At 43.8% G+C, this 57671-nt stretch carries 41 protein-coding genes (1 of these 41 running past the window's edge); 13 read left to right on the top strand and 28 right to left on the bottom strand.

The genetic code is table 11. The features are described 5' to 3' along the window. Positions 1–1124: the 5' portion of a M28 family metallopeptidase gene (locus AAC006_RS16205; RefSeq protein WP_339891887.1), read on the bottom strand. Its footprint begins 577 nt before the window's first position; 1124 of the gene's 1701 nt are visible here — the first part of the coding sequence; the start codon lies at positions 1122–1124; the stop codon falls past the left edge of the window. A 69-nt stretch (positions 1125–1193) separates the two neighbouring features. Here AAC006_RS16205 and AAC006_RS16200 point away from each other — a divergent pair, with 69 nt between their 5' ends. Further along, positions 1194–2099, top strand: coding sequence for a DUF3025 domain-containing protein (locus AAC006_RS16200; protein WP_126871902.1), 906 nt, complete (start codon positions 1194–1196; stop codon positions 2097–2099). A gap of 57 nt (positions 2100–2156) precedes the next feature. Here the strand turns inward: AAC006_RS16200 and AAC006_RS16195 are convergent, their stop codons facing one another. The 18 genes from AAC006_RS16195 to AAC006_RS16110 form a co-directional block, all read right to left on the bottom strand. Further along, positions 2157–2858 carry a YIP1 family protein gene (locus AAC006_RS16195; RefSeq protein ID WP_013784940.1) on the bottom strand — a complete coding sequence of 234 codons (702 nt, stop codon included), beginning with the start codon at positions 2856–2858 and terminating at the stop codon, positions 2157–2159. A 242-nt stretch (positions 2859–3100) separates the two neighbouring features. After that, positions 3101–4831, bottom strand: a complete 1731-nt coding sequence (locus AAC006_RS16190) for an SLC13 family permease (RefSeq protein WP_013784939.1) — start codon at positions 4829–4831, stop codon at positions 3101–3103. A gap of 19 nt (positions 4832–4850) precedes the next feature. Next, positions 4851–6266 carry a sulfate adenylyltransferase subunit CysN gene (cysN, locus tag AAC006_RS16185; RefSeq protein ID WP_013784938.1) on the bottom strand — a complete coding sequence of 472 codons (1416 nt, stop codon included), beginning with the start codon at positions 6264–6266 and terminating at the stop codon, positions 4851–4853. A 1-nt stretch (position 6267) separates the two neighbouring features. Beyond that, the gene (gene cysQ / locus AAC006_RS16180; RefSeq protein ID WP_041452969.1) at positions 6268–7050 is read right to left on the bottom strand and encodes a 3'(2'),5'-bisphosphate nucleotidase CysQ; all 783 of its coding nucleotides are present in this window, start codon (positions 7048–7050) and stop codon (positions 6268–6270) included. Positions 7051–7067: 17 nt separating this feature from the next. Further along, a complete protein-coding gene (gene cysC / locus AAC006_RS16175) occupies positions 7068–7664 on the bottom strand; it encodes an adenylyl-sulfate kinase (protein WP_126871901.1) in 597 nt (198 codons plus the stop codon). Beyond that, positions 7664–8578 carry a sulfate adenylyltransferase subunit CysD gene (gene cysD, locus AAC006_RS16170; RefSeq protein ID WP_013784935.1) on the bottom strand — a complete coding sequence of 305 codons (915 nt, stop codon included), beginning with the start codon at positions 8576–8578 and terminating at the stop codon, positions 7664–7666. The genes cysC and cysD overlap by 1 nt, the downstream gene beginning before the upstream one ends. Before the next feature lie 286 nt (positions 8579–8864). Then, positions 8865–10373 (bottom strand): sodium/proline symporter PutP, encoded by a 1509-nt coding sequence (gene putP / locus AAC006_RS16165; protein WP_339891885.1) that lies wholly within the window; start codon positions 10371–10373, stop codon positions 8865–8867. A gap of 150 nt (positions 10374–10523) precedes the next feature. Continuing rightward, positions 10524–11606: a GGDEF domain-containing protein gene (locus AAC006_RS16160; protein WP_338456179.1), complete on the bottom strand. Its 1083-nt coding sequence runs from the start codon at positions 11604–11606 to the stop codon at positions 10524–10526. Next, positions 11603–12496 carry a hypothetical protein gene (locus tag AAC006_RS16155; protein ID WP_288389602.1) on the bottom strand — a complete coding sequence of 298 codons (894 nt, stop codon included), beginning with the start codon at positions 12494–12496 and terminating at the stop codon, positions 11603–11605. Before AAC006_RS16155 ends, AAC006_RS16160 begins: the two co-directional genes overlap by 4 nt. Before the next feature lie 291 nt (positions 12497–12787). Then, positions 12788–13492 (bottom strand): DUF3379 family protein, encoded by a 705-nt coding sequence (locus AAC006_RS16150; protein ID WP_288389603.1) that lies wholly within the window; start codon positions 13490–13492, stop codon positions 12788–12790. Further along, positions 13485–14042 carry a sigma-70 family RNA polymerase sigma factor gene (locus tag AAC006_RS16145; protein WP_288389604.1) on the bottom strand — a complete coding sequence of 186 codons (558 nt, stop codon included), beginning with the start codon at positions 14040–14042 and terminating at the stop codon, positions 13485–13487. Before AAC006_RS16145 ends, AAC006_RS16150 begins: the two co-directional genes overlap by 8 nt. 172 nt (positions 14043–14214) lie before the next feature. Then, the gene (locus AAC006_RS16140; protein ID WP_126871898.1) at positions 14215–16068 is read right to left on the bottom strand and encodes a DUF885 domain-containing protein; all 1854 of its coding nucleotides are present in this window, start codon (positions 16066–16068) and stop codon (positions 14215–14217) included. A 151-nt stretch (positions 16069–16219) separates the two neighbouring features. Further along, positions 16220–18001 (bottom strand): BatD family protein, encoded by a 1782-nt coding sequence (locus AAC006_RS16135; RefSeq protein WP_126871897.1) that lies wholly within the window; start codon positions 17999–18001, stop codon positions 16220–16222. Beyond that, positions 18002–19999, bottom strand: coding sequence for a VWA domain-containing protein (locus AAC006_RS16130; RefSeq protein ID WP_126871896.1), 1998 nt, complete (start codon positions 19997–19999; stop codon positions 18002–18004). It lies immediately after the preceding gene. Further along, a complete protein-coding gene (locus AAC006_RS16125; protein ID WP_126871895.1) occupies positions 19999–21033 on the bottom strand; it encodes a VWA domain-containing protein in 1035 nt (344 codons plus the stop codon). Before AAC006_RS16125 ends, AAC006_RS16130 begins: the two co-directional genes overlap by 1 nt. Further along, on the bottom strand, positions 21026–21598 hold the full coding sequence (locus AAC006_RS16120) for a DUF4381 domain-containing protein (RefSeq protein ID WP_126871894.1): 573 nt from the start codon (positions 21596–21598) through the stop codon (positions 21026–21028). The genes AAC006_RS16125 and AAC006_RS16120 overlap by 8 nt, the downstream gene beginning before the upstream one ends. After that, on the bottom strand, positions 21598–22560 hold the full coding sequence (locus tag AAC006_RS16115) for a DUF58 domain-containing protein (RefSeq protein WP_126871893.1): 963 nt from the start codon (positions 22558–22560) through the stop codon (positions 21598–21600). Before AAC006_RS16115 ends, AAC006_RS16120 begins: the two co-directional genes overlap by 1 nt. A 3-nt stretch (positions 22561–22563) precedes the next feature. Then, positions 22564–23520: a MoxR family ATPase gene (locus AAC006_RS16110; protein WP_057793039.1), complete on the bottom strand. Its 957-nt coding sequence runs from the start codon at positions 23518–23520 to the stop codon at positions 22564–22566. Positions 23521–23825: 305 nt separating this feature from the next. Here AAC006_RS16110 and fadI point away from each other — a divergent pair, with 305 nt between their 5' ends. The 3 genes from fadI to AAC006_RS16095 all read left to right on the top strand — a co-directional run bounded on the left by fadI (position 23826) and on the right by AAC006_RS16095 (position 27690). Next, entirely contained in the window at positions 23826–25136 is a 1311-nt protein-coding gene (gene fadI, locus AAC006_RS16105) for an acetyl-CoA C-acyltransferase FadI (RefSeq protein WP_013784923.1), read from the top strand. 19 nt (positions 25137–25155) lie between these two features. Beyond that, a complete protein-coding gene (fadJ, locus tag AAC006_RS16100; protein WP_339891883.1) occupies positions 25156–27294 on the top strand; it encodes a fatty acid oxidation complex subunit alpha FadJ in 2139 nt (712 codons plus the stop codon). A gap of 198 nt (positions 27295–27492) precedes the next feature. Next, positions 27493–27690: a hypothetical protein gene (locus AAC006_RS16095; RefSeq protein ID WP_126871891.1), complete on the top strand. Its 198-nt coding sequence runs from the start codon at positions 27493–27495 to the stop codon at positions 27688–27690. Between the two features lie 205 nt (positions 27691–27895). Here AAC006_RS16095 and AAC006_RS16090 read toward each other — a convergent pair whose 3' ends face one another. The 3 genes from AAC006_RS16090 to AAC006_RS16080 all read right to left on the bottom strand — a co-directional run bounded on the left by AAC006_RS16090 (position 27896) and on the right by AAC006_RS16080 (position 35710). Then, positions 27896–28060, bottom strand: coding sequence for a hypothetical protein (locus tag AAC006_RS16090; protein WP_201299241.1), 165 nt, complete (start codon positions 28058–28060; stop codon positions 27896–27898). A 192-nt stretch (positions 28061–28252) separates the two neighbouring features. Further along, positions 28253–32806, bottom strand: coding sequence for an EAL domain-containing protein (locus tag AAC006_RS16085; protein ID WP_208804471.1), 4554 nt, complete (start codon positions 32804–32806; stop codon positions 28253–28255). Positions 32807–32962: 156 nt separating this feature from the next. Next, complete coding sequence (locus AAC006_RS16080; protein WP_208804473.1) at positions 32963–35710, bottom strand: insulinase family protein; 2748 nt, start codon at positions 35708–35710, stop codon at positions 32963–32965. 170 nt (positions 35711–35880) lie between these two features. Here AAC006_RS16080 and sixA point away from each other — a divergent pair, with 170 nt between their 5' ends. Together sixA and AAC006_RS16070 are read left to right on the top strand one after the other, a co-directional pair. Next, positions 35881–36393, top strand: coding sequence for a phosphohistidine phosphatase SixA (gene sixA, locus AAC006_RS16075; protein WP_339349666.1), 513 nt, complete (start codon positions 35881–35883; stop codon positions 36391–36393). Positions 36394–36557: 164 nt separating this feature from the next. Continuing rightward, on the top strand, positions 36558–36746 hold the full coding sequence (locus AAC006_RS16070; protein ID WP_013784916.1) for a hypothetical protein: 189 nt from the start codon (positions 36558–36560) through the stop codon (positions 36744–36746). Here AAC006_RS16070 and AAC006_RS16065 read toward each other — a convergent pair. Beyond that, positions 36743–38035 (bottom strand): HlyC/CorC family transporter, encoded by a 1293-nt coding sequence (locus AAC006_RS16065; RefSeq protein WP_013784915.1) that lies wholly within the window; start codon positions 38033–38035, stop codon positions 36743–36745. The genes AAC006_RS16070 and AAC006_RS16065 overlap by 4 nt on opposite strands. A 128-nt stretch (positions 38036–38163) precedes the next feature. Further along, positions 38164–38955, bottom strand: coding sequence for a cytochrome c biogenesis protein CcsA (gene ccsA / locus AAC006_RS16060; RefSeq protein ID WP_129737313.1), 792 nt, complete (start codon positions 38953–38955; stop codon positions 38164–38166). 322 nt (positions 38956–39277) lie between these two features. Here ccsA and ffh point away from each other — a divergent pair, with 322 nt between their 5' ends. The 7 genes from ffh (at position 39278) to AAC006_RS16025 (ending at position 50250) form a co-directional block, all read left to right on the top strand. Continuing rightward, entirely contained in the window at positions 39278–40708 is a 1431-nt protein-coding gene (ffh, locus tag AAC006_RS16055; RefSeq protein ID WP_126871887.1) for a signal recognition particle protein, read from the top strand. Between the two features lie 170 nt (positions 40709–40878). Continuing rightward, on the top strand, positions 40879–42939 hold the full coding sequence (locus tag AAC006_RS16050) for a hypothetical protein (RefSeq protein WP_288389659.1): 2061 nt from the start codon (positions 40879–40881) through the stop codon (positions 42937–42939). A 284-nt stretch (positions 42940–43223) separates the two neighbouring features. Continuing rightward, positions 43224–43634 (top strand): hypothetical protein, encoded by a 411-nt coding sequence (locus AAC006_RS16045; protein ID WP_339349670.1) that lies wholly within the window; start codon positions 43224–43226, stop codon positions 43632–43634. 334 nt (positions 43635–43968) lie between these two features. Beyond that, positions 43969–47721: an ATP-binding protein gene (locus tag AAC006_RS16040; protein WP_339349672.1), complete on the top strand. Its 3753-nt coding sequence runs from the start codon at positions 43969–43971 to the stop codon at positions 47719–47721. Next, on the top strand, positions 47718–48353 hold the full coding sequence (locus AAC006_RS16035) for a hypothetical protein (protein WP_126871883.1): 636 nt from the start codon (positions 47718–47720) through the stop codon (positions 48351–48353). Before AAC006_RS16040 ends, AAC006_RS16035 begins: the two co-directional genes overlap by 4 nt. Beyond that, complete coding sequence (locus AAC006_RS16030) at positions 48350–49570, top strand: phosphoenolpyruvate carboxylase (RefSeq protein WP_288389656.1); 1221 nt, start codon at positions 48350–48352, stop codon at positions 49568–49570. The genes AAC006_RS16035 and AAC006_RS16030 overlap by 4 nt, the downstream gene beginning before the upstream one ends. 260 nt (positions 49571–49830) lie before the next feature. Beyond that, on the top strand, positions 49831–50250 hold the full coding sequence (locus tag AAC006_RS16025) for a TerB family tellurite resistance protein (RefSeq protein ID WP_126871881.1): 420 nt from the start codon (positions 49831–49833) through the stop codon (positions 50248–50250). 207 nt (positions 50251–50457) lie between these two features. On the opposite strand, the gene nhaD is transcribed toward AAC006_RS16025, so the two are convergent. The 4 genes from nhaD to AAC006_RS16005 form a co-directional block, all read right to left on the bottom strand. After that, on the bottom strand, positions 50458–51702 hold the full coding sequence (gene nhaD, locus AAC006_RS16020) for a sodium:proton antiporter NhaD (protein ID WP_339349675.1): 1245 nt from the start codon (positions 51700–51702) through the stop codon (positions 50458–50460). A gap of 321 nt (positions 51703–52023) precedes the next feature. After that, positions 52024–55143: an efflux RND transporter permease subunit gene (locus AAC006_RS16015; RefSeq protein ID WP_288389654.1), complete on the bottom strand. Its 3120-nt coding sequence runs from the start codon at positions 55141–55143 to the stop codon at positions 52024–52026. After that, complete coding sequence (locus tag AAC006_RS16010; RefSeq protein WP_232043544.1) at positions 55136–56191, bottom strand: efflux RND transporter periplasmic adaptor subunit; 1056 nt, start codon at positions 56189–56191, stop codon at positions 55136–55138. The genes AAC006_RS16015 and AAC006_RS16010 overlap by 8 nt, the downstream gene beginning before the upstream one ends. Before the next feature lie 121 nt (positions 56192–56312). After that, positions 56313–57671 (bottom strand): ATP-binding cassette domain-containing protein (locus tag AAC006_RS16005; RefSeq protein WP_339891876.1); only part of this gene is annotated, 1359 nt, incomplete at its 5' end.

The following is a 57671-nucleotide window of genomic DNA, read 5'->3' as shown; positions in this document are numbered from 1 at the left end:
ATCGCTAAAATAGCAGCACTGCCTGTAGCGTTATCATGTGCACCATTGTAGATATTGTCGCCTTCTTTAGATTCATCTTTTCCTAGATGATCCCAGTGCGCGGTGTAAATAACATGCTCGTTGGGTAGTTCTGAGCCAGGTAGTGTGGCAATAACATTGTGGCTTTTAGATTTCTTAAATGTATTTTGCACGGTTACCGAAGCATTGATATCCATCGCTTTATGATAAGGCCCAAGCTTGGCTTGATTCTTTTCGTCTTGAAAATTAAAACCTGCGTCAGCAAATACTTTTTCTGCGGCACTTAAGGTTAGCCAACCTTCAATGGCAACGCGGCTAGCGCCTTTGTCCTTAGATACTAGCCCATACTGAGGGCCACTCCAGCTATTCGCCACTACTGACCAGCCGTAAGAGGCCGGAGCCGTTTCGTGAACAATGAGTGCGCCGGCAGCACCTTGGCGGCTAGCTTCTTCGTATTTGTAACTCCAGCGACCATAGTAGGTCATCGTTGTGCCTTGAAACTTCCCACTTTCAGGGTTTTCGAAACCTGGGTCATTCACCAATATCACGACGGTTTTGCCAGTAACATCTAAGCCTTCATAATCGTTCCAGTCGTATTCGGGAGCGTTAACGCCGTAGCCAACAAATACCAGTTCTGAGTTTTCAAGTGAAACGGTTTCTTGCTCACGCTTAGATGAAGCAACCATGTCATCTTTATACGCAAAGCTATTATCACCAATTGTCATGGTCATTTCAGGGTTAGCGGTAATTTCCATTAACGCCACTTCTTGAAGGTAGCTGTCGCCATTACCCGGTGACAATCCCGCCTTTTCAAACTCCCGAGTGAGATAATCCAGTGTTTTTGTTTCACCAATGGTGGTGGGCAAACGACCTTCAAATTCATCAGATGACAGTATTTTTAATGGTTCTCGAATATCTGCATCTGAAATGTTGGCGTAAACTGCGTCGAAGTTAGTCGCGATATGCTTTTTTTGAGTTTGAGTTTGAGTTTGAGTTTGGGTTTGAGTTTCAGGCTGCGTCGTGTCTTTTTCAGGCGCGTTATTGGGGCTGCAAGCACTTACCACTGATACGGCAGTTACCAGCAAGGGCAAAAACATTTTTTTCATTGTTAGTCTCTGTTTGCTCTACAATACCGACCAGTATAGAGAAAACCTTAAGACGAACCAATATTAAGTATGCCAATACCTGTTACTCCTTGGTGTAAACACCATATTCAAGATAATGCGTCTTTACCAGTACATACGCTGTTGAAAGAATTCATGTTGTTAGACGACACTGATTTTCCTAGTGCTGCAAGACTTAACCTTTTGCGTGAAGCGTTTCAACCGCAATGGCAGGGTCCTGCGTTTATAGCGCAAGGAGAGCTTGATAAGAGAACGGCCAACAGTTGTGACAAAAGTACAGAAAATGACAGCCGTTACTATGAAGAAATTATCGCGTGCGACAACTGCGTACCTACGCGGGAAAATAGCTGGCATGATTTGTTCAATGCCCTTATCTGGATCCAATTTCCCGCGACAAAAGCGTTACTGAATGCGCTACACATGCAAGATATTGCGCACCATGGCACACACCCAAGAACCGAGCGACGAAACCGCATTACGCATTTTGACGAATGTGGCGTAGTACTGGCGCTTGAGGAAGGCGACGCGAGTAAATCAAACATGTTGCTGAATACGTTAGCCCAACATCAATGGCAGGATAGCTTTGTTATCCATAGACATGAGTGGGGAACCCACATGACCCCCTTTATTTTTGGGCATGCAAACCTTGAGATGATGCTCTCGCCTTTTATCGGGCTTACGGGGAAGTGGTTGGCAGTGAGTGTGCCTAAAGGGTTTAGCGAGATGAATAAATGGGAACAGCGCCAAGAGGTAGACAAATCATTGGTAAAACGTATCACTGAGCTTGATGCGTTTAACAAATCTCCGCTACTAAAACCTATTCCTTTGCTTGGCATACCAGGGTGGTACGAAAACCAAGATGAAGCTTTTTATAACAATAGCGAGTACTTTAGGCCTATTAGGGCGGGAGCGAAACCGTCTATTCAGCTACCGCTTTTCGACATAACGACGGTTTGAACTCACTTCTTACACCAAGCTTAGGTGTAAGAAGCGCGTTGCAAGTGGTATAGCATACTAGATAAGCGCGAACACCCCCCAAATACCGTAAATCACGACGTATGGCGCAGAAGCAATAATTGCCGCCTTTTTCGTAGAGAATGAGGTCCATTGGGTAATGCCTACCATAGTGAGGTAGATAGTCCAAAACAACTCAACACGAATAGCTTGAGCAAATGCAAACCATGGTGATGTCATTTCGACACCGAGTAGGTAAGAAAGTGACAGTGGAGCAAGTATTGCCGGTGATATTTGATGATCGCCCGCAAACATAATAAGTGCCGCCGCGATAAGGCCTGTTACTACGTAAGGCATAGATACCCACCAGGTAAAACCATACCAATCTGTAAAGCCGAAAACATGACTGTCATCACTGCGTGTCGTTAAATTCAAATAAACAGCAAAAATAGCGTTAACGATAGTAAGAGCAAAGAATGCGCCTACTAATTGGGAAAGCATGAGGGTGTTTCTGGTGAAAAAGGCGCGCATTTGGTCTTCTTCTGCCGGACTCATGGCATCTTGGGCTGCAATATTAATATTTGCAAACCATTCGATATCAACGAAGTTAACGTATAGATATTGAGCCGCTAACGTGATCATCATAACAATAAGAAAGGGGAACCAACTCCAGTTGTTTTTTTCACCGACGGCTTTAAACACGCCATTAGGCCGAAAAAATATATCATTACACGCTTGAAAGGGGTTTGATACCGAATGCATCCGTTGCTCCGAGATAAAATATTATATTAGTTTTGTTTAGGTTACTGATATACCAAGGCTAAGTACAGGAGCGGGTTAAAGAACTGTACCTCTTTTTAGTAAAAACTTGTGTCGAGAGCCTAGCTGAGAAACTCAACTGTACTTACAGCAATGCCAAAAACGTAAAAAGGCCAGTATTACATACTGGCCTTTTGATAACGTCATCTATTGGATAGCTACTACTTAGTAATAGCGGTTTATCGTTACTGACTTAAATACGTTAAGTTCAATAAACACAGCACGATAGCGCTATACAGTAACGAGATAGGTAGCCCTATTCGTATAAAGTGGCTAAATTTATAATTAGCCGCATTAAACACCAATAAGTTCGTTTGATATCCAAACGGCGAAATAAAGCTAGCACTTGCCGCAAAGGCAACCGCTAAGGCGAATGGCATAAGCGGTGCGCCTATTATTTCAACCAGCCCATATGCGAAGGGGAACATGAGCGCCGCTGCTGCGTTGTTGGTCACAAATTCGGTTAATAGTAGGGTAGTAAAATACACTACAATTAACGCAATAAACCAATTGGTGTCGGCTAAGTAGGGAATCAATTGCGCAGTAGAAATGGCAATAACGCCCGACGACTCTAATGAGGTGGCTAAGCTTAATGCTCCAACAATAACAATAATAAGGTTCAGCGGTAAATTACGCTTCATCTCACCGTTGTTCGTTACCTTTGAGCCAATCAATACGGCCGCCAAAAACAACAGCCCGATTGCGAGTGAAATAATATCTGCCGCGGCTAATGTCACAACGGTAAGGAAACCGCCAAGGGTTATCCATTCCTGTCGGTTGGTAAGCGGGCGAGAGATTTTTTGCTCAGACAATATAAAGAAGTTCTTACTTAAATTTTGTCGCGTATTGAAATCTGGGCCAGCGGCAAGTAATAGGAAATCACCTGCTTTAAGTTTTATTTCACCGAGCTTGCCTGATAGCTGCTCGCCATCACGGCGAATAGCCACTACGGCTGAATCGAACAAAGCCCTAAAACCGAGGTTTTTTATGGTTTGTCCAATAATTTGAGCGCGGTTTGCTACCACCACTTCGGTTAAGCTTTCACGCAAAATGCCATCGGTTTCGGCAAAGGTGGTTAACCCTTTTATGTGGCTTAAGTTATCAAGCTTTTGCACATTGCCGGTAAAGATAAGTTTATCGTTTTCAGCAATCACTAGGTCGGGGCCTACGGGAGAAATAAGGTTCCCGTCACGAACCACTTCAACCAAAAATAATTCAGGTAAGTTACGAAGGTGGTTTTGCTCAACGGTTTTGCCAATGAGTTCTGAACCCGAATTTACTTTCGCTTCTACCATGTACTCTTGGTAGTTGTCATTCTTGTTCGCAATATTAGGTAGTAATGGTGTAAGCAAAAACATCAGTACGCCGCAGCTTAAACCGGCTACTAGCCCATATAGCGTGAAGTCAAAAAAGTTAAACCCAGGATGACCATGCTCTTGCAAGAAACTATCTACAATTAAGTTGGTGGAGGTACCAATTAGGGTGACTGTTCCACCGAGTATGGCGGCATAGGAAAGCGGAATAAGTAAGCGCGAAGCAGGGTGATATTGATTCTGCTTAATAGGGCCTATAAGGCTGGCCACAATAGCCGTATTGTTTAATAGCGCTGAAGAAATGAAGGTGAGTGAAAACAATTTCCAATATGATTTAGAGAAGCTCGTACTCACTAGCTTTCTACCAATACGCTTTATTAACGCAGTTTTATCAATTGCACTGCTGACTAGCAGTAGCAAGACAAGGGTTATTAACCCTTTGTTGGTTAAGTTCAGCAAAATGTCGTCAAGCGACAACTGCTGAGATACCAATAGTAATAACACGGCGCCTGAAAAAACAGTAGACGGGCGCTGATTTGAAAAAATCAGCGCAAAAATCGTGCTGGCGAAAATCGCCAGCACGATAAACTGGTTAATATCCATATATTTTCCAGTCCTGCTTTTACAGCTTGCTAATGTCCACAGCGCTCCAATGAGGGAAGTGCTTACGTACTAGTGCATTAAACTCTAATTCAAACTCTGAGAAGTCTGGAGAAGCGTGTTGTGCATCTTTAGCAAGTTCATCAATGATCATACCTGCACCAACAGTACTGTTAGTCATGCGATCAATAACGATGAAAGAACCAGTAGGGCGATTACGCTTGTACGGGTCGCACGCTACGGTTTGGGTAAATTTCACATCTACCACACCAATTTCATTCAAGTTAAGGTGCATCGCGTCTTTTTCTTCAAGGGTGTTCACATCAATTTGGTTATCGATATGAGACACAACACCTGTCGTTGACTTGGTCGCAAACTTAAACAAGAACTGCTTGTTTGGCATAAGTGGCTCTTCGTCCATCCATACCAAATGTGTTTTAAATTGGGTAGAAAGTAGTGGCAAGTTACCTGATTTAACAATCATGTCGCCACGTGAAATATCAATTTCATCTTCCAGTGTAAGGGTAACCGCTTGAGGTACATAAGCACGCTCTTGGTCGCCTTCAAAAGTCACAATCGATTTTACTTTCGACGTTTTTCCAGAAGGAAGAGCAGTTACTTCGTCGCCTGGTTCAATTTGACCAGATACCACCGTACCGGCAAACCCACGAAAATCTAGGTTAGGGCGGTTAACGTATTGAACAGGGAAACGGAAATCATCATGATTATCGTCTTCACCAATTTTTGTGTTCTCTAGCATCTGCATAAGCGGAATACCATCGAACCATGGTGTGTGTTCGCTCACGTTTACTACGTTATCACCTTCAAGTGCAGAAAGTGGTACGAATTGAATATCTGGAATATCCAATTGCTCTGAAAACTTCAGATAGTCTTGCTTGATCTGGTTGTACACTTCTTCAGAGTAATCCATCAAGTCCATTTTGTTGATAGCAACAATAACGTGCTTAATACCTAACAAAGATACTAGGAATGAGTGACGCTTAGTCTGTACTTTTACACCGCCACGGGCGTCAACAAGTATGATGGCAAGGTCGCATGTAGATGCGCCAGTTACCATGTTACGTGTGTACTGCTCATGTCCTGGAGTATCAGCAATAATAAACTTACGCTTATCAGTAGAGAAGTAGCGGTACGCTACGTCAATCGTAATACCTTGCTCACGTTCTGACTGAAGGCCATCAACCAATAAGGCTAAATCGACTTTCTCGCCAGTTGTACCTGACTTTTTGCTGTCTTTAGTAATGGCAGCAAGTTGGTCTTCATAAATCATTTTTGAGTCATGAAGTAGGCGACCGATTAGGGTACTTTTACCGTCATCTACACTTCCGCATGTAAGGAAACGTAGCATGTCTTTTTGTTCGTGTTGCTCAAGGTAAGACAGTATGTCTTGCTTTAATAAATTGTTTTCGTTGTTCATGTTATGCGCTCACAAGGAAAAAGGGGTTTAACACAGACTCTTTTTGGTTGTAAGTAAGAGCGTCGGCGTTGTCATTTAACGGATCGTTCGGGTCTAGCACAGTCACATTGGCACCTGCGGCTAGGGCTACAGCATGAGCTGCGCCTGTGTCCCATTCGGAAGTTGGGCCTAAGCGAGGATAAAGGTGAGCTTCACCTTCAGCCACTAGGCATAACTTTAATGAACTACCCATGGCCACTAATTCAGTTTCACCCTCTAGTTGAGACAGTAAATTTTGAATTTCAGGGCTTTGGTGAGAGCGGCTACCTACTATTTTCCATACTTCAGCACCATCGTGCTTGCGTGCAGAAATAGCAGTAAATTCGCCGTCTACTTCAGTCCATGCGCCTTCACCCACAATACCTACATAGCTTTTGTTAAGTGCCGGTGCGTACACCACACCCATGGTAGGTTTGCCGTCTTCAATCAACGCAATGTTCACGGTGAATTCACCATTCTTTTTAATGAATTCTTTCGTGCCGTCAAGCGGATCAACAAGCCAATAAGACTGCCATTGTTTGCGCTCATCCCATGAAATGTCTGCCGACTCTTCAGATAAAATAGGAAGGTCAGATTCTTTTCCAAGGGCATCAACAATTACGTTGTGCGCCGCTAAGTCAGCTTCGGTTAGCGGGCTGGTATCTTGTTTTTCGTAAATAGCGAAATCTTTATCGTAAATCGCCATTATCTTATCGCCTGCTTCTTTAGCAATGCGAAGAATGGTTTGTGCCAGTGTATTAGTCATTGTATTAGCCTGGGCCATTACACAAGTCCTTTTTCTTGCAGTAACGCATATAAGCGTTCAGCAGTTTGCTCTGCAGGTTCATCTTGATACGTTAAATGTATCTCAGGCTTTTCCGGTGCTTCATAAGCAGAGTCGATACCAGTGAAATCTTTAATCTCACCGCTACGCGCTTTTTTATAAAGCCCTTTCGGGTCGCGCTTTTCACACACTTCGATAGGTGTGTCGATAAACACTTCAACGAACTCACCGTCTTCTAAAAGACCACGGCAATAGTCGCGATCCGCTTTAAAAGGAGAGATGAACGCTGTTAATACCAGCGTGCCAGAATCGACAAATAGTTTTGCTACTTCACTGATTCTGCGAATGTTTTCTACACGGTCTTTATCGCTAAAGCCCAAGTCGCCACATAAGCCATGACGCACATTGTCACCATCTAATAGGTAAGTGTGCTTAGCTTGCTCGTGAAGCTTCTTCTCAAGCAAGTTGGCCAGAGTTGACTTACCAGAACCACTTAGGCCGGTAAGCCAGAACAGGCGAGGCGATTGATTCAGCTTTGCAGCGCGGGTGGTTTTATTCACCTCATGCTTGTGCCAAACAACGTTGTCGGTGGCCATTAGAAATACCCTTCCATTTTCTTCTTCTCCATAGAGCCAGAGCTATCGTGATCGATCACGCGGCCTTGACGCTCAGAGGTTTTAGTCAGTAGCATTTCTTGAATAACTTCTGGCAAGGTAGCCGCAGTAGATTCAACAGCACCCGTTAGTGGGTAGCAACCTAGCGTACGGAAACGTACTGAACGCATTTCAGGCGTTTCGCCTTCGTTCATTGGCATACGTTCGTCATCAACCATAATCAATACACCATCACGCTCTACAACAGGGCGAGGCTTCGATAAGTAAAGCTGAGGAATGTCGATGTTTTCTAGGTAAATGTACTGCCAGATATCAAGCTCAGTCCAGTTAGACATAGGGAATACACGAATGCTTTCACCTGGGTTAACTTGAGAGTTGTAGATGTTCCAAAGCTCAGGACGTTGGTTTTTAGGATCCCAACGGTGGTTGCTATCACGAAATGAGTAAACACGCTCTTTCGCACGAGATTTCTCTTCGTCACGACGTGCACCACCAAAGGCAGCATCAAACTTATATTTGTTTAATGCTTGCTTAAGTGCAGCAGTTTTCATGATATCAGTGTGCTTTGCTGAACCATGTGAGAACGGGCCTACGCCTTGTTCAACACCTTCTTCATTAATGTGTACTAGCAAATCGAAACCATGTTTCTTGGCTTGCTGGTCACGAAACTCAATCATTTCCTGGAATTTCCACGTAGTGTCTACGTGAAGCAATGGAAATGGAATTTTACCAGGGGCAAAAGCTTTGCGCGCTAAATGCAACAACACCGAAGAGTCTTTTCCAACAGAATAAAGCATTACCGGATTATCAAATTCCGCAGCAACTTCACGGAAAATTTGAATACTCTCGGCTTCGAGTTGTTTCAGATGCGTAACAGACGGGATACTTGCAGTCATTTTCGAGTCCGATTTATGTTATATAAGATTAAGTTATATACGAGTTATTTTTATGCATAGAACAATAACACATTTATTTACTAATGTAGTATGCGATTTAGCTATTTAAAATAGCTGCCTTATTCCAAGAAATAAAACTGTCATACAATTTTGGCATAAGCGCCGAATTTTCAGTCAAAGGTCGCCGGTGTTACATACTCTAATTGTCAGAAAATAGTGCAATTGTTAACGGGTGAAACCTACAAAAAAGCCCCGTAAAACGGGGCTTTATATAATTTCCTATCGACTATCTATGTGATTCAAGTTTCTTTTGAAACGCATCGAAGGTTTCAAGCACCCCTTCTCGAGGCGTACCTGATTTGCTCAATATTATAATGGTCAGACTAGATAGGATGAACCCAGGCACAATTTCGTACATCCAGCTTCCTAACGATTCTCCGTTAATAGTTACCGGTAGGTAAATCCATAATAATACGGTAACCGCACCCACAATCATGCCGCCAAGGGCAGCACGACGGGTCATTTCACGCTTGAACAAGCTGAATAATACCAGTGGACCAAATGCCGCACCGAAACCAGCCCACGCATTACTCACTAAATCAAGAATACTGCTGTCTCTGTCGTAAGCTAAGAAGATTGCAACAAGGGCGACCGCCACCACGCTAACGCGACCGGCAATGACCAATTCCTTATCAGACGCATCACGTCGAACAAAAGTCTGGTAAAAATCGTTAGTTAATGAACTTGATGTTACTAACAGCTGAGATGAAATAGTACTCATGATGGCAGCGAGAATAGCTGCTAGCAAGAAGCCACCAATTAGTGGGTGGAAGAGGATTTGAGATAAGTAAATAAAGACAGTTTCAGGGTCAATATTGTTCCCATTGCCCGTCACATAGGCTAGGCCAAACAAGCCTGTCATTAGCGCGCCAATAATAGAAACTATCATCCAACTCATGCCAATTCTTCGTGCCGTTGGAATATCTTCTACAGAGCGAATTGCCATAAAACGTACAATAATATGTGGCTGTCCGAAATAACCAACACCCCAAGACATCAAAGATATGATACCGATTACCGAGATAGCCTCATTGGTAGATGCATCCATAAAAGCATTGAATAGGGCAGGGTTAATAGTATCAAGTGCATCAATAGAAGCGCCTATACCACCTAATTCAGTGATGACCACTGCTGGCACAAGTATTAGTGATATAAACATAATACAGCCTTGCACGAAGTCAGTCATACTGACTGCCATAAAGCCACCTACCAGTGTGTAAGCAACCACTACGCCTGCGGTAACATACAAACCGGTTTCGTAGGAAAGACCGAATGAGGTCTCAAATAGCTTTCCACCTGCGACTACCCCTGAAGAGGTATAAAGGGTAAAGAAAATAACAATAACAACCGAGGCAATAACACGAAGTAATCGAGAGTTGTCAGCAAATCTGTTTTCAAAGTAATCTGGAAGAGTAATAGAGTTATTCGCAACTTCGGTATAAACCCTTAGACGAGGTGCAACTAAAATGTAATTGGCCAATGCGCCTAATACTAAGCCAACGGCAATCCACGCGGCAGAGAGACCTGAAATGTACATTGCACCGGGAAGACCCATGAGCATCCATCCGCTCATATCCGATGCGCCTGCTGATAGGGCTGTGACGGCGGGACCGAGTTGCCGGCCGCCTAGCATGTAGCCTTCTACATTTGTATCTGTTTGGCGGTAAGCGAAAAGGCCAATACCCAGCATGACAGCAAAATAGAGCCCCAATGAAATGATCGTACCCGTAGCCATATATATTCCCTATGTTTTTTCATGCAATGCTACCATCAATAGCAAAGACTCTCTACGTAAGTCATTAACCTTGCATATGTTGGATACGTGCAAACCCCAATAAAGTTTTCTAAATGTAGAAACCTATCAAGGCCGAAATGGACGTTGATTTTATATGTTTTCATTCAAATAAGCGGGGAACGACATGGTTTCTATCTTACCTCTGCCGGTACTTTTGGCGCGATAGAGTAAGTTGTCGCACGCCTTAATAATCTTATTGATATTACGTTCGCCTTTTACCTGAATGACGCCGGCAGAAAAGCTAGCACTAAATGTAGAGTCAGTTGCTGACCAATTCTTATTGCTCTCTAACGATTTTTTTATGTCTTCAAGCAAGGCATTCGCGTTTTCTTCTGTTGTATCGTGCAAATATAACAAAAACTCTTCACCGCCATAGCGGCAGAACTTATCTGTCTTTCTAATACGCTGGCGAACAACTTGCCCAAATTTTGTTAGTACTTCATCCCCAACCACATGACCATATCTGTCATTGACCTGCTTAAAGTGGTCTAGGTCGATGAGCACTAAACAGGATGCAATTTTGTTGGACATAGGTTTTGCGATTTCTTTGAACATAGCACGTCGAAAAAGGGCGCCTGTTAGCTCGTCAATTTCACTGGCTTGAGCACGCGAACGCTGTTCACGCCAAAACCAGAAAAGTAAAAACGTCGACATCAGGGCAGCTAACGCAAAAGTGAGGGCTTGGAATCGCTCCGCTTTTAACTTTAAGGTTTGTTTGTCTTTTAGTCGTGCCATTTCTTGCAACTTGTTAATGGTGATGTCTCGTTGCAACGGTGAATCGATGTTTAACTCATCCAATTGGGCATATGATCCATTTGGTTGGCTTCTAATAAAATCGTATTCATGTTGGTGGAGAAGAGCATTCTTAAAATCACCTCTTAATCTATATAGGTCGCTAAGATGAGCATGCTTACTCAACAAAATAGATGTGCTGTAAGAAGAGTGCTTGGCTTGTGAGTTAAAATCCGAAGTTAACGTGTCCATCGCCTTTTTAAATTCAGCGTCACTGCCTTCAAGTGCTAAATAAGTTGTCTTGAGTGCGGAAAGTACGGGTAATAGGTTCATATTGGTTGGAAGAGCAATGCCTTCAAAGTGAGACAAATTCTCAGTTAACGCTATTATTTGCTCTCGATCGTTCGGCTCATCTCGGTGTAAAAAAACACTTACTTTCAACCATAAACTGAATAGAGTTTGTGGAGCACTTTGTTTTTTATAGAAACTTGTTCAGCCTCATCCACCAATGTGAAAGCATCATCGAATCGCTGTAAGTGGTTTAGACTATTGATTACTCCAACATAGACATATGACGTAGCAATGTCGTGTTCCTTGCTATCTTCTATGACAAATTGCTGATGAGTGACAGCGCGACTGTAGTCATTAAGGGTGGTATAGGCATCGGCGAGCCATGAGTGCGCCATTCTTTTATTAAGTGAAGTCTCTAGGCCGTTCTCTAAGTCAATATGTTTTAAGAAAGGTAGTGCATATTCGATTTCCACAACCGCTTTCATTTGATTTATTTCCGAGTATTCCATAGCAAGCCAAATACTCGCTATGGCGGCTGCGTGATGATCCGAAGTTTTTAAGGCTTCTTGTTTAAGCGAATAGAGTAGGGGAATACTGTACTCTAGACGTTCACCAGTATCTAAATGAGCATTCGCAGTTTTATACATAATAAAGACCGCTTTTAAAGCAATATACCGGCTTACATTAATATTCTTAAGGTACGCCCAATCAGCTGGCGATGCTTCCTCAGCCAAATCTAGGGGGATTTTTGAATCCGATGTCGATAAAGAACCATCTAAGTGATAAAGAACAGTTTTGATTACCTTGCCAATCTCTGATGAATCCTGCTGAATTTCGCTAGCTAAGATTAATTTTGTAATCTCATCGTCACTCAAACCAGAAGGGCTATTCCACATGTACATGATGGTGTTAACGAGGTTGCCTAATTGACGAAATTTTTCTTCTTCGCTTAATACGTTGTTAGCAACCGCATTCACTGACGTAAGGGTAATTAGTAACGCAAAAAGATAGGTAAGGGCTTTCTGAAAAAATAGTAACAAAAGGGGGGAACAGCACAGCTAAAGCATTTATTCATAGGGGAATACGCGTTTTCTTATTACCGCAAGAGTGAAACCAAGACAGCGAAAACGAAACCAGATGTTATTTTTATTAGACGATAGTATAAAGTAAACTATGCAGTGTTTAAATATTCCTACTCGATAGCAACGCTATTTTATCTTATACATTAGTATAAAAAATCGGCCGCGAGGGCCGATTATAAATTGTAAATCTAAATCGTGGTGTAACGCTATTTAAAATAAGCTGACACCGCTGTTTTGGTATAGCATACGCTAAGCAGAAAAGTGAATTCTGTCGGCAACGGCCTTTTTCATTTCAGTTAAATCGGCGCCTTTATTACCCACTACCATAATATTTGCATGCTGCATTTTTATGCTTTCGCCATGGTATTGCTTGTCTTCAAACTCAGCCGGTACTCTTACATCACCTCGCTCGGGTACGATAAACACTGACATCTTGCCTTGTGGGGTATCAACAATAAGGTGCAAACTTCTCACTGTGCTCAAGTGACAGTAGTTTACCACTTCAACATCACCAATCATGTCTGTGAAGGTGCCACCAAAGCTGGCTAATTTTGCATTAACTTGCTCTAAATCTACAGGTAATAACGTATGTGCTCGCTCAGTCTCTGCGTATTGCATGTGCGCGAGAGCTTGCCCCCCAATACTTACAGGTTGGTGATACCACATGGTAAAGCCTATTCCCACCGTAAAGGCAATACTTGCGGCCATAGCCACATACCAGCGACTTCGCTTCTGGTAGATTGCAAATTCGTTCGCCGATTGCTGCCAAATAAGTTTGTGCTTTAAATCTTCAGACACATCTACTTTTACAGCTTGTTTTAACTGCTTATCGAATTGCTTTTGTTCGTTCCAGAACTTGCGCTTGCTTTCATCAGCTTTCGCTGCGGCGATAACATCACTGTCAGTGGTTTCTGGATCGGCGTAAATTCGACGCCTAAATTCTAATTCATCCATTTGCCTGACCTCTCTGTTCATTTTGCCTTTCTAACGCCTCTCTCAATTGGTTTCTTGCTCGAAATAATCGTGTCATTACAGTATTTTTATTTAAATTCAGTTGCTGTGATATTTCATCACCGCTAAACCCAAATATAAGTTGTAATACAAGGGGCTCTCGGTATTCGTCGCTTAACCCGCCTAATAGACGATGCAGTTCTCTGTCTTGTACATCGACTTCTGCATCTTGGGTTTCATCATGCACCGACACATCATCAATATCGACAGTATCGAATTGCTTACGTTCGAAACGACGAGCATTTTCACGGCGCAGTATGGTAATTAACCATGACTTGGCCGCTTTTTCATCGTTGAGTGAGTCGAGTGAGCGCCATGCTCTTAAAAAGGTTTCTTGCACAATATCTTCCGCAACCGAGCGGTCTTTAACCAGCCAGTATGCATAGCGAAATATATCTGCGTGAAACGCATTGACGAGCGCTTCGTATCGTTTGTGTTTTGCTTTCATGTTGGATAAGACCTGACTGCTTCCAGATCTATTTCGTGCAAACATAAAAAATCCCACATTTTTTTAATTTTGTTAATTATGACACAAAAAAGCAGCCGGAAGGTTATCCTTAAGGCTGCTTTAAGTTTCATTGCTAGAGGTTATTAAATTGCGTAGAAAGCGGATTTAATAACAAACGCGTCTAATGTTAGAACCCGTTTAATTTTGAAATACACAACTAGCTAACTTTTTTACTGGCTATCCAATTGTTGATATTTTCTTCTAAAATTGAAAGCGGAACAGGGCCATGTTTAAGTACTTCATCATGGAAACCGGCCCAGTCGAAATTATCACCTAGCTCAGTCATTGCTTTTTCTCTAAGCTCCATGATTTTGAGCTTACCAATCATGTAGGCTGTTGCTTGACCCGGCATGGCGATATAGCGCTCAATCGCTTTTTGTGCATCGTATTGTGGGTTAGGCGTATTTTCAACTAAGTAAGTTACCGCTTCTTCGCGACTCCACTTTTTAGCATGAATACCGGTATCAACAACCAGTCGGCATGCACGCCATAATTCCATCGCAAGGCGGCCAAAGTCAGAGTAAGGGTCTTGGTAGAAGCCCATATCTTTAGCAAGCTCTTCGGAATAAAGCCCCCAACCTTCGGTGTAGGCTGTAAAGCTTAAGAATTTTTGGAACTGAGGCACACCCTCAAGCTCTTGTGCTATTGCGCGTTGCATATGGTGACCTGGAATACCTTCATGGTACGCCAATGCTTCTAGTTGATAGGTTGGCATTGCGCTCATGTCGTAAAGGTTTGCGTAATAAGTGCCTGGGCGGCTGCCATCTTGCGCAGGGCTTTGGTAAAACGCCTTACCGGCTGATTGCTCACGGAACGCTTCAACACGTTTAACCACCATAGGGGCTTTAGGAAGAATGCCAAAGTAATCTGGTAGTGCTTCGCGCATATCGTCAATGGCTTTCGTTGCGTCATCTAAATATTGCTGACGTCCGGCCTCAGTGGCAGGAAGATAAAATTGTTCATCTTCACGCATAAATACGAAGAACTCTTGCAACGTGCCTTCAAATTCCACCTTTTTCATAATATCGCGCATAGCTGTATGAATACGCTCAACATTCTCAAGGCCTATCTGATGCACTTCATCGGCGGTTAAATCAGTGGTAGTAAACCAGTTTAAGCGGTTCTGATACCATTTATCGCCATCAGGCAAGCGCCATACACCATCACCTTCAGGGGTAATGGTTTTTTGATGTTCTAATTCTTGAATAAAGTCTTTGTAAGCCGGCATAACAGAAGTAACTAGCGCAGCTTTTGCTTCACCCAACAAGGTTGTTTTCTCTACATCATCAAGCTCAAGGTTATCAACCTTGGCATTAAAGTCTTCCCAAATAGTGGAAGGCGTATCGCTGGTATCAAAAGGGGCGCCTGTCACCACGTTCTGTGATGCAGCAATCATCTGATCATAAGCCCAAGCAGGGGGAAATACGCCAGCTTGCTCACGTAGCTTCATCTGACTAATGACTTGTTTGAAATACTCGCTCACATTGTCTAAACGGCTTATATAAGCTTGGGCGTCTTCTTTGCTTTTTACGCTGTGTATATTGATAAGGAAACTAGGGACTTGAGTATGCGCGGCACGAAATTGGTGTACGACATAGCTATGATGACGAAACTCGTCGTTAGCTAAATCTCTTTCAATACCTAATTTATACAAACGAAGGCTTAATTTTTCTTGCTCGTTCAGCTTAGTCGTATCGAAACTTTCAATAGTTTCAAGGCGGTTTTTGGCCTTAGCAATGTTCTTTTCTTTTTGCTCCTCAGAAACATCATTCCACTTGTCGTAGTCCCACTTAATGCCTAAATAGCTTTGAAACATAGGCGAGCTTTTAAGGTCTTCTTCGAAAGTACGCTCAAAAAAAGCATTAACCCGTGCGGAGTCAGTTTGAGTTTCAGTTTCTATTGCTGGGGCCGGTTGCTTGGCGGTTTGGCTCGTTTCTGATGCGGGTGAACAAGCCATTAGCCCAAGCATTGCAATAGCAATGGGGGATAACGATAACAGTGGTGCTTTCATGAGTTCTCCTGGTTAGGTGGTCGCGGTAGTATTGCTACCGTCTATTTTTTAGCTTTCTCTTTAAATTCGTACCCCTAGCACGAGTTAATGCTTATTGATAAGCCACTCGTGCCTAGCAGTCCAAGTAAAGCGCCTTTCCTTTGCGCAGTATCTAGGTAGAGGGGTACAAATTAGTTAAGGTATTTTTACCAGACTTCTTGTTTTTTAACCAAGTATCTCTGGCGTTTTTAATCGCACTTTGCATCGATTCTGGTTTCCAATCGCCTTTCGACTGACTAAACCGCGTTTGCTGCAATGCATTTAAATGAGGCTGAATCTCACTAGTTGCACCGTGGTCGGATGGATTTATAAACCCTCTTTGATTAGGATATAAACACTTCAACCAGGTTTGCAATGCTGGTGCAATTGCCGATGTATTACTCGCTTTTACTGACGCCATTAACGACTTAAATGCCGCCGCTTCATCACCTGAATTCGCTGCTGAAAAAGTATTAGCGGAAGTGGCCGTATAATCTGGCTTTTGCTTTCTTTGCATTAGATAAGTCGCTATCCAAGCGATAGCCGTGATCACCCAGAGGGCTGCAAATAGCCAAGTTAAGTAATGGGGAGTTTGCGCTTCGCCATTATTGGCTACTGAATTTTGTGATTCACTATTTAGCCCGCTATCACTTTCAGTTTGGCCAGCTTGATTAGCTGGCATTGAGGTTGCGTTACTAGCCGATTGATTATCGAAACCTGACTGTGTAGGCATAGAAGGTGACGTTGCACCAGCATCTGGTTGAACGTTGGCTGGCTGAACGGTGACTGTGCGGGCCGGGATAGTCGCATACTCTGTCTGTTCGGTTAAGGTATTAAACCAAGGAATAGTGACTTCCGGTAATACAAAGCTACCTGCTTGAGTTGGGATCACCGCCAGTGAACTTTTACGTTGTGCAATCAGCGTACTGTCTTTTTCTACCGTGGTAGTAGAGGATTGATCTGGATACAACTTAAAGTGAGGAGGATAAAACTCTGGTATTTCTGGTAACTGTTCTTCCACTACACCTAGTGCCGTAAGCGTGACCACGCGAGTGATCGGCTCGCCGACTACAAAGGCATCACCTTGGGGCCATTCTTCATCAACCCGTGCCATTTCAGATGGCAACCAGGGGTAATCAATACCCGCGGGGATCGGTTTAATATTTACCGTAATATCGGGTCCAACACGGTTAACTTGCTGAGTTCGGTTGAACAATCCAAAACGCTGATTAGTATTAGCGGCAGCCACTTCTGCAGTAAAAACTGGCCCTCTAATGGTAAATTCACCTGAAGCTTGGGGCACAATGGCAAACTGGCGTTCGATAATTTGGTAACGTCTACCATTTACAATGTCGGTATATTGTTTGTCATCACCTAACTGCTTTATTTCGGCGTTTTGCATGGTGGGTGATTGCAAACTCCCGCGCTCAATATTCGTCGCCAAATGCAGTTTTATGGTGTAGAAAAGCTGTTGGTTTAAATAGGCTTCTTTTAAATCAATATCGGTAGTCACAAAGTAATCGCGCGCGACATTATCAGACTGTTGAACAGGAATAACACTCACCGACATAGGCGCAGATTGTTTGCCTTCTATGTTAATAGCCGGAATGGTAAAGGTACCTTCTTTACGCGGAAACAAGGTGGTAGTCCAGGTAGTGGTTTTCTTGGTGTCGAAGTTCACAATAGATGTTTGACTGCTTACCGACGTTCTACCAACAACGAAGTCTTTTAGTAATATTGAGCTATCAAAAGACTCACGGTCTGCGCCGCCATTTGCCACAACGGTTAACCGAATAGCCTCATCAAGCATAACCGGATTTTTATCGATAGTGGCTTCAACCGAAGTCACATCTGCCAGCACAACCATGCTGCGTAAAAGTAAGAAAAGGGTTGTAGTGAATAAAATTGCTTTCATCTACCAATCACTCCGATTTGAAGGCATGCGTTGTCTTTGGCGCTTCTGCGCTTCTAATTGCATTTTTCGTTTTAATAAGAACGCGGGGTCATCTGGTACTCTGCGCATTAAATTTTCAAGACGTTGCTGTTGTTCTTTTTCAGCATCTGTCATCTCACCAGCTTGGGCCATGGCTGCATCGGTTTCTTGCTGGGTTTCATCTGTACCTTCTTCATTTCCAGTATTTTGTGGGGTGCCTGAGTCTTCTTTGTCGTTTTCTTCACCGTTGGCACCATCTTGCGCGTCCGACTCATTTTGGTTCTGACTATCATCTTGTTCACCCCCTTCATTTTGTGAAGATTGGGGGTCATTTTGGCTATCACTTTCATCACTAGCATTTTGATTATCAGACGCGTTCTGCTCGCCATTTTCTTCAGATGAGTCTTCACTGTTTGAACCATCATTACTTTGGCTATCTTGGCTATTATCGTCGCTACCTTCTTGATTTTCACCTTCGCCAGAATCTTGTTGGTTGTCACCCTCATTCGATTGCTGATTTTCTTGATTTTGCTGTTCTTGTTCTTCTTGTTGCTGCTTCAACTGTTCCAATAACGCTTTATTTTCTGCAGCATCTTGATAATTAGCATCTAGTGATAGCACTTCATCATATTTGGCGATGGCCTCATCTAGCTTGCCCAGGCGAGCCAATGCATTGCCTTGGTTGTACAAACCTTCAATACCGCCTTGTTGTTGATAAGCGGCAAGTGCCTGTTCGTAGTCGCCGGCTTTGTAATGTGCCGCGCCTTGCCACGCAGGGTCTTCAAAAGTAGAGGCGGCTTCATCAAATGCGTTATCAGCGTAGTTTGCTAACCCTTCTTGATTGGCATTTAAAAAAGGTTTTTCCCACCACGACACTGACGAGGACGTCGAATTCTCTGACGGCGGTTCTTGGGCGACAGATTGCGCCATCACAGATTCACTGCTCATCGGCATGTAGATGGCTGCTATGACTGCAAACACTAAACCTCGCCGAAACCCAAGGGCTATTAAGGGAAGTAAACCCAATAATAGATAGGGGCCAAATTCGCGCCATTGGTCGCCTTCGGTATCACTCGCACCTTCCTCAGATTCGCCGTCTCTATCAAGTAACGACAAGGAAGCGAGTGAAGTAATATCGTTATCATTAGTGGTGATTTCACTAAATTTACCGCCGCTAGCTCTTACAACGGCATTGACTGCACTGCTATTAAGTTTAGGGATCACAATAGCGCCACTTCTGTCTTTAAGTAATTCACCTGTTATCTGCCTAATAGGAGCTCCGTCATCTGTTCCTACCGCCAGCGCATTTAAGGTGAAAGGTAATTCGGCCACGTATTCTTGTAGTTCTTGTTGCTGGCGAAAGTCAACGCCATCGGTTATCCAGTAGATCATACCTTTACCGTAGCCAGCGTTCGTTAATAACTCAGCTGCGGTTTCAATACCTAACAAAGGGTCGCTACCAGGAACGGGCATGATTTCAGGCGATAGACTTGGAAGCAGGGTAGTGATATTGGCTGCATCTTGAGTGAGTGGACTCACTACAAACGCGTCTCCCGCATAAGCCACTAAACCCATTTCGCCTTCGCCTATTTGATTTACAAGATCGATGGCTTTGTATTTTGCACGGGTAAGTCTATCTGGGGTAATGTCGGTAGCACGCATCGACAGAGACATGTCCATCACGATGACATGGCCCATTTTCAGTTGATAAACCGGTTGGGGGAGGCGTTCCCATGTTGGGCCTGCTAAGGCAACAACCGCTAGCAACCATCCTAATGCAAGCAGCCAGAATGGGGGCTTCTGCCCTTTCGTAAATTTCCCTATCACCATATGCTGGTATAAATGTGAGGGTATAACCGACTGCCAGCCCGACTTTTTCGACGTATTTCGCTTAAGAGCTATATAGAGTATAAGCGCGGGAATAAGTGCTATAAACCACTCGGGTCGCAAAAAATGGACATTGTTAATAAAGTCTTCCATTACACACTTTCCTTTTTATCGCTTGATGAAAGAGGTGTGCGTGACAGTGATTTAATCAATGTACTTCCAATCATTACTAATGCCCATAAGGTAGATAAAGCTAAGGCTACCGCCAATGGAAAGTAGAAAAGAGCGGTAAGTGGCCGCATTTTGCGTGCTTCACCCTGTATAGGTTCTAATGCATCTAACTTTGCGTAAATGGCTTCTAATTCATTTACATCTCTAGCGCGGAAGTATTGCCCGCCTGTAGAGGTAGCAAGGTCACTAAGCATGTCTTCATCTAACTCCTGCGAGGGGTTCACCTGTCGGCTACCAAAGAAACTTTGAATAAGCATTTTATCTGCGCCTACGCCAATGGTGTAAACCTTCACTTTTTTATTTACCGCCAACTCTTTTGCTTGCTCAGGAGTAATAAAACCAGCGGTGTTTTGTCCATCGGTAAGCAAAATAAGTACATTGTTTGACTCTTCTTTTTCATCAAATCGTTTTACAGCCAAACCAATAGCATCGCCAATAGCGGTTTGCTCTCCCACCAAACCAATCACAGATTCGCTAAGTAAAGTCGAAACTGTATCTCTGTCATAAGTGAGTGGCGCTTGAAGGTAGGCTGTATCGGCAAACAATATTAAGCCTAAACGGTCACCCACGCGGCGCTGGATAAAATCGTACAGCACAGACTTTGTCATGGTCAGTCGATTCACTTGCCTGCCATTTAACTCCATGTCATCAATTTTCATACTGCCGGATAAATCTACCGCCAACATCATCTCTCTGCCTTCACTCGGAATGCTTATGGGCTCTCCCAACCATTGAGGGCGTGCCGCTGCAATTACCACGCAGAGCCAAATTAGCGATGCAATAACCACCGGGATTTTGCTGCTTTTAAGCGGTGAGGGAGTGTCTTGAATACCCGGCCTTAAAGCAGGCACTTGTAGGGCAGCCATTACGTGCTGGGGTTTCGCGGGCACTAAATATCGAACCAGTATAGGAAGGGGAAGTAGGAACAAAGCCCACCACCATGCGAACTCAAGCATGGGTTGCCTCCTTACCTTTTTGCTGTTCAAACGATGATGGCTGCTGTGAAGCGCGCAATCTCTTATTATTAGAAGGCGAGGTGACGTTAAAGTGTTTCACCCACGCAATTGCTGCTTTACTACATTCGTTAAAATGCTTGTTATCACATTTGGGCGCGTACTGCTGCGAATGCAGCGTTGATAGTGAGTCGCTCATAGTATTTTTGCGTCTTTCTGGCAGCGTATTCAATAGAAAATCATGCCAACTGTTCCCATAAAGCCCTGCTACTTCTTGTGGTTTGAAATAGGTCACGGCGGTACGTTTTAGTACACTATTGATTTGCATAGGCCAGTTTTCATCTAAAGATGAGATACTTCCAAGCAGTTTTAGTGCATCGCGACGAGGCTTGTTGAATTTACGCTTTTTAACAAGATAAATAATGAGACTTATTGTGCCTGCTAAAAATAACGCAATTAAGCACCACCAGCCCCAGTCCAGAGGCCAGATGTCTACATTGTTAGGAACGTGTATATCTTTAAGCTGTGCAAGAGGATCGGTTTGCGACATACCTTGGGCTGATTGCATCAAAAGCGCTCCTGTTGCATGCCTTGAATTTGGGTATCAAGAGGCAGTCCCGCAGAAATATGGTAACGAGAAATATTTGCTTGTTTAAGCGATTGTTCCATTGCACTGTTTTGTTGTTCACGCCAACGTTGATAGGTATCTTCTTCTTTTCTGTCACCTAATAGCCATCGTTGTTGGTTAATGCCATCGGAAACGCTTACCCGTTGAATGGAGCGAGTTTGAGGCAGTGTATGCTCAATAGGATCGTCGACAATAATTGCTCTCACTTCACAATGACGTGAAAGCTGACTTAAATGCTGCTGTGCTGCACTGCCTAAATGCTGAAAATCAGACAGTAGGTATACTAGGCTACCGGGGCGAGCTAACCGACGAAGTCGAGCACACGCATCGGCAAAGGCTTGGACATCAGCCTCATTACTCGCTACCTGCTCATGGCTAGTAGCATGTAAATCCATCAATTCGTGACAAATGTGCAAAACAGCTCGTTTTCGAGCAAGGGGCTTCACTTCTTTATGCTGGCTTTGGTTAAATAACAAGGCACCTACTTTATCGCCATGGGCTGCCGCAGACCAACTTATCAACGAACAGATGTGGGCAACCTGCATAGATTTAGTCAGTAATCGTGTGCCAAACATCATTGATGGCGAGAAGTCGCAAAACAAAAATACAGGGCGTTCTCGCTCTTCACGGTATATTTTGGTGTGGGTTTTACCGGTACGGGCGGTAACTCGCCAGTCGATTGCTCGAATGTCGTCACCTGGTTGGTAATGTCTAGCTTCATCAAACTCCATGCCTCGACCTTTATGTTTGGTCAAATAGCTACCGGCAAGGCGAGCTTGAGGCGAGCGCTTGGGCGCAAGACTAAATAATTTTGCCAACTGCTGATACCGCAATAGTTCAGCAGTAGACAAATTAACCCCGTTGGTTTGCAGTAACGCTAACTGCGAATGAACATCACTCATCTTTTATGGAACAGCTACGGTAGCAACAATTTGGTTAAGCACATCATTCATAGTAATGCCTTGTGCTTCTGCGTGATAAGACAAAATAATGCGATGGCGAAGTACATTATGTACCACCGCTTGAATATCATCAGGGCCAACGAAATCTCTGCCACTTAACCACGCATGTGCGCGTGCGCATCTGTCTAAACTAATGGTGGCACGAGGGCTAGTACCCATCGCAATCCATTCGGCAAGGTTGGCGTCAAATTTAGCTGGCTGTCTGGTCGCCATCACCAATTGCACTAAATACTGCTCAAGTTCGGGCGCCATATGTAGTGCTAGCGCCTCTTTACGTGAAGAGAAGATATCTTGCTGGGTTAATTTAGGCGGCGTTACTGGCGGTACTGATAATGCTTCACCACGGGTCAATCGCAAAATCTCTAACTCTGTTTCGGCATCTGGATAATCAATATCGACGTGCATCAAAAAGCGATCGAGCTGAGCTTCTGGTAGTGGGTAAGTCCCTTCTTGTTCTAGAGGGTTCTGTGTCGCCATTACCAAGAATAAAGGAGGAAGCGGGTAGGTCTTGCTGCCTACCGTTATTTGGCGCTCAGCCATGGCTTCCAACAGTGCCGATTGTACTTTAGCTGGAGCACGGTTAATTTCATCGGCTAATACTAAGTTGTGAAATAGGGGGCCTTTTTGAAAAACAAATTCACCGGTTTCAGGGCGATAAATATCAGTGCCGGTTAAATCAGCAGGCAGTAAATCAGGGGTAAACTGAACGCGATGAAAGTCACCGTCGATACCATTAGCAAGCGCGTTAATTGCTCTGGTTTTTGCAAGACCTGGAGGCCCTTCTACTAAAAGGTGCCCATCAGCTAAAAGCGCAATAAGGAGGCTTTTGGTAAGTGCACTTTGACCAATGATTTGCTGGTCTAAATACTTCTGCAGTTGCTGAAATTGTTCCGCTGCCATAATGCAATTATTCCGTTGAAATTCTAGTTATCAGGAAAAGTAAACCAATTAACTCGCCCAAATGTATGTTACGAGTAGATAAATTGGCATAAAACAGACTATGTTTTTCTTATATGGTTCCCTTGTCGTCTAGTTCAAGTCGTTAAAAACATCTAATTTTCAGATAGGCGACGATTATTCGACACAAATAGGCTGAAAACTGTCCGTGAACGTTGATAATTTGCTATTTTGTTCATTGTTTGTAAAAATTGGGTTTATTACAGGTCAGACCACTTATTTCCCGTGGTCCTTAATTTAGGTGCATTATGTCAACAAGACAATCTGTTACTACCCGCGAGGGTGATCGTATCGCCATTGTGGCGGGGTTACGTACTCCGTTTGCAAAAATGGCGACATACTTCCACGGTGTTCCCGCTGTCGATTTAGGTAAAATGGTCGTAAACGAACTGCTCGTTCGCCATGGCATTCAAAAAGAATGGGTTGATCAGGTTGTCTATGGTCAGGTTGTTCAAATGCCTGAAGCGCCGAATATCGCCCGTGAAATCGTATTGGGTACTGGTATGAATGTGCATACTGATGCTTACAGCGTCTCTCGTGCATGTGCAACCAGCTTCCAGTCTACCGTTAATATTGCCGAAAGTATGATGGCTGGCCACGTTCAGGTAGGTATTGCTGGTGGTGCGGACTCTACGTCTGTATCGCCAATTGGTGTATCTAAAAACCTAGCACGCGCATTGGTCGATCTTCAAAAAACTAAAACTTTGGGTCAGAAGTTTAATATCTTTAAGCGTTTAGGCCTTAAAGATTTAGCGCCTGTGCCGCCAGCGGTTGCAGAATACTCAACAGGTTTGTCTATGGGACAAACGGCTGAGCAAATGGCGAAATCCCACCATATCTCACGTGAAGAACAAGACGCACTTGCGCATCGTTCACACAGTTTTGCCGCGCAAAGCTGGGAAGAGGGTAAGTTAGACAGTGAAGTAATGACCGCTTACGCAGAACCGTATAAAGGCGCGTTATCTCGCGATAACAACGTACGTTTCGATTCTAAGCTTGAAGGCTATGCCAAGCTTCGCCCTGTTTTTGATAAAAAATACGGTACAGTAACGGCAGCGAACGCTACTCCGCTAACTGATGGTGCTTCAGCCGTTATTATGATGACGGAAAGCCGTGCTAAAGAATTGGGTTATAAGCCATTAGGTTACCTTAAGAGTTATGCCTTCTCAGCCATTGATGTATGGGAAGACATGCTGATGGGGCCATCTTACGCCACGCCAATTGCGCTAGATCGCGCAGGTATGACATTAAACGATATTACGCTTATCGAAATGCATGAAGCTTTTGCCGCACAGACACTTTCGAACGTAAAAATGTTCGCCAGCGATAAATTTGCCCAAGAAAAACTTGGTCGTGCAAAAGCTACCGGTGAAATCGACATGGACAAATTTAACGTTATGGGAAGTTCTATTGCTTACGGTCACCCGTTTGCGGCAACAGGCACGCGAATGATTACCCAAATGCTTAACGAACTTAACCGTCGCGGTGGTGGTACTGGTCTACTAACCGCTTGTGCAGCGGGTGGTTTAGGTGCAGCTATGATTGTGGAGACAGAATAATATGAGTCAGGACACAACTATGACAAATGACATTCAAGCAACTTCCGGTGCCTTTACGTTAACCAAGCAAGACAATGGCGTAGCCATACTCACCATGGATGTACCTGGTGAGTCTATGAATACGCTAAAAGCCGCTTTTGGCGATGAAATATCTGCCATGCTGGATGACATTGATGCTGATACCAGTATTAAAGGTGTAGTGCTGGTAAGTGGTAAAGCAAATTCGTTTGTAGCCGGTGCCGATATAAGTATGTTGGCAGCGTGTAATACTGCAGAAGATGCCACCACCATCGCGGCTGGCGGCCAAGCTATTTTTGACCGTATTGAACGCATGAAAGCAACTTTTGTTGCAGCCATAAATGGCCCAGCATTGGGCGGTGGTCTAGAGCTTGCCCTAGCATGTCACTATCGAATTTGTACCGATTCACCGAGCACTCAGGTAGGTTTGCCTGAAGTTCAACTTGGTCTATTGCCAGGTAGTGGTGGAACGCAGCGATTACCTCGTTTGATTGGTATACAGCAAGCCATGAAAATGATGCTTACTGGTGCGCCAGCGCGCGCCAAGCAAGCTAAAAAGTACGGCATTGTTGATGATGTAGTACCGCATAGCGTGTTACTAAAAGTGGCAGAGCAGTTCGCCCTTAAGCGTAAGCCTGAGCGTGAAGCGCCGCAAAAAAGCGTAATGGACAAAATGCTTGAAAATACCGGCCCAGGCCGCGGTATGATGTTCAAAAAGGCCCGCGAAGCAACGTTTGCAAAAACGAAAGGTAACTATCCTGCGCCAGGTTACATCATTGATGTCATCGAAACTGGCATGCGTGATGGCATTGAAGCGGGCCTTAAAGCCGAAGCTGAAGCATTCGGAAAGTTGGTGATGACACCAGAATCTTTTCAATTGCGTCAGATTTTCTTCGCGATTACCGATATGAAGAAAGAAAACGGTATTGAAGGCGTAGCGCCAGAGAAGATGAAAAAGGTTGGCGTACTCGGCGGCGGATTAATGGGCGGCGGTATCGCGTTTGTAACCTCTACTAAAGCTGGCGTGCCTGTTCGTATTAAAGATGTTCGCCCTGAAGGCATTGCTAACGCGATGAAATACAGCTACGACATTTTAAATAAGAAAGTGAAGAAGCGCTTCATGCGTAGTAGCGAAATGCAAAAGCAGCTGTCGCTTATCACTGGCACCTTAGATTATAGCGGCTACCAAGATACCGACATTGTGGTTGAAGCGGTATTTGAAGATTTAGATCTTAAGCAAAAAATGGTCGCGGATATTGAAGAAAACTGCAAAGAGAACACCATCTTTGCCTCTAACACTTCTTCTATTCCAATTACCCAAATTGCTGCCAAAGCAGCTCGTCCTCAAAACGTGATTGGTCTTCATTACTTTTCACCTGTAGATAAAATGCCATTAGCCGAAGTTATCGCTCATGAAACTACGTCGGATCAGGTTATTTCATCTACCGTCGAGTTTGCGAAAAAGCAGGGCAAAACACCCGTCGTTGTTAAAGACGGCGCAGGCTTTTATGTTAACCGTATTTTAGCCCCTTACATGAATGAAGCGGCAAGCTTAATTCTTGCTGGTGAGCCTATTGAGCACATTGATAAGTCCCTAGTTAAGTTTGGCTTCCCAGTTGGACCTGTGAAGTTACTTGATGAGGTAGGCATTGATGTTGGTACTAAGATCATTCCTTTCCTTGTAGAGGCCTTTGGAGAGCGTTTTACGGCGCCTTCAGCTTTCGATAAAGTACTGGCTGATGGTCGTAAAGGTAAAAAGAACCAAAAAGGTTTTTACAGCTATGAAGGTAAGAAGCCAGGTAAAGAAGTAGATGAAAGTATCTACTCGTTATTGGGCTTAACACCGTCAACGAAATTAAGTGAAAAAGAAGTGGCTGAACGCTGCGTTCTTATGATGCTTAATGAAGCCGCTCGTTGTCTAGACGAGAGTGTTATTCGCAATGCCCGTGATGGCGACATTGGTGCTATCTTTGGTATCGGATTCCCACCTTTCCTAGGCGGACCTTTCCGTTATATGGACACACTGGGAATTAAGCATGTTGTTGAGCGTTTGAATCATTACGCTAGCACTGTGGGTGACAAATTCGCACCTGCAGATGTATTGGTGAAAATGGCTGAAGATAATAGCACCTTTTACTAACATGTAAGCTACAGATAAAAAGCCGGGAGCCTGAAATGAAGGTTCCCGGCTTTTTTGTGTGTAATAAGTAATTTTGCTGGTTTGCTAGTCAATTATCAGTACAATTCTGCGGCTTAAAAAAATACCAGTCAAAATATTGGCGTTATATTTAAAAGATTTTTTTATTTCCCTTAAGAGTGAGCTAAGTAGGAGAGTGTCTTGTTTGTTTTAATATCGATAAGCCTGTTAAGCAGTGCTTTCTTTTATGTAGAGGCTGTAAAGTGGGGAATGAATGCCAAATATTGGGCAGTGCTTGCTTTAGTGATAGGGCCTTTTGTATTCCCTATGTTTGGTATTGCCAGACATATACATTGGCGCAGAGCGGTAGGATTTAATAATTTGATGGTAGAAGCTTAAACGGCTACGGATTGGCTAGAGAGCGGTTAGAGAACGATTAGATAAAGACTAAAGAAAGACAATAGAACGGCTATAGAAGCCCTGTTGTGGTTAAAGGGGTTAACCCTCTCTATTTCTCATTGAGGCTATACATTTAGTGCACAGCTAAATTGCAGACATAAAAAAAGAGAGTATATACTCTCTTTTTTGGAATTCTGGAAGGCTATTATAAACCTACACCGTAGCCATTACCACTTTTAGGGCGGTAGCTTTGAGGTTGTGTAACAGACTCTTTTTGCTGCTCAGGGGCTTGTTTAGCGCCTTCTTGGTTATCAGCAGCAACAGGGGTAGCGGTAGATAGTACTAATGCAACAGCATACTCTTTTAACATTTTAATATTCCTCTGATTTTTTTATTTTAAGAACGAACAAACAAAACCGATAGAAAGGATGTTTACCGGTTATAGAGGATATTGCGAGAGTTGTGCCAACTTTTTAACTTGTTGATTTAATTGGTTTAATTGTTGTTTTGGTGTGTTTTTTGACACTTGGATTAGCCAAAAGTAGTAAGCGCCAAAATATAGTCAGATATTTGAATGGCCAAGCAGGTTATGAAGTTTTTGATTTTCAGAAAGTAATTTTTCAAAACGCTCTGCATTGAGCGGACGGCTGTATAAAAAGCCCTGTAGCATCTCGCAATCATAGCGACGTAAGATATTAAGCTGCTCTTCTTCTTCAACCCCTTCAGCCACTACTTTTAGGCCAAGGTTATGGGCGATATTAATTATTGCTGCTGCCATATGACGGTCTACGCTACTTTTAGCGATATCGTCAATAAACGCTTTGTCTATTTTAAGGGTATTGAGCGGGAATCGCTTTAAATAGGCCAAGGATGAATACCCAGTACCAAAATCATCAAGGGCAAGGTGTATGCCGCGCTCTCTCAGTCGGCTCATCATCCGAAGACCATTTTCAGGGTCTTCCATTAGCGTCCCTTCGGTAATTTCACACTCTAAGTGCAGTGGAGATAGGCCTACTTCGCTTAAAATTCGGTTAATTCTGTCGTCTAAATCTGGAAGTTCGAATTGCTTAACTGAGATATTTACGGCTACTCGGCCGGTAAACAGGCCTTGAGAGACCCAGCGTTTTGTATCTATACAGGCTTTACGTAACACCTGCTCACCAATTTCGATAATCTGGCCTGTTTGCTCAGCAAGGGGAATAAATTGCCCGGGACTCACTATGCCTTTCTGCGGGTGTTCAAAACGCACCAACGCTTCCATGCTAACAAGTTTACCAGAGGCAATATCAACCTTCGGTTGGTAGTAAACCGTAAATAAGTCGTCTTTAATTCCTTGGCGAATTAAGTTTTCGATTTGCAACTGACGAACCGCATTTTGGTTCATTTCACCGCTGAAGAATTGATAGCTATTACCACCATTATTTTTTGCAAAGTACATGGCGGTATCTGCATTTTTTAGCATTTCTTGTGGCGTATTACCGTCGTCAGGGAAGAAGGCTATCCCTAAGCTTGCGCCCAATACAAACTCTTGCTTATTGATAATGAAAGGGCGAGCAAGGGTATCGAGTAGGTTTTGCGCATAATGGGTGACAGTATGAATATCTGCGCTATCTTCCATTAAGACACTGAACTCATCGCCACCAAGGCGATAGCAAGTGGCATTTTTGCCCGTAATTCGTTGTAAGCGTTTAGCAATTTGTTTAATTAAAATGTCGCCAGTTTGGTGGCCAAGCGAGTCATTTATTTTCTTAAAGTTGTCCATATCCAAACACAGCAGGGTGTGAGGGGCGCCTTTACGGACCAAGTTTTGATGACTCGCTTGATAGAATGAGCGGTTAGGCAGCTCGGTCAATGGGTCTATATTAGCCAGTTTCAGTAATTCTTTTTCAGTGCTCTTACGTGAGGTGATATCACTAAATACACCTACGAAATGACTTATTTTTCCATCGTCGTCGTGCACCGCATCAATGTTTAATTCCATTTCATAGCGTTCACCATTAACGCGAACAGATTCTACTTCACCTGACCAATTTCCTTTGGTTTTCAGAGTCTTTTTAATCTCTTCGGTAAACGCATCGGGATACAAATGGAAATGCAGATAGCTAGCTAGGGCTTGTTCTCTAGTTTCACCTGTATAGCTACAGTAAGCGTTATTTACTGAAATAAACTTGAACTGTGTGGTGGTAATAAACACACCCTCAGAGATATTTTCAATTGAACGCTTAAACAGATTCAGCTGTTCTTCAGCTTCTTTTAGATGGTTAATGTTCTTCAACGTTCCGGTCATACGAACCGGCTGCTGATTATGATCCCGTTCAACGACTTTTCCGCGATCGAGTAACCATATCCACTGGTTTTTGAAGGTTTTAGCGCGATAGGCAAGCTCGTAGAAGTCACTTTTACCTTCTAAATGGCTGCGTAATGCATCCCTAACCCGACCAATGTCGTTAGGATGGATATTAGCATCATAGGCGCCAGTGGTTCTTATATCGTCTTGTGGGAAGTCTAATGTGCCCCATGTGTTGGCTCGATAAACTTGACCGCGGTACACATCCCAATCCCATAGTTCGTCGCCAGAACTCCATAAAGTAAGTTTAAGGCGTTCCTCTGATTCACGTATGGAAAGTTGGTTCGATTTACGCAACTGATACTGTCGAATGATAAAGGCTAGAACAATGGTAAGTATAAGTGCATAAAAAACCAATGCGACTGAGTGTAACCAAGGGGGTCTAGATATTTTCAGCTCTAATGTTCGACTATCTGACCAGCTTTTGCCCGATTCTCTGGCTTGAACTTCGAATAGATAATTACCAAACGAGATATTATTGAACTGGGCTTTTCTGTTTTTATTATTGTAAACCCAAATATTATCTAAACCTTTAAGGCGATATCGATAAGAAACTTCATCGGGGTAAACTGGGTTAATAAGCCCAAATGAAACGCTAAATCTCGACTCAAAATAATCTAAAACCTTTGACTGATCATAAGTTATATTTTCTACTTTAGAGACATCACTCTCTATTAGGCTATTGTCAGCATTACGTAGTTCTTGACCACTAAACTTTGGCTGGCCAAATACGCTGAACCCAAAAAGCTCGGGTACTAGCGTTTTTACTTGATGATTAAAGTTGGAGGATGATTTAGCAATTTTATTAAAGCCTTTATTACCACCAAAATAAATGTCCCCTTCAGATGTCGCCAAAATCGCGCTTTCACCAAGGGAATTAAACTCTAATTGAGCATTTGATATTGTTGTGACTTCTTGGAGAGAGGGAAGCTCTATCTGATGAACACCAGCACTGTCTGCGTACCATATAGAATCCATTATGCCTACAGAAGAGAAAATATATCCGTTCCCACCGTCTCTGCTCTGCTTTTGAATGACTTCAAAGGTACTTTTGTTTAACTTTACGACGCCGTCTGAACGAGTCGTTAGCCAAAGAGCATCCGATGTCTCGTAAACGCTGTATACCAGTGAGTTAATACCGCTTTGTTTATCGAGTTCTTGTTCTACTTGATCGTTCTTAGCGCTGTATATTAAGACGCCGTCCTTATGGCGAAGCCAAACTCGATTATTAGAATCGGTGAAGATTGGTAGGTGAAAAGTCGAGTTGGACTCTATCTTTCGTTTTGTAACAAGTGAATCATATGACTGGTTACTGGTTTTTTTTAAATCAATTGAATACAGCCCATCTTCGTCTAACCATACCCAAAGAGAGTTTGCATCTTGATGTATATAATCTATAAATTGCCCTTCAAAAAAATGATTAATCAGATAAAGGTTATCGTTTTCTCTTCTGTAAGCTAGAAGACCATCTGATGAGGCAACCCAGTAAGTGTTACTTTGATCTACGGCCAAATCCCAGAAGGTTGTACTCTCTTGGGGTTTAGGATGTTTCGTTAAGTAAGAAAGCTCTCCTGTTACCTCATGTAAAGCGCCTACACCGCGATTTTGAGATGCAAATAAAATTTCACCTTCAGAATTTTGAGCTAATCCCCAAATCGTAGCTTCGACTGGTTTATCAGAATTACTCTCCTTAAAGCTAGGATGAAATTTAACTTCAGAGTAATTTTTGTGGAATCGAAAGGCGCCTTGAAGTGTACCAAGCCATACCCCCCCAGTTGCGTCTTTCTGAAGATTAAAAATAAGGTTCTGATTCAATCCAGTTACATTTTCTGTGGATGCATCAATATGAGTAAGGCTAGACGCGGTAATTTTTGTCGGTTCGTTAATATTTTCATGGACAATAAATAGCCCTGCATCTGTTCCAACCCAAACTGAATCGGAAACCCGCTCGATACTGAGTACATTCACATCATGCTCTATTGACAACAAGTCTTTATCAATAGAGCGAATTAAATTGCCTCTGTTTCCTAAAATGAAAACACCTTTATTGGTAGCTAACCAATAATTTCCCTCGATAACCTCAATATCATGCATTGCGCCTATAGCTATGTTGATTCCCCAGGGGTTAACCTTGTCTAAGCTATATATTTGAGAGTGTGACTTATCGAAAATTTTAGCGCCGGCTTCATTCGAACCAATCCAAATTTTTGAGCTTTCATCGAAAACCACTTTAATATTACTTGGTACATCGAAAGCCTTCGTTACTATTCTTACCTCCTCTTTTTCTTTAGAGAGTGAGTAAAGAAACTTTGAATCAGTAAAAAGTATATCGCCGTTTTTTGACTCGCTGATGGTGGTAATTAATTCAAGTTTAATAGAAGAGTTCGTACTAGAGAAGGTTTTGAAATTATCAGTTTTAGGTTGGTATTTAGCCAATCCAGAATGAGTAGCTATCCAAAGTGTCCCCTCTGAGTCGACAAATAGTTTTTGAATAAAGCCGCTGGGAAGTGCATTGGGGTCGATATCAGAAGGGTGGTATTGCTTTATATCGTAGCCGGAATATCGGTTTAGGCCATTCATTGTCGCAAGCCATATGTATCCCTTGTCGTCTTCGGCAATGTCGAGGACAACAGTATTGGATAAACCGTCTCGTTTATCTAACTCAGAAAATTGTAAATCAGCAACTTCTATGGCTGCCGCATCGGAGAAAATTACTCCGAGCAGTTGAAGCCATATAGCTATAACTGAGTAAGCTAGGGTTGAGCGCACCTACACACCTTTGGCATTACGCCTTATCATTATAATTTATAGTTAGGCTGGCCGCATCCCTAACAGCCAGAACAATAAATATGCCGAAATAACGCGGGCTCTACAAGCGATTTTTAGTTATAGGTGGGTGATGGTTCAATTGTTAACCATTATTTGCTAATAATAAGGAATTTGGGATTTAAACTCAGAAATTCCATTTATGGTTCTGTGCTTTGGCGTTTCTAGTTTTTCGTGTTTACCTTCAGCAAACAGAATCAACTCTCCGCAACGCTCTCGTTTGGCAAGTTGATGCGCATAGCTTTGTATATCTTCGAAACTTAATGCGCTAATGCATTCAGCAAGTTGGGTATTTCTATTAAAGCTTAAATCTTGCGTGCCTAAGCTTATCCATAGTCTTTGCGACTTCATCGACAAGTTAAGGTCGCGCTCTTCTAGTTGCTTCAATAAGTTCTGTTTGATGGTAGACCAATAAAAACGATAGAACTCGATTTCTTCTAACTGTTGAAATAAAAATACCGTCATCGCATCTAGAAGCGTTTTGGCACTGTTATTTGGGCTTTGTACATAAAATGCCATTCCTGGGTGTTGATTGTGGGGAACATAACCGGTTCCAACAATATAGCCCAACTGCTGTTCTGTTCTAAGCGCATTAAAAAATGGTGCAGCCAACATTTGCTCTAACACCATACAAAGTGCAGTGTCGTGTAGGCCTGCAGTGGGTGCTTGTAAATACAGCACAACAGCAGCATCGTCGTGCTCACAACTGACTTGATGATAAAAAGCTTCACCAACGGGAAGTTTTGACACCGCGCGAGACAAAGGCACACCGCTGGTATTAACACATTTACTATCAATACTTTTCGCGAAGCTTTGTGCTTGCTCGCTGGCCCAATTGCCATGCACGAAGCTTTCTATGAAATAATCGTCAAATGCAGTGTCACGCACGTTAATCATATCTTCATAGGAAGTGTTGGCTACTGCTTCCAGTAATTCCACAGGAGCTTGAGTATTGCGCTGTATCAACACGCTCAACCTAGAGAACAAGCGGTTAGTCGGTTTGTTCAGCAGTGAGTTCTGTAAATTCTGAAGCTGCATTTGTTTGTAATGCTGAAAGTTAAACTCTGATGGTTTAAACGATAAGACTGCTTCTAATAACTGCTCAGCTAATAACATCTGCTGATTGGTAAAGCCTCGGGTATGCAGCGTAAAGCCAGCTTGGTGACCATAAATTCGATAATGTAACCCTGCAATTTCAGCGCGGTAATACTTGGCTTGCAGGTAGTCATTTAATGCACTTAACCAAATTCGTTTAGCAGCTACTGCGGTTAATGAATCAGAGAAATGCACCATATCAAACGATAAATAAATGTCGCCTTTAGGACTAAAAAACTGCTGGTCCTGTGCAAACCAAAAGCGCACGCCGTCTTTATCAACCAGTTTCGTAGGGTTATCAAACCCCGTTTCTGGCAATACTAACGCGTAGCTTTCCCCTAAATAAGGGTTTGGAGGGGGAAGCGATAACGCTTCTATCGTTATTGGTGACGTAAAGGCGTTCAATTGTTCTTTAGCAATAGGTTGAACACGGTATCTTGCGTTGTAGTATGCGCAGCTTCTGTCGGTTTCTACATCCGGAGAGATTACTTTTAACCGAATATTACAAGGCGTAAAGAACGACAAAGCCTCTTTCATGACAGCGCCGTCATAACTACCGATACTCGTGCGAAGCTTTCTAAGTTGTTCTGGCGTGAATAAAAATTGGTGCTGAGCAAATTCGCAAACCATCGTTAGCGGCTTGACGTTTTCTTCATATTCTAGTGCTAGCGCGGTAAGTTGCGCTTTTTCTTCGAATCGCCATGAGTCGTTAATCGACTGCTTAACCAATTCTAAGTAACTGAATAGCGCCATCACAACATGTTGTTGATTTGCTAATCCAAGCTCTGTTAACTGAAAGCTTATATTGAAATCTTTGAATTTGTCGCCTTCAATACCCGAGCCTGCGATAAGGTTTACCGCCCAGTTTTGGCTCTTTAAATAAGCAAGTAAACTGCCTTCGCCTTCATCACCAAGTAGATGACTAATATAATTTAGCGGTTTGGTATCGATATCGTTGTGAATACCAGGCAATGCAAAAGTGACTATCATTCGCCGTGCAGTTTGTAGCGGCTTAATGTTAATTTGAATACCAAGCTGAGATGAGGAGTAAAGTGCAGGCCAAGCGTCGCTAGCTAACGCGCCAGCTTCAAAACTCGAAAAGCTTTGCGTTATCAAAGCTTCTAACTGAGCAATAGGAACCGGGCTTGAAATACACAAACACATATTGCGACCACAATAATACTGTTTATGTAGGGCTCTTAATGCCTCGCGAAGGCTGCTCACCTCGTGCTCTGAAAATATATCAGCATTGCCAACCGAAAATTTTGAGAAGGGGTGGGCAGGATTACAGGTTTCTTTGTGAATCTGATAAAGCCGGCGTAAGTCGTCTTTAATCTTAAACTGAAACTCTGCATCAATAGACTTTATTTCATTAGTGAGCGCGGTTTCATTTAAAATAGGTTGGCGCAACATATCAGCAAAGGCCGGAAGGGTTTGCGCAATAGCTGAGCCGTCACACTGATAATGGTAGTTTGCATATTCAGTGCCGGTCCACGCGTTTATATTACCGCCATGCTGCTCGATGAACCCATTAATGCTATTTGGGTTTGGAAAATGTCGACTCCCCATAAAGAGCATATGTTCTAGCAAGTGGGCTAAACCCTGACAATCGTTTGGATCGTAAAAATGGCCCGCACGAACCGCCATAGAAACATAGGAAGTGCTGGATTGTGGCTCATGGCATAACATAACTCTAAGGCCGTTAGGCAAGGTAAGATGGTATGCATTATCAAATTTTTGAACGTTAGTCACATGATCTCATTGTAAAAACTCAAGACAAAATTGTCAGGAAAACCACGAACTGCTCACAATCCCTGAAATGAAATAATACAGTTTAATAACCACTATTTAGGTTTTGTGCTATGCGTAATTAAAGCACTCTGTTATCGTAACTGCACATAAAACATAGTATGCGTAATGTTATGTCAGGTCAAAGTAGCAACGACGACATTTTTTTATTTATCATGCGCCACGGAGAGGCAGAAGCACCGCGTTTGGATGACAAAAGTCGGCAGCTCACTCAAGTTGGTAGACAGCAATCGTCGGCCGCTACGCAGTGGTTGTGTGCGAATTATTGCCCTGATAACGCCGTGGATTTGGCGCTAATCAGCCCTTATCGCAGAACGCGTCAAACCCTTGATATGGTCTCCCTCGATATCGTCGCTGATAAAGTCGAAGTTAATGAAGATATTATTCCCGACGGCTCGGCAGAATTGGTGAGCGATTATTTGTCTGCACGCATTCACAGTGCTGTGAATTCTAAACAACCCCTCAAACGAATATTGGTGGTTAGCCACATGCCCTTAGTCAGCTATTTAGTTGATGCATTGTGCCAGTCTTACACAACCAGTTTATTCGCTACCGCCTCTATAGCCGTCATCCGATACTCACCCAGAACACAAAAAGGTACCTTGGTAACACATTATCAAGGCTGAAAGTTTAATTGACGACAATAGGCCGAGATAAGTATGTATCTGGCTTGAACATCCATGGTTACATTAGACTAAAGATTTATTTGTGAATTTTGCTTCAGAAGTTTTGTTTTTGACCGATAATAAATATTGAGAGTGTCAAAGTTTATTCGAAAGCAGGGTGGGGAATGACCAGCAAATCTATTCCTGAACTCCTCAAGCGTTCATTGCAGTCGCACATGGCGGAAGCAGATTTGCGCGAAGATGAGGAGATGCAGGACATTATTACAAAATTGTCTACATTGTCTGACAAGGTTGCGGCTGCAAAAGCGCAAGTGCTTGCCAAACGTGCTCAAAAAGCAGTAGATAAAATCTAGTCTGAAGCGCCAGACTGGGGTGCATTGAAGTACTCCGGCATAATACGAACCGTTTTGATCATGTTTTCGGTAATATCCACAATCTCTAACGGGTAACCTGCCAAGCGAACACTCACTTTGTTCTCAGGAATTTCTTCCAAATACTCTAGCAATAAACCATTCAACGTTTTCGGCCCTTCGGTAGGCAAGTTCCAATCCATTTCTTTATTTAGGTCGCGAATGTTAGCACTGCCGTCTACCAGTACAGAACCGTCTTGCTGAACGTGCGCTTCTTTGCTGTGATCAGGCACCATACTGGTCGTGAAATCACCGATAATTTCTTCAAGAATATCTTCTAGCGTAACCAAGCCCATAATATCGCCATACTCATCAACAACGAGTGCGATGCGTTCTTTTTCTGCTTGGAACTTATACATTAACGTATGTAATGGCGTTGATTCTGGCGTGTAGTATATCTCCCTTACCGCACGTAATAGACTCGACTTGGTGAACTGATCTTTTGATAGTAACCGCAGTGCATCGCGCACATGCACAAACCCTACTGCATCATCAATACTATCGCGGTAAAGCAACACGCGGGTATGTTGGGCATGGGTAAGGTGCTTCTGAATCCGCTTCCATTCATCGTTAATATCTATGGCAACAATTTCAGCTCTTGGCACCATGATGTCTTCAGCTGTGACACTTTCTAAATCAAGGATGCTCACCAACATATCTTGGTGTTTTTTAGGGATAAGGCTTCCCGCTTCGTATACCACAGTGCGTAATTCTTCCCGGCTTAAAGAGTCGTCATTACCATCTGAAGGGCTAATTTTAAGCAGTGCTAAAATGCCATTGGTGATGCCATTGATAAACGCCACGAACGGATAAAGTATCGTTAGCAAGGGTAATAGTATGACTGAACTTGGGAAGGCCACTTTCTCTGGGTAAAGCGCAGCTAATGTTTTTGGGGTGACTTCCGCAAAAATAAGTAGAATTAAAGTTAAGCCAAAGGTAGCTGCAAATAAGCCCCAGTAATCGCCAAACAAGCGTATACAAATAATTGTCGCTAACGATGACGCGGCAATATTTACAAGGTTATTCCCTATTAAGATAAGACCGATAAGTCTATCAGGGCGATCAAGAAGTTTTTGAACCCGTTGGGCAGATTTATTGCCTTCATTTTGCAAGTGCTTAAGGCGATATCGGTTTATCGACATCATGCCTGTTTCAGAGCTAGAGAAATACGCAGAAAGTAATATGAGTACGCCGAGCGCGATAAACAGCGTACTCGTAGATATGTCGTCCAACTATTGGGTTCCTATCATTTATTGATGTTCAAATACTATCATTTGAAATTAGGTCTACATGTGCAATATACGCAGCATACGCTAGGTGTGCACGTAAAATTGATTAATTCATTTGGATAAATGGCGATTTATAGCAATATTTCTCGAACCAATTTACTACCGAAGTAAGCAAGTGACAGTAAAATAACCCCAAGTACTGTCATAAATATCACTTGTTTGCCGCGCCATCCTCTAAGTTTCTGACCGACCAATAGTATTAAGTACACCACTAACGCGGCACTTGATAGCACCGTTTTATGCGCATACGTTTTATTAAACATATCGTCTAAGAAAACAAATCCACTAAGTAGTGATACAGATAACAAGCAGGTACCCGCCAGCAAAAGCTTAAACAATATGCCTTCGACTAACATCAAAGGTGGCAAAGATGAATGTAGAAGCGTTGCGCCTTTTTGCTTCAATCGATAGGTAATGTATGACATTTGCAAGGCATAAAGAAAAGCGATAACCAATGTGCAATAAGCAAACAAAGACAAGCTGATATGCACCACTAGCCCCGGTTGCAACTCTATATGCATGATGTAAGACACGGGGATAAATAGCGAGGCCAGCACTGATAAGCTAGCAAACCCAAATACCACCGGAAGCAAAATAAGATTGGGAATAGCGCGCGCAAATATCAGCATGGCGGTGGTGATTATCCACGCCACGAGTGAAAGCACATTGGTAATACTCATGTCTTGGCCAGGCGCTACCATAATAACGTTAAGCAAAAACGCAATATGCGCAACAACACCTAAGCTAGCTATGCCTAGGCCTAAGCGTTTGTTTGGGCCTTCTTGATGTACAAACTTGCCAAGTAAAACAATGGCGGCCATAGCGTAAAGCGCAGCGGCGGCAATGGCGAAAGCGGTGTTCATGATGTTTCCTGTAAAAAATGGTGTTTATCACCAATACTGGCGGTATTGATACTGGAAGTTGGGCTTAAATTCAACCATCTCCTTGTTTTTCTTTATGCAAGTACCATGTATTGGGGCAATAGAGTTCGTTTAATTCCCTCGCATGCAAGCCTGCGAGATGAGACAATAACGACCTGAATTAGTTTAATGGTGGCTCATAGCGCGCTTGTATGCGTGAGCAGTAGACAGAGGAAAGAAATTTCCTTCACTAGACGGTACGTTAAGTTGCCCTTTTACGTTACAATAGGCGCATTACGTCTGAAATAAATAGAAGTTTCATACTATGTTTGAAAATTTATCAGAACGCTTAGGCCAGACATTACGAAATGTCAGTGGTAAGGGGCGTCTTACAGAAGACAACATTAAAGAAACGCTTCGCGAAGTGCGCATGGCGTTACTTGAAGCGGATGTTGCATTACCGGTTATTAAATCCTTCGTTGCACAAGTTAAAGAACGTGCGGTAGGGACTGAAGTCACCAAGAGCCTTAAGCCTGGCCAAATCTTTATTAAGATCGTTCAGTCTGAGCTAGAAGCGGTGATGGGGGAAGCTAACGAAAAGCTAAACCTAGCTACCCAGCCACCTGCGGTTATTTTAATGGCCGGCCTGCAAGGGGCGGGTAAAACCACCTCTGTAGCTAAGTTAGCTAAATACCTAACAGAACGTGAAAAGAAAAAAGTCATGGTAGTGAGTGCCGACGTTTATCGCCCAGCGGCGATCAAACAGTTGGAAACTCTTGCTAGCGAAGTGAACGTTGCTTTTCACCCATCAACTATTTTGCAAACGCCTATTCACATTGTTGAAGGCGCCATTGATGAAGCGAAGAAAAACTTTTTCGATGTACTGCTAGTTGATACCGCGGGTCGTTTACATGTCGACAATGACATGATGAACGAGATTAAAGATTTACATGCTGCTGTGAAGCCAATTGAAACCTTGTTCGTGGTTGATGCCATGACAGGCCAAGATGCGGCTAATACAGCAAAAGCGTTCAACGATGCACTACCATTAACCGGCGTAATCTTAACGAAAGCCGATGGTGATGCGCGCGGCGGTGCTGCCCTTTCTGTTCGTCATATTACAGGTAAACCTATTAAGTTTATCGGTATGGGCGAGAAAGTAGATGCGCTAGAGCCATTCCATCCAGAGCGTATCGCGTCACGTATTTTAGGCATGGGTGATGTGCTCAGCTTAATTGAAGAAGTAGAACGTAAGGTTGACCGCAATAAGGCGGAGCAACTGGCCAAAAAAGTTCAAAAAGGCAAGGGCTTCGATCTGCAAGATTTTAAAGATCAGCTTGAGCAAATGAAGAACATGGGCGGCATGATGGGAATGATGGACAAACTGCCTGGTATGGGCGGTATGTCAGAAAAGATTAAAGAACAAGCTAACGACAAGCAGTTTAATCAGATGGAAGCCATCATTAATTCGATGACACCAGCTGAACGTTCTCGCCCTGATATTATTAAAGGGTCGCGCAAGCGTCGTATTGCCGCAGGTTCTGGTACTCAGATTCAAGATGTGAACCGTTTACTTAAACAGTTTACTCAAATGCAGAAGATGATGAAAAAAATGTCTGGCGGCGGCATGAAAAAAATGATGCGCCAGATGAAAGGCATGATGCCTCCAGGTGGTCCGGGCGGCCCAGGTGGATTTGGTGGCGGCGGAGGCCCAGGTGGTTTCGGCGGCGGTGGCGGTATGTTCCCACCAAGATAGCCTTTAAAAATTGATTATCCATTAAATTGAAAGCCTCATTTGACTAAATGAGGCTTTTTTTATTTTTTTGCATCTAATTCTATGTGCGAGTCGTTTGGTTTAAGTGACAGGGCGTTAGCAGTTTCACGCGTCTACTTAATCTGAGAGCACGTATAATGGAGTTACACTGCATGAAAATGGTAAATACAACATCAAACACACTTAAATTAACGGCTATTTCTGTGGCGGTGGCCATGCTGTTATCTGGTTGTAATGGCGACGACGGAAAAGATGGCATAGACGGCGCTGCTGGTATGGATGGCGCAGACGGAAGTAACGGCGCACCAGGCTTGCCTCAAGGCCAATTTCTTATTGCCAATAATGGTGAGAGCAATAGTGGCACCGTAAGTCTTGTTGATCAAAACGCGAACACGCTTGAAACGCTAACCACAGGCGCAAATGAAGGTGTCGTTTTCACCCAAACAGGCAGCGTAGTGCAAGCAGGAGACAGCGACACGCCCTTGTTACGTACTTTATGTTCATTATCAAGCAGCACATCAGGCATGTATTCAGCTGATGCTGACACAGAAATTAGTGGTGCCAACACAGGACTAACTAACCCGAAAGGAATTGCAGTTGCTAATGACGCGGGCATTATCTTTGCTGCCGACTTTACTGGTATGCGCATCAGTATTTTTGGTAGCCAAGCTGCTGGCGATGTGGCTCCGGTAGCGGAAATTGTAACCGCAGCCCAACCTTGGGATGTGGCATTTGATGAAGATTCAGACCGCTTATTTGTGGCATTAACCGATGGCACCATTGCGGTATACGATGATGTGATAGCCTCTGAGTTTGCCCCAACAGTGACGCGTACTATAGTGCCTTCAGATAGCGATGGAAACCAAATTTCTGTTAACGCTCACGGTATTGTTTACGAGCCTATGTCAGACAGATTAGTGGTATCGGATGTTGGTGATGCTGCCGTAGCTGACGATGGTCAACTATTTGTGCTTACCAGTGCAGCCACTGCTGATGGTGCTACCGTACCTACCAGAACTATTGGCGGTGCATCAACGGTATTAGGTAATCCTGTTGATATTGCGCTTACCGGTTCTACCCTGCGCGTGGCCGAAAAGTCGAATGACGCTATTCTTGTCTTCACTAACATATTTAGTGGTGAGAGTGGCGACATAGCTCCTGACCTTGTTACCTCTACCAGTAAGCCTGAATCAATTGCCGAATTAACAGATGTTGAAATGCAAATGGACGCGTCTGACAATGGTCTATCTACCATGCCCATCAAGGGGCTTAGTGTAACCAGTAATCCTGGAGAAGCTGGCGATACCACCGGCGGTGTTACGCAGTATAGCGCCACATTAAGCAGTGAATTAGCTAGCTTCGATAGCACTATTAGTATTGAGAGCGCAACTTACACCGCCGTGGGGGACGGGTATATTACCTTTGATGATACGGCAACCAATACAGGTGGCATATTGGTAGTAAACCGTCTTAAATCTACCCGTAATGACGGTATGTATAATACGTCTTACGACCATGAGATTAGCGGTGATAGCACGGGACTTGTTGCGCCTAAAGGTATTGATATTTCATCAAACGATAATCTTATATTTGTTGCCGATATTGATGCCACCGCACCAGGTGTTCGCATTTTCTCAACGTGTTCTGCAGGTAATGTTGCTCCGTTACTTACGCTAACGGCATCTAACGGCGCTAGCCCTTGGGATGTTGACTATGATGCAGAAACAGACCAAGCGTTCTTAGCGCTGACTAACGGTACTGTCGCGGTATTTGAAGATGTGGTGCGTAAACTTAATAATGGTATGGACACTATTGACGGTGAAGACCGATTAATTACGCCCGCAATGTCGGGAACGGCTGTTGCCGCGCCTACGAATATTCATGGTATCGATTACGATGCACAAAGCGACTCATTGGTCATCTCTGATGTGGGTAGTGCAGCAGATGCCACCGATGGAAAGCTTTATGTTATTCCAGGTGCTAAAAACGCAAGTGGCCTAACAGATATGTCGGTATCTATCTCTGGTCCGTTAAGCATGTTAGGCAACCCAGTCGATTTGATGTTAAGTAACGGTAATGTGTATGTGGCTGAAAAATCGAATAGTGCTGTATTGCGTTTCGATAATATTCTAAATCAGGCATCTGGTGATATGGCGCCTAGCTACAGTGTTTCATTTACTGCACCTGAATCGGTATCTGTTTTACTAAATTAATAGCGCTATGCAGTCAATAATAATGCGAAGGTAGGGAAAACGGCAACTGAGTGATTCCTGCTTTGAAGCATTAAAGGTGCTAAGTTGAAATACTAAATTGATGCACTAAGTTGAAGTGCTAATCTGAAACGAAAAGGGGCTAGTTAATAGCTCCTTTTTTGTGCCTTCACATTGTGAAAAAACGAGTCCGCCACGGATAAGTTGAGTGAAAGCTCAAGCATTTAGTTAACTATCTTCTATATTTAAATAAAGCTTCTGATAAAACGAGCGAGTGCTTAGTTAAGATGAAGAACAAAAATTACGTTATTAGGCGAGACAATAATATTGTTGTCATCCACGTAAAAGGTGCGTGGGACGCAATGATTACTGAGAGCTTTAGCAAAGCCTTTAAAGATACAGGTCGAATGATAAGCCACGCGCCATGGGCACATTTAGTTTATTTTGATGAATGGGCGTTATCAACTCCTGATGCAGAGCCTGTAATCAACGAAATGCTGGTGTGGGCGGAAGCAAATAATATGACCCATACCGCGAGAGTCTATAAAGACAACGCATTAAAAACCTATCAACTTGACCGTATGATCGATCTGCAAAAACAAAAAGGGTCAACACGCCACTTTGAAACTGCATCAGATGGTTTTGACTGGTTGGCTGAACACGGGTTCAACGCTGAAACCGCAAGGGTATCAGAGTAAATAGATAACCCGATTAACTCACTTTTCTCCCTATAAATATGCTCACATCTTGTCCTGCTTTTGCCTAGCCTAGTTCTGTGGAACAAAGCGCATGTGAATATTGAGCAGCCTTTGAATAAAAAAGCAGCATTCATTTGCTCTGGCATGCCACAAACCCTTTTCCCATCTGTGCAAATCATTCAATTCATAATACACTGACCGGCTAATTAACCATTTAACAAGCGTGTCTAAATACAGTAATAGTTTGTTAAACATGGAATGATAAAGACGGTTGATTAACGTGGTAGTAGCTTATTCAGGCTACATGCAAAGACTCAAAAATATAGGATACTGAATGGCAGGCTTAAAACGTATTGTTCTCATCGATACCCATTTACCGGGTGTAGTAGAATTGAAGCTTGATGGACATACCAACATTTGTGGTACAAATGCATCGGGTAAAACTACCTTGCAGCGGCTCATTCCGGTTTTTTACGGCGAATATCCTAGCCGCGTAGTTCCTGCCACTCGCGACAGTTTTGAGCGCTGGTACTTACCTCGTTTATCTAGTTTTATTATTTATGAATATGCGCGCGCCGATGGTGATTTGTGCCAAGCGGTCTTAAGCTCCAACGGTACGGGTGTTAACTATCGTTTAGTGGGTAAGCCGTTCGATATTGATGATTACTTAATTAAGCAAAAAAGTGGCAAGCACGTTAGCGTAAGTAGCGCTGAACTTGCCCGCGCCATGAAACGCAATAACGTGATGGTAACCAGCTTACTTAACACCAAAGATTTCCGTGCAATTGTGCAAAACGATCATGGTGTATTAAACCAAAGCGGTAACGGCCGAGAGCTGTTAGGTTACGCTAAAATATTTAGCCTGTGCGAGCCAAGCAAGCACATGCGTCATATCGAAAAACTTGCAAAAGCGGTGCATTCGAAAGAAGGCAAGATGGAAACCATTAAAGCCATGATTGCCGCTATTTTGGAAGAAGACGGGGTAACACCGCCTACTTCAGGTTTAAGCCGTCACCGTGTTGATGACTGGATTAAAGAGTGCCAGTTAATCAAACAGTTTGACAATATTCGCCCTGAGTTCAGCAAGCTTGAACAAGCCGATATGGCGTTAAGCAGCACTGAGCAACTATTAGCTAACTTAAAGCACAGCTTTGAGTTGGATAAAGTGCATCTATCAACCCGCGTTGATACCACTAAAAACGAATTAGATGAGAATACCTTTCAGCGTAAACAAACGGATAGTCAGTGGCACGATACCCGCGACCACCTTAACCAAGTTATTTCCTCTGCCCGTGCAGATGTTGAAAAATACACCAGTGAACTTGATACCGTTGAGCGTGAATTCGATAAATGGCAAGACCAGAATATCGATAAACTAAAAGAAGATGTAGCCAATCTAGCGCAGTGGCAAAACGCCCGTGAACTGGCCGACAGCCGCTATTTATTGCTTACTGAAAAGCACCAAGATATTGAATCAGCCTACAACAAACGATTGGCTGAGCTAGGCGATAAGTTGTCGCTTTCGTTAGAGTCGCTTTCAGCGGCACGACAAGAGGCGGCAGAAACGAAAGCTGAGCAAACGCAACAAGAGCATGAAGCTATACAGCGTATCCGTGATGATTACGCAGGTCAACTCAGTACGTTACAAGCCAATTTTCAAACTGCGTCTGGCGAGCTTAAAGTCACTGAAGCTGAACTTAAAGCGTCGTTGTCTAACGCGGGTTACAACGAATTTGAACAGTCGCAATTAGATTTGCTGGATGCCGCTACAAAAGAAGCGTCGGTTAACGAAGATGCAGCTCGAGCGGCATACCGACAAACTCAGCAAGCCCACAGTAAAGCGGTGCAGTTTAGGCAAGATGCCTCAAACGCACTTGATAAAGCGCGTGTTGCCTTTCAAAAAGAAGAAAGTGCAGTTTCAAAAATCAATGGCTTGCTGTATCCGGGTGAGGGCTCATTGCTAGAGTTCTTGCGAGCTAATGTTGATGATTGGGAATTGTCATTAGGTAAGGTGCTTCGCCCTGAGTTGTTAGACCGAAACGACTTGAGCCCTAGTGTGGTTAAAGACGCAAGCGCTGCTAAATCGGACGAAAAGTCAGACACTGACGAAGTAAATACGTCGTTGATGGGCGTTAGTCTAGCCCTATCAGAGCTTGAGACGCCGGAATACGCGCAAACTGAACAAGCCTTGAAGCAACAGCTCCAATTAGCCGAAACTCGTCAAGCGGCATCACTTGCGGCGCAAAATGAATGCGAAACGCGCTTAGCTAAAGCCAATGAAGATGTGCGTAATGCTGAATTGTCGATGACGCAAAAAGACAATGCAGTGAAAAGTGCCGAAGCTAGCCGTAAGCGTGCACAACAAGACCGCGATAGCTTATTAAGCGAATACCAGCAGGCACTTTCAGCGCGCAAGCAAAAGGCGAAAACCAAACTTGATGCTAATCTTCAAGCCCAAAAGCAAGCGAAAGCCCAATATGAGCTTAGCCGTGATGAAATAAAAGATCAGCAGCGAGAGTCGGAAACAGAACATAGCTTCCACTGGCAACAACTTATCGCCGACAGTACAGGCCGTATTGCACAAATTGATAAAGACACGCAGCAGGCAAAAGCGAATGCTGCCCGCGACCGTGAAGACATGCAGAAGTGGCTTGAAAATGAGCTGAATAATCGCGGTGTAGATATAGACGAAATAGGTCAGCTTAAAAAGCAAATTAATAAACTGAAAGAAGATATAAACCGCACCGAAGCCCACCGCCATAAGGTGGCTGATTATGAACGTTGGTATTCCACCATATTCACTAAACAAAAAGTGGTATGGCAGGACGAGCTCGCGAAAGCACGGAAATCTTTAGGGGAATCTGAGCGCGGTTTAGCTCAAAAGCAAAGCGAGTACAAAGCGACACGGGAACAACTACAAGAACAGCAAGCTTTACTTGAAGCTAGGCTGAAGACAGCTACGGATCAACTAGAACAAGTTCGAACGTTAAGTAAATCACTCAGTAAGCTTACTCTGCAAGCTGCGAAAGAGTTTACTGAAATTAAGCATGACGATGTCAGCGTGAACCAGCGTATTTCTGAAGTTCAAGGGCACTTGCAAGAACGAGATACCCTTTATAGTGATATTCGCGCCTATGTAGAAAGGTTTGATCAGCTAATAGCAGCGCAAGCTGGAACTGGGCTTTCTGATACATGGGAACGGGCTCGCGAAGAATGCGCCACTATTAACGCCCATGGAGTAAAGAGCTTCGACCATCGCCGTATGGTATCGCACTTATCTCAGCTGCTTAACGTGATAGTACCTCAGAAACTGCAAGGCCTGCGTGAGCAGGGCAGAATATTCGGGGCTGACTTGTCTCAGTACTACTTTGTACTTGCCGATATAGATAAGCGCATTGTGTCGCAAAGCCGCCGAATTACCCAAGAAGTCGACGGTGAGTTGTTCCTAGATGGCGTGTCTGATTCAGCTGTGAAAATTCGATCTCGCATAAGTGAGCTAGAATTCTGGCCAGAGCTAGAGCAGTTTAGAAAGCTTTACGAGCATTGGATGGAAGAGGGCGCCAACACCTTACCTGAAGAAGAATACGGGCTAAGTATGCGCCGTGTGCTAGATATTTTAGGCCGCGCGGCACTGACTGGCGGCATCAGCAAGTTGCTTGATATCGAACTTCATTTACGTGAAGGCAAAAGCGACTTGGTTATCCGAACCGATCGTCAGCTTAATGAATCGTCTAGTCATGGTATGGCTTACCTTATTTTGTGTAAGTTCTTACTGGCCTTTACTCGTTTATTGCGAGGCGACGCAGAAGCAACCGTACACTGGCCAATTGATGAACTAGGTACGCTGCATCAAAGCAATGTGAAGAAAATATTTGATGCCTGTCAGAATAATAACATTAGCGTGGTAGGGGCGTTTCCAAACCCTGAATCGGAAGTACTTACTTTGTTTGAAAATCGCTACTTAATTGACAAAGTAACCCGCCAGTTGCAGGTGGTTCAGCCTAGAACCAGTGGCATTGCCGCTCGCCTACAAGCAAAAAAAGCACAAGATAAAGGGAACGCCGCTAGCCAGGAGACATTATCATGATGACTGAACAAGGCCGCGTGTTAAGCGCACTATTGCAAGGGACGTTTATTTGTCAGGTTACTGACGAAGAAGCATGGCGTTTTTTAAAAAACCGTGAAAAAGCCCAGCAACTAGAGCCACATTTAGCCATGCTAAATCGCACACTTTCAAGCACAGCTGAAGGCGATGTGTTTTTTGCCAGTTACCTCACCATTGGTGAGGCAGAGCGCAAAATGCTAACGCAACAGTTTCAAGATACTGCGTCTAATTTAGTGCCGCTGGTGGAATGGTTATTGTTAGTACAACAAGCCAATGAATCTGATATGCCGGTTACCATGGGCAATGCTATTCGCTTGAACGAACTGCAAACAACTATTGAAGATACCCCTGCGTATGCCGAGCAATTAGAGAAAATTTCTCGTTACCGCATGTTTGGTTCTACCAGCGTGAATCTAGATGGTCAGTTAAAGCAGGTATTTAAGCGCCTAACTGAAATGGGCTACTTAACCAAGCCAAACCCAGAAAAGCAGATTTACCTTGCCACCGGTAAAGTAGAGCACCTTTATGAAATGCTGCGTTTTATTGATGAAACCGAAGCGCTAAGTTTATCTGAGCAAGCTGATGCTGCTATAACCCAGGGTAGTTTGTTATGAGCCAAGCGCTTATTCAAACAGGCACTCGCTTACTGAATGCATTGGGTAAGCACAGCGACCTTATCATGCAGGCTTATATTGGCGGGACGGTTGATGAGCAAAATCACAGCCCTAAAGTATTAGAGCAACTGGTGCAGCTTGGCGTGCTTTGGCGCCCAGAGTCACAAAGTGAGTTGCGGCTTAAAAGCGCGGTGCGTACGTTACTAGAAGGTAGCTTACAAGACGAAAGAAACCGCACGATTAATGCTAATATCGGTGCCTCGCTAGCGAGTTTAAAAACCTTAGCCGAGCATTACAAAGAAGCCCTGCATTATAATAAATACAACGAATCTGCTGCTCACATGAGCGATTTAACCGAGCATGTGTATCAACTGTCTGAGTCATTATCGAACAGCGTACGTGTGTTGTTCGGGCGTATAACTAATGAGTTTGGTTATGTGTCGTCGGTAGATGCGAAAATTCGTGAAAACGAACTGGCGCAAGGGCAAGTTACTGACTTGCTGTCACAGTTGGAATGTTTCCGCTTTGACGAATTAAGTGAAATCGCTGGCTCAAACCGAGAGCTTCGCCATTTGCTGGTGGTGTCTTTGCAACAGCGCTTTTCAAAAGCTGCGCAAGAACTCTCAGTAGTACAAGCGCGCTTGATAGATTTACTCGGGCGATTCAGAGAATTCCAAGGTCGTACACGCTTGCTAAAGGGCTACTTGCTGCACATGGAGCAACACCCTGACTTTGCGCCGGGTAACTACACTAACTTGACGCAAGTGCCAATTCTGTTTAATCAATCGAACAGCGTGATTAGTGCTGCTGCGCCAGATGTGAATAACGTTGAGCACGAGAATGATTATCAAGAAATTGTGTCTTCGCTTACGCATATTCATCAGCGTAAAGGAAAACATGACGAAGCCGACGAGCCACAAGATATTGATGTAACCGCACAATCTACGGTATCTCTTGAAAAGGATGAATTACAGTTGGCCATAGAGGACTTTTTCTGTGAAGTCATTGATTCGGGCCAACCGAAAACCGCGTTAACCTACTACGAAGAAAAAGCATTAGGGTTTGATCGAGAGGTCTGGATGTATCAAGTGATTGGCGGCTATCAAGCGCTTGCCGATCAAGAAAAGCAATTTTTTGCCCTCGATCCCCATGGTGAAAATGACAAAACGTTTACGGGCAACTTCTACATTAATGATATCACCCTAGGGCTGCGTTAGCGGCTCTATTCTTTTCAATTATATTCACACTTAGTTTGGGCTTCTTATACGCATATTTACTTGGATCCCACGGTAAAAAGACTATAATGAAACAGTTATTTTACATTTATTTCACACATTGAACTTAATTGTTCATGGTGTCGTAATATAGCTGTCAACGAGCAGGAGCAACATTAAAACTCTCGTTAGAAACATAAACTGCCTAGCAGGATGCGGGCAAGTAGTGGTGCCAATGCGTATGGCACGAAGAGGATGAAACTATGCAACTTTCACAGCAACAAACCTTTAATCAAGCACTTATCAAATTATCTGTTTTGCTATACCAAGTAGACGGTATGGTGACGCTATCCGAACAAGATTATCTCAATTCAATGGTTGAAGAATTAGACTGGCAAAGTCCAATTTGCCGAGAAGCTTTCTTGAACGATACGATTTATCAGACCAGACAAGCTATTGATACTGGGGATGAACTTGAGTTCATGCGATCGCTAAAAGATGACCTGGCTTTTGACGCGGAAAAAACCCTAGAGGTTGCCATGGCAATTACTGGCGTAGATGGAGAGCGAAGTGAAGCAGAAACAGAGCTGTTATCAGTACTTACTCACAAACTGTTAGCAAAGGCATTGATAGCAGGCAGCAGTACGCTGCCCAATCAGGTTAGTAGCCAAGCTCCGCACTAACTGCCTAGAGCACGTATGCATCATATGCATCTAGCGCTCGGTAAACGTCTAGCGCTTAGCTAAATGTAATGCACACAAGTTACTTTTTTGTATCAAAGCTTGGCAACTAAGCTTGGTAGCAAAGGCAGGTAGCAAAGACTGGGTCACTGAATAGTGATTTCAGTACATTTTCTCGCTAGTAGATTGTCTTGCTAGTACATTGTCTTGCTAGAACAATGCATTAGCTAACAGCAATACCATGGTGTAGCCAACACTATAGGCAAGTAGTAATAGGCCAGAGTAACGAAGGAAGGAAGCAAACGTTAGCCCTTCCACTTTACTCATGGCCACAATGCCTGCTGCAGATCCTATCACCAATAAAGAGCCACCCACACCTACCGCATAAGTGAACGATAACCACTCGGGCGTCGTCATTGCTATTTCAGCTTTTAACAATGCTGCGGTTAAAGGTACGTTATCTATCATGGAAGACACTATCCCCATTAGGTAATTGGCTACACTCACAGGCAGTGAATCGTATAAATACATAAAGCCATTAAGTGCATGAATATGTTCCAACATACCTACAAGCAATAGTACGCCTAAGAAAAACAGCAGGGTGTCGAATTCAATGTAACGAATGTAGTCAAGTATGGGGTCGTTGTCGTTATGTTTTCCGTAGAGCGTTGCCACCATGAACATAACTGCCATACCAGTTAAAAAGCTAAGTACGGGTGGAATGGAAAACATGACGTTGGCGACCAGTGTAAATATTATGGTAGCAAGAAATATGGCGGCAATGATGTAATCTACGGTTGCAATATCATTTCGCTGTTTTTTAATTCTTACTTCCCCGGTAATGCCAATACTCAATAATGCAGCTAGCAACATCACGGTAATAAAGGAAGGACCTATCAGCATGAGAAGCTCGGTAATAGAGACTTTGTGTTGTAGGAAAATCATCAACGTTGTGACATCGCCTGTAATTAATGACACCCCACCAGAATTGACGGCAAACACCACCAACACAGAAAAGCGGATGGTTTGTTTCAATGGCAAGCCCAGAGATAGTACGAGCGCAATTGAGACCAAAGTTGCCGTAATGTTATCGGCTAATGAGGAGAAGCAAAAACTGAAAATAGCAGTAAAGAACAATAATGCTTTCAGGCTAATTTTCTTTGGCATCACAATATTCATCACATTTTCAATTAACCCTTTTCGGTTTAAATACGCCACGAATGTCATTGCTGCCACCAAAAATAACCACAGTGTGGAAATCTCAGTAAGGTTAGTCATCAATGCGTCGTTGATGTGCTCGGTCTGAGAAATAGAGGAGGAAAATATAAATAGAAGCAACCAAGAGATAGTGCCAAGTAACAAGGTGGTTTTGGCTTTGTCTACATGAATAAGGTCTTCGAAGATAACGCACAGTAGCGCAAGAATGGCGATGACAATAAGTGCCACGTCTAACATGGTGTCAGTTCCTAACAGCAATTTTTATTCGCGCGGATTGTAAAAGCTAGGGAATGAAATAAACAGTGAAATGGGCATGAATGAACCATTTTATGCGATATTTTAACTATCAGCGTGATAACTTTTTACTATCACTGATGGCAGAGTGAAAAAACGCTTCACCAATTACCTAATCGGCGACAATGATAATCATGATGAAGCTTAAATAGTGCAGCCTTTATTAGCCGCTGAGTTATAAAAAAGCCCCGTTAAAAACGAGGCTTTTAAAAGGTACATTAGGTACAAATGAGTAAGCGAGTATTCACGCCGTCTGTATTGGCCTTAACTTACACTGGCTTCTTCGCGCAGTTCAGCGTCTCGCATTTCCCCTTCTAACCGCTGGCTTTCATCGGCGCGAGGTTTAGTAAATCGCGCTAGGGCAAGATAAAGTACTGGCGTTAGGTATAAGGTGAAGACAACTGCAATACCTAGCCCACCAAATACAACCCAGCCAATAGCATTTCGCGCTTCAGCGCCAGCGCCGGTTGAAAGTATCAGTGGCAGACCACCTAGTATAGTGGACACCAATGTCATCATAATAGGGCGAAGGCGAACCCGACCCGCTTCTATAATGGCATCGTAAACACTGTAGCCTTTGTCGCGTAACTGGTCGGCAAACTCAATAAGTAATATGGCGTTTTTCGCTAGAAGACCAATCAACATCACTAAGCCAATTTGCGAGTATATGTTAATGCTTGTACTGGTTAGGTACAGGGCATAAATTGCCGCAGCAATACCGAAGGGGACCGTTAACATAACCACGACGGCTGAATTCACACTTTCAAACTGCGCTGCCAATACTAGCAGTACAATAATAAATGCGAGTACATAAGTTAGGGCAACTTGCTTAGACGTTTCTTCATAGGTTTGCGCTTCACCTAAGAATACCAACCCCATGCCATCGGGAAGTGTTTCATTGCCAAGTGCGCGGATGCTGTCTACCACATCACTTAACGCTAAGTCTTCTGGCAAATCCATTTCGATATTTATGGCACGGCGCTGCGCTTGGCGTTCAAGCTCTGCCGCCACGCCTTCTTCAGTAATAAATGCGACACTGGATAATGGCACTAAGTTGCCAGTACTGCTTTTCACATACAGATTAGTCAGATCTGATGGGTTAATAGAATTTCTATTATTAGTTTGCAGCATGATAGGAATGGCTTGGTCACCTACGTTTAAATCAGCAATATCATCACCATTTACTGCGGCGCGAAGGGCACTGGCAATATCTGGCAGTGGCACTCCTAATTCCTCTGCACGTCGCCTATCTATATTAACTCGCATTTGAGGCTGTGTAGGGTCATAGCTGATTTGCGGTCTACCCACTTCAGGTAACGCATTTTCTATTTCGTTAGCAAACGCCAATGCCGCTTTATGAATGTTTTCATAAGTATCACCAGTGAGTGCCAGTTCCAAACCACCGCCTTGGCCACGTAAATTAAGGCTGTTTCCGCCAAAAGCATTGCCCGGCGCACCTGGAATGGCTTGCAAGCCTGGGCGAATTTCACCCACGATGTCTTGCAACGATTTATCGCGGTCATCCCAATGCTTAAGGGGAACAGTAATAAAAACAATGTTAGGATCCCACTGGCCTACCACTGTATAAATTGAGTCGATGGTGCCGTTTTCCACGTAAGGGAATAGCATTTCCTCCATCTTCTCGGCCTGTCGGTCCATGAAGTTCAAACCTGCACCATCAGGGCCGCGAGCAAATATACGAATGGTGCCTCTATCTTCACTTGGCATTAATTCATTATCGATATTCTTGGCCAGCAGGTATGCACCACCGCCAGCTAGTAAGCTTAGTATGCCTACCGCCCATGCGTATTTTAACGCGAACACTAATGACCTTTGGTATAGCCGTAAACAAGCGTGACCGAAGCGGCCAAACGTAGCATCGAAAAAGCCCGACTTCGTAGATTGTTTTTTTGAAAGCCGAGCGGTAAGCGCGGGTACTAACGATAAAGCAACAAACGATGAGATGATAACTGCTCCCGCTAGCACGCCGCCGAATTCTCTAAATAAGCGCCCTGCGGTAGAAGGCAAAAATGCGATGGGTATAAACACCGAAGCTAGTACCGCGGTGGTAGCAATAACCGCAAAGAATACTTCGCGGGTACCAATAACCGCGGCTGCACGAGGACCAAGCCCCATAGCTCTTCTGCGCTGAATGTTTTCAGATACCACAATGGCATCATCAACAATCATGCCTGTGGCAAGCACCAACGCCAATAAAGTTAAAATATTAACCGAAAAGCCCATGGCCCAAATGATACCTAACGCACCTGCAAGTGAGACCGGAATGCTCAGCGCTGGCACAATAGTGGCGCGCCAAGAGCCAATAAACACTAATAAAGTAAGAACAACCAAGGCTACGGTAAGACTTAACGACACCACGACTTCTTTCACTGAATCTCGAATAAATTCAGCGTCGTCAGATGTCACTACAATCTTCATGTCCGTAAAGCGTTTATCTAAGTCTTTCACCATAGAAAGCACTTCATCTGAAATTTCAATGGTGTTTGAGCTGGCTTGTCGGATAACGCCTAAGCCAATAACAGGGCGGCCATCAAGTCGAACCATACTGCTGGAATCGGCTGGGCCAAAATACACACTGGCTACATCGCTAATTCGTATATCACCTGAAATGACAATGTTACCTACGTCTTCAGCACTGACTGATGTCGCGTCTGCACGCACAATTAAGGCTTGATCGGAAGATTGAATACTGCCTGCTGGCACATCAAAAGGGGCGAGTTCTAATGCGCTGGCAATTTCGGCCATCGATAGCCCAAAGCTGGTTAAACGAAGGGGATCTACAGATACCCTAAGCACACGTTCTCGGTCGCCACTCATGCTGACATCGGCTACCCCAGGAATGCTCAAAAAAAGCGGAGCGACATCGGTATCAACACGCTCAGTCAGGGTTTCCATGTCTAGGGTGTCGCTTGAAATAGCTAGGCTTACTACTGCTTGGGCATCACTGTCTGCGCGAATAATGGCAAGCTCTTCAACATCATCCGGTAATTGTCGCTGAACACGGCTCACCGACTCTCGGGTTTCGTTGGCGGCATCTTCTAAGTTAACGCCAGCGCGAAACTCTACTCTTATCCGTGCTGAGTTTTCTTCGCTTTGTGCGGAAATGTTTTTTACGCCGCTAACCCGAGCTACCGCGCCTTCTAATCGACTGGTAACTTCGGCATCAACAGTTTCCGGTGATGCACCAGGGTAGGTGGCAGTCACTGTAATTCTTGGCGTATCTACGTCGGGTAGTTCTCGTACTTCTAGTGCATTTAATGCCGATAAACCAGCAATCGCAATCAGTAAATTAAGAACAACTATGAGTACCGGTCGTCGAATTGATAAAGAGGGGAGGTCGTTGGTTGCAGGCGCATTACTCATTGGCGGGGCCCCCAACCAATTCAGTCGTAATCGCTTGTCCATTTCGAAGGCGTTGCACACCCTCAGCAATTAATTTGTCTCCTTCGCTAATGGCGCCAGACACTAATATTGCACCGCGTAAACGTTGATGAACGTCTACATCAACACGTTTCGCTTTTCCTGACTCTGCCAGCCAAATGTAAGCGCCGGTAGCACCCCATAATAACGCGGCTTCAGGGATCGCTGCATAGCGGTCGCCCTGAATACTTAAATTTACCCGAAAGCTCATACCAGGGCGGAATTTGTCTGCAGAGTTATCTAACAGTGCGCGGGCACGCAAAGTACGATCTGCTTCGTTAATACGCGAGTCAATTTGTGCAATTTCGGCTTTTATAGACACTTCGCGATCGCTCCACGGCTCTAGCGTCACGTCCGGCGCATTCATTAGCACAGGTAAAGCGGCTTCTGGGGCTTTGAAGTTAATGTAAAGCTTACTTCTATGGTCCAGAGTAGTGATTAACGTTTGTTCGTTTATTCGATCGCCCACTTCAATGTCAGTAATGCCTACAACGCCATCAAAAGGTGCTTTTATAAACCGGTCATCTAAGTCGACAATAGCTTCTTCTAAAGCAACTTCGGCTAGGTCACGCTGAGTGCGAGCAAGGTCAAGTTCACTAATAGGCACCGCGCCTTGCGCATGGCTAGTGATAAGCCTATCAAGTGTACGCTGTGCATCTTTCAATGTTAACTCTGCACGCTTAACGGCATTCTTCTGACGACGGTTATCTAGCTTTATTAAAACTTTGCCAGCTTCAACGAGTTGGCCCGGAACAAAATTGACCTCGATGACTTCATCGGCAACAGCAGGGTAAAGTGCAATGGAGCGAAGCGCCTCGGCACTGCCCACAGCTTCCACTTTTCGGGTTTCATACATGAAAGAGACTGGCTCAGTTACGACTAACTTAGCCTGTTTGTCACCCATAAATTGACTGTAAGCCGGCACACTGGTTAGTGCTAATACCACACAGCACGCCGATACCCTCGCGTATCGGGAGATCATATTTGTCATTTTTTTTCCGAAATCTTTTAGTTTTTTATTTTTTTAATGATGATAATTAGTGGCTGTTATCGCGTTCTTTTTTTGCCACTTTACTCAAGCAAAATTCTAGTGTTATAGCACCATAGGCGGCTTAGCTAAGCAATTGCAGTTCAGCGTATTCCCTATACAGGGTATCGCTTTTCATTAATTCTGCGTGTGTGCCCATACTTACAATGCTGCCTTTATCCATCACAACGATACGATCTGCATGCTGAACGGTGGCCAGGCGATGCGCGATAACAATACTGGTCTTGCCTTCCATTAAACGATTCATTGCCTGTTGAACCATACGTTCACTCATGGCATCTAGCGCACTTGTTGCTTCATCTAAAAGAAGAATAGGGCGATTTGCTAATATTGCACGGGCTATAGCGATACGTTGTTTCTGACCACCAGAAAGTTTGATGCCACGCTCACCCAACTGAGTGTGATATCGGTTTTCTAGATTATCGATAAACTCATGAGCAAAGGCTTTTTTGGCTGCATTAATCACTTCGTCGTCACTTGCATTCGGGCTGCCATAGCGAATATTTTCCATTACGCTACTGGCGAATACTACAGGCTCTTGGGTAACAATGGCGATATGTTGGCGCAAGCATCTTAGCGGCATGCCCACAATGGGCGTGTCGTCAAACGTGATTTCACCGGTAGTGGGGTCATAAAAACGCATAAGTAATTGGAATAGTGATGATTTTCCAGCGCCACTCGCCCCCACTAGAGCAAGGTTCTCACCGGCTTTTATATTCAAGTTTAGGTTGTTAAATAATGGCTTAGTGCCTGGGTAGCCAAAACTCATGTCTTTGAACGCAATAGCGGGCGCTACCTGAGGCACTTGAGATGAAGCCGAGTGTTCAGACAGCGAGGTCACTTCTGATGTTGCATTCAGCAGCTGATAAAGGCGTTCACTGGCGCCAACGCCGCGTTGCACTTCTCCAATCACTTCACTTACAGTCGCAATACTGCCGCCTGCCATCACCGCGTAAAATAGAAAGGCTGACAATTCCCCAACGGTCATTTTACCTTCTAATACTTGGCGTGCGCCTACCCAAGCAATAAATATTATCGCTGTCATGCTTAAGCACATAATGCAGCCGATTAATAAAGAGCGGTAATGGATACGATGCTTGGCCGCATCCATGGCAGACTCTACGCGAGATGAAAAGTGGGCTCGTTCTTTGTCTTCTGCGGTATACGCTTGAACCGTCATAATTTCATGCAGGCTTTCATCTATGTGAGAGCCTAAATCCGCCACTTTGTCTTGGCTTATTTTAGCGAACTTGCGCACTTGCGGTGCCAACACTTTAATGGGGACAAGTACGGCGGGGACCGCGATAATGACGCAAAAAGTAAGTAGTGGGCTGGATATCCCCATTAGCACCAACGCGCCAACAAAGGTGACTACCGAGCGAAGCGTCATCGAGAGGCTCATGCCCACCACGGTTTGAATTAC

The sequence above is a fragment of the uncultured Alteromonas sp. genome, assembly GCF_963976965.1.
Taxonomy (GTDB): domain Bacteria; phylum Pseudomonadota; class Gammaproteobacteria; order Enterobacterales; family Alteromonadaceae; genus Alteromonas; species Alteromonas naphthalenivorans.
Note: the sequence above shows the minus strand (reverse complement) of the source record. Positions and strands in the feature narration are given on the sequence as shown.

Bases quoted from the DNA above. Each gene is read 5' to 3' on its own strand.
- AAC006_RS16035 (WP_126871883.1), top strand. From the start codon at position 47,718: ATGATGACTGAACAAGGCCGCGTGTTAAGCGCACTATTGCAAGGGACG.
- AAC006_RS16070 (WP_013784916.1), top strand. From the start codon at position 36,558: ATGACCAGCAAATCTATTCCTGAACTCCTCAAGCGTTCATTGCAGTCG.
- AAC006_RS16195 (WP_013784940.1), bottom strand. From the start codon at position 2,858: ATGCATTCGGTATCAAACCCCTTTCAAGCGTGTAATGATATATTTTTT.
- AAC006_RS16030 (WP_288389656.1), top strand. From the start codon at position 48,350: ATGAGCCAAGCGCTTATTCAAACAGGCACTCGCTTACTGAATGCATTG.
- ffh (WP_126871887.1), top strand. From the start codon at position 39,278: ATGTTTGAAAATTTATCAGAACGCTTAGGCCAGACATTACGAAATGTC.
- cysD (WP_013784935.1), bottom strand. From the start codon at position 8,578: ATGACTGCAAGTATCCCGTCTGTTACGCATCTGAAACAACTCGAAGCC.
- AAC006_RS16025 (WP_126871881.1), top strand. From the start codon at position 49,831: ATGCAACTTTCACAGCAACAAACCTTTAATCAAGCACTTATCAAATTA.
- putP (WP_339891885.1), bottom strand. From the start codon at position 10,373: ATGGCTACGGGTACGATCATTTCATTGGGGCTCTATTTTGCTGTCATG.
- AAC006_RS16140 (WP_126871898.1), bottom strand. From the start codon at position 16,068: ATGAAAGCACCACTGTTATCGTTATCCCCCATTGCTATTGCAATGCTT.
- fadI (WP_013784923.1), top strand. From the start codon at position 23,826: ATGTCAACAAGACAATCTGTTACTACCCGCGAGGGTGATCGTATCGCC.
- AAC006_RS16010 (WP_232043544.1), bottom strand. From the start codon at position 56,191: ATGACAAATATGATCTCCCGATACGCGAGGGTATCGGCGTGCTGTGTG.
- AAC006_RS16120 (WP_126871894.1), bottom strand. From the start codon at position 21,598: ATGCAATCAGCCCAAGGTATGTCGCAAACCGATCCTCTTGCACAGCTT.
- AAC006_RS16110 (WP_057793039.1), bottom strand. From the start codon at position 23,520: ATGGCAGCGGAACAATTTCAGCAACTGCAGAAGTATTTAGACCAGCAA.
- AAC006_RS16145 (WP_288389604.1), bottom strand. From the start codon at position 14,042: ATGTTTGCACGAAATAGATCTGGAAGCAGTCAGGTCTTATCCAACATG.
- AAC006_RS16150 (WP_288389603.1), bottom strand. From the start codon at position 13,492: ATGGATGAATTAGAATTTAGGCGTCGAATTTACGCCGATCCAGAAACC.
- fadJ (WP_339891883.1), top strand. From the start codon at position 25,156: ATGACAAATGACATTCAAGCAACTTCCGGTGCCTTTACGTTAACCAAG.
- AAC006_RS16115 (WP_126871893.1), bottom strand. From the start codon at position 22,560: ATGAGTGATGTTCATTCGCAGTTAGCGTTACTGCAAACCAACGGGGTT.
- AAC006_RS16050 (WP_288389659.1), top strand. From the start codon at position 40,879: ATGAAAATGGTAAATACAACATCAAACACACTTAAATTAACGGCTATT.
- AAC006_RS16045 (WP_339349670.1), top strand. From the start codon at position 43,224: ATGAAGAACAAAAATTACGTTATTAGGCGAGACAATAATATTGTTGTC.
- nhaD (WP_339349675.1), bottom strand. From the start codon at position 51,702: ATGTTAGACGTGGCACTTATTGTCATCGCCATTCTTGCGCTACTGTGC.
- AAC006_RS16200 (WP_126871902.1), top strand. From the start codon at position 1,194: ATGCCAATACCTGTTACTCCTTGGTGTAAACACCATATTCAAGATAAT.
- AAC006_RS16130 (WP_126871896.1), bottom strand. From the start codon at position 19,999: ATGGAAGACTTTATTAACAATGTCCATTTTTTGCGACCCGAGTGGTTT.
- AAC006_RS16090 (WP_201299241.1), bottom strand. From the start codon at position 28,060: ATGTTAAAAGAGTATGCTGTTGCATTAGTACTATCTACCGCTACCCCT.
- sixA (WP_339349666.1), top strand. From the start codon at position 35,881: ATGTCAGGTCAAAGTAGCAACGACGACATTTTTTTATTTATCATGCGC.
- AAC006_RS16040 (WP_339349672.1), top strand. From the start codon at position 43,969: ATGGCAGGCTTAAAACGTATTGTTCTCATCGATACCCATTTACCGGGT.
- AAC006_RS16135 (WP_126871897.1), bottom strand. From the start codon at position 18,001: ATGAAAGCAATTTTATTCACTACAACCCTTTTCTTACTTTTACGCAGC.
- ccsA (WP_129737313.1), bottom strand. From the start codon at position 38,955: ATGAACACCGCTTTCGCCATTGCCGCCGCTGCGCTTTACGCTATGGCC.
- cysN (WP_013784938.1), bottom strand. From the start codon at position 6,266: ATGAACAACGAAAACAATTTATTAAAGCAAGACATACTGTCTTACCTT.
- AAC006_RS16015 (WP_288389654.1), bottom strand. From the start codon at position 55,143: ATGAGTAATGCGCCTGCAACCAACGACCTCCCCTCTTTATCAATTCGA.
- cysC (WP_126871901.1), bottom strand. From the start codon at position 7,664: ATGGCCACCGACAACGTTGTTTGGCACAAGCATGAGGTGAATAAAACC.
- cysQ (WP_041452969.1), bottom strand. From the start codon at position 7,050: ATGACTAATACACTGGCACAAACCATTCTTCGCATTGCTAAAGAAGCA.
- AAC006_RS16125 (WP_126871895.1), bottom strand. From the start codon at position 21,033: ATGCTTGAGTTCGCATGGTGGTGGGCTTTGTTCCTACTTCCCCTTCCT.
- AAC006_RS16190 (WP_013784939.1), bottom strand. From the start codon at position 4,831: ATGGATATTAACCAGTTTATCGTGCTGGCGATTTTCGCCAGCACGATT.